The organism is Spongiactinospora gelatinilytica, from assembly GCF_003236385.1.
GTDB lineage: Bacteria > Actinomycetota > Actinomycetes > Streptosporangiales > Streptosporangiaceae > Spongiactinospora > Spongiactinospora gelatinilytica.
Genome location: NZ_POUA01000014.1, coordinates 1 through 45,614, shown reverse-complemented (window position 1 = coordinate 45,614; position 45,614 = coordinate 1). Strand labels below are relative to the sequence as shown.

The 45,614-nt window shown below is 71.1% G+C and carries 42 protein-coding genes; 35 read left to right on the top strand and 7 right to left on the bottom strand.

Going from position 1 to position 45,614, the window contains the following annotated elements; all coding sequences use genetic code 11:
• The first annotated feature begins 98 nt into the window (after window positions 1–98).
• Both C1I98_RS41140 and C1I98_RS03550 read left to right on the top strand, forming a co-directional pair.
• A complete protein-coding gene (locus C1I98_RS41140; protein WP_158557898.1) occupies window positions 99–266 on the top strand; it encodes a hypothetical protein in 168 nt (55 codons plus the stop codon).
• Window positions 259–966: a hypothetical protein gene (locus C1I98_RS03550; protein ID WP_111165614.1), complete on the top strand. Its 708-nt coding sequence runs from the start codon at window positions 259–261 to the stop codon at window positions 964–966. The genes C1I98_RS41140 and C1I98_RS03550 overlap by 8 nt, the downstream gene beginning before the upstream one ends.
• Before the next feature lie 108 nt (window positions 967–1,074).
• Here C1I98_RS03550 and C1I98_RS03545 read toward each other — a convergent pair whose 3' ends face one another.
• Together C1I98_RS03545 and C1I98_RS03540 are read right to left on the bottom strand one after the other, a co-directional pair.
• Window positions 1,075–1,950 (bottom strand): DUF4331 domain-containing protein, encoded by an 876-nt coding sequence (locus tag C1I98_RS03545; RefSeq protein WP_267898013.1) that lies wholly within the window; start codon window positions 1,948–1,950, stop codon window positions 1,075–1,077.
• 235 nt (window positions 1,951–2,185) lie between these two features.
• Complete coding sequence (locus tag C1I98_RS03540; RefSeq protein ID WP_111165612.1) at window positions 2,186–4,003, bottom strand: ABC transporter ATP-binding protein; 1,818 nt, start codon at window positions 4,001–4,003, stop codon at window positions 2,186–2,188.
• A gap of 299 nt (window positions 4,004–4,302) precedes the next feature.
• Here C1I98_RS03540 and hutU point away from each other — a divergent pair, with 299 nt between their 5' ends.
• Together hutU and C1I98_RS03530 are read left to right on the top strand one after the other, a co-directional pair.
• Complete coding sequence (gene hutU, locus C1I98_RS03535) at window positions 4,303–5,958, top strand: urocanate hydratase (protein WP_111165611.1); 1,656 nt, start codon at window positions 4,303–4,305, stop codon at window positions 5,956–5,958.
• An 87-nt stretch (window positions 5,959–6,045) separates the two neighbouring features.
• Window positions 6,046–6,867 (top strand): MurR/RpiR family transcriptional regulator, encoded by an 822-nt coding sequence (locus C1I98_RS03530; protein ID WP_111165618.1) that lies wholly within the window; start codon window positions 6,046–6,048, stop codon window positions 6,865–6,867.
• A gap of 159 nt (window positions 6,868–7,026) precedes the next feature.
• Here the strand turns inward: C1I98_RS03530 and C1I98_RS03525 are convergent, their stop codons facing one another.
• From C1I98_RS03525 to C1I98_RS03515, 3 genes are read right to left on the bottom strand one after another with little or no spacing between them, the layout of a single operon-like run.
• Window positions 7,027–7,374, bottom strand: coding sequence for a hypothetical protein (locus C1I98_RS03525; protein WP_111165610.1), 348 nt, complete (start codon window positions 7,372–7,374; stop codon window positions 7,027–7,029).
• Between the two features lie 6 nt (window positions 7,375–7,380).
• On the bottom strand, window positions 7,381–8,832 hold the full coding sequence (locus tag C1I98_RS03520) for an APC family permease (protein ID WP_111165609.1): 1,452 nt from the start codon (window positions 8,830–8,832) through the stop codon (window positions 7,381–7,383).
• 39 nt (window positions 8,833–8,871) lie between these two features.
• The gene (locus tag C1I98_RS03515) at window positions 8,872–10,509 is read right to left on the bottom strand and encodes a N,N-dimethylformamidase beta subunit family domain-containing protein (RefSeq protein ID WP_111165608.1); all 1,638 of its coding nucleotides are present in this window, start codon (window positions 10,507–10,509) and stop codon (window positions 8,872–8,874) included.
• A gap of 207 nt (window positions 10,510–10,716) precedes the next feature.
• Here C1I98_RS03515 and C1I98_RS03510 point away from each other — a divergent pair, with 207 nt between their 5' ends.
• The 4 genes from C1I98_RS03510 to C1I98_RS03495 all read left to right on the top strand — a co-directional run bounded on the left by C1I98_RS03510 (window position 10,717) and on the right by C1I98_RS03495 (window position 15,574).
• On the top strand, window positions 10,717–11,895 hold the full coding sequence (locus C1I98_RS03510; protein WP_233507134.1) for an allantoate amidohydrolase: 1,179 nt from the start codon (window positions 10,717–10,719) through the stop codon (window positions 11,893–11,895).
• Window positions 11,879–13,213, top strand: a complete 1,335-nt coding sequence (locus C1I98_RS03505) for a formimidoylglutamate deiminase (RefSeq protein WP_111165607.1) — start codon at window positions 11,879–11,881, stop codon at window positions 13,211–13,213. The genes C1I98_RS03510 and C1I98_RS03505 overlap by 17 nt, the downstream gene beginning before the upstream one ends.
• Window positions 13,214–13,265: 52 nt before the next feature.
• On the top strand, window positions 13,266–14,417 hold the full coding sequence (gene hutI, locus C1I98_RS03500; protein WP_111165606.1) for an imidazolonepropionase: 1,152 nt from the start codon (window positions 13,266–13,268) through the stop codon (window positions 14,415–14,417).
• Between the two features lie 221 nt (window positions 14,418–14,638).
• Window positions 14,639–15,574: a sigma-70 family RNA polymerase sigma factor gene (locus C1I98_RS03495; protein WP_111165605.1), complete on the top strand. Its 936-nt coding sequence runs from the start codon at window positions 14,639–14,641 to the stop codon at window positions 15,572–15,574.
• Between the two features lie 373 nt (window positions 15,575–15,947).
• On the opposite strand, the gene C1I98_RS03490 is transcribed toward C1I98_RS03495, so the two are convergent.
• Window positions 15,948–17,033 carry an ROK family transcriptional regulator gene (locus C1I98_RS03490; RefSeq protein ID WP_111165604.1) on the bottom strand — a complete coding sequence of 362 codons (1,086 nt, stop codon included), beginning with the start codon at window positions 17,031–17,033 and terminating at the stop codon, window positions 15,948–15,950.
• A 92-nt stretch (window positions 17,034–17,125) separates the two neighbouring features.
• Between C1I98_RS03490 and C1I98_RS03485 the strand changes: the two genes are divergently transcribed.
• From C1I98_RS03485 to C1I98_RS03445, 9 genes are all read left to right on the top strand, one after another.
• Window positions 17,126–18,358 (top strand): Gfo/Idh/MocA family protein, encoded by a 1,233-nt coding sequence (locus C1I98_RS03485; protein ID WP_111165603.1) that lies wholly within the window; start codon window positions 17,126–17,128, stop codon window positions 18,356–18,358.
• Window positions 18,359–18,598: 240 nt separating this feature from the next.
• A complete protein-coding gene (locus C1I98_RS03480) occupies window positions 18,599–19,927 on the top strand; it encodes an ammonium transporter (protein ID WP_111165602.1) in 1,329 nt (442 codons plus the stop codon).
• The gene (locus C1I98_RS03475) at window positions 19,924–20,262 is read left to right on the top strand and encodes a P-II family nitrogen regulator (protein WP_111165601.1); all 339 of its coding nucleotides are present in this window, start codon (window positions 19,924–19,926) and stop codon (window positions 20,260–20,262) included. The genes C1I98_RS03480 and C1I98_RS03475 overlap by 4 nt, the downstream gene beginning before the upstream one ends.
• 82 nt (window positions 20,263–20,344) lie before the next feature.
• Window positions 20,345–22,720, top strand: a complete 2,376-nt coding sequence (locus C1I98_RS03470; protein ID WP_438672068.1) for a [protein-PII] uridylyltransferase — start codon at window positions 20,345–20,347, stop codon at window positions 22,718–22,720.
• Between the two features lie 129 nt (window positions 22,721–22,849).
• Window positions 22,850–26,203, top strand: a complete 3,354-nt coding sequence (locus C1I98_RS03465) for a sensor histidine kinase (RefSeq protein WP_158557897.1) — start codon at window positions 22,850–22,852, stop codon at window positions 26,201–26,203.
• A gap of 55 nt (window positions 26,204–26,258) precedes the next feature.
• Window positions 26,259–26,681: a roadblock/LC7 domain-containing protein gene (locus C1I98_RS03460; protein ID WP_111165598.1), complete on the top strand. Its 423-nt coding sequence runs from the start codon at window positions 26,259–26,261 to the stop codon at window positions 26,679–26,681.
• 21 nt (window positions 26,682–26,702) lie between these two features.
• Complete coding sequence (locus tag C1I98_RS03455; protein WP_233507127.1) at window positions 26,703–27,065, top strand: DUF742 domain-containing protein; 363 nt, start codon at window positions 26,703–26,705, stop codon at window positions 27,063–27,065.
• Window positions 27,046–27,633, top strand: coding sequence for a GTP-binding protein (locus C1I98_RS03450; protein WP_233507126.1), 588 nt, complete (start codon window positions 27,046–27,048; stop codon window positions 27,631–27,633). Before C1I98_RS03455 ends, C1I98_RS03450 begins: the two co-directional genes overlap by 20 nt.
• Before the next feature lie 186 nt (window positions 27,634–27,819).
• Complete coding sequence (locus tag C1I98_RS03445) at window positions 27,820–28,371, top strand: GTP-binding protein (RefSeq protein ID WP_111165616.1); 552 nt, start codon at window positions 27,820–27,822, stop codon at window positions 28,369–28,371.
• On the opposite strand, the gene C1I98_RS03440 is transcribed toward C1I98_RS03445, so the two are convergent.
• Window positions 28,359–29,117: an ABC transporter ATP-binding protein gene (locus C1I98_RS03440; RefSeq protein ID WP_306461837.1), complete on the bottom strand. Its 759-nt coding sequence runs from the start codon at window positions 29,115–29,117 to the stop codon at window positions 28,359–28,361. The genes C1I98_RS03445 and C1I98_RS03440 overlap by 13 nt on opposite strands.
• A 324-nt stretch (window positions 29,118–29,441) precedes the next feature.
• Between C1I98_RS03440 and C1I98_RS03435 the strand changes: the two genes are divergently transcribed.
• The 18 genes from C1I98_RS03435 to C1I98_RS03350 all read left to right on the top strand — a co-directional run bounded on the left by C1I98_RS03435 (window position 29,442) and on the right by C1I98_RS03350 (window position 45,537).
• A complete protein-coding gene (locus C1I98_RS03435; protein ID WP_111165594.1) occupies window positions 29,442–30,419 on the top strand; it encodes an ABC transporter substrate-binding protein in 978 nt (325 codons plus the stop codon).
• Window positions 30,416–31,183, top strand: coding sequence for an ABC transporter permease (locus tag C1I98_RS03430; protein ID WP_111165593.1), 768 nt, complete (start codon window positions 30,416–30,418; stop codon window positions 31,181–31,183). The genes C1I98_RS03435 and C1I98_RS03430 overlap by 4 nt, the downstream gene beginning before the upstream one ends.
• On the top strand, window positions 31,180–31,986 hold the full coding sequence (locus C1I98_RS03425; RefSeq protein WP_233507124.1) for an ABC transporter permease: 807 nt from the start codon (window positions 31,180–31,182) through the stop codon (window positions 31,984–31,986). Before C1I98_RS03430 ends, C1I98_RS03425 begins: the two co-directional genes overlap by 4 nt.
• Window positions 31,987–32,000: 14 nt before the next feature.
• A complete protein-coding gene (locus C1I98_RS03420) occupies window positions 32,001–33,308 on the top strand; it encodes a flavin-dependent oxidoreductase (RefSeq protein WP_111165591.1) in 1,308 nt (435 codons plus the stop codon).
• 194 nt (window positions 33,309–33,502) lie between these two features.
• On the top strand, window positions 33,503–36,490 hold the full coding sequence (locus tag C1I98_RS03415; RefSeq protein ID WP_111165590.1) for a sensor histidine kinase: 2,988 nt from the start codon (window positions 33,503–33,505) through the stop codon (window positions 36,488–36,490).
• A 58-nt stretch (window positions 36,491–36,548) separates the two neighbouring features.
• The gene (locus C1I98_RS03410; protein ID WP_111165589.1) at window positions 36,549–36,971 is read left to right on the top strand and encodes a roadblock/LC7 domain-containing protein; all 423 of its coding nucleotides are present in this window, start codon (window positions 36,549–36,551) and stop codon (window positions 36,969–36,971) included.
• Between the two features lie 69 nt (window positions 36,972–37,040).
• Complete coding sequence (locus C1I98_RS03405) at window positions 37,041–37,466, top strand: DUF742 domain-containing protein (protein WP_111165588.1); 426 nt, start codon at window positions 37,041–37,043, stop codon at window positions 37,464–37,466.
• 13 nt (window positions 37,467–37,479) lie between these two features.
• Entirely contained in the window at window positions 37,480–38,040 is a 561-nt protein-coding gene (locus C1I98_RS03400) for a GTP-binding protein (RefSeq protein ID WP_111165615.1), read from the top strand.
• A 145-nt stretch (window positions 38,041–38,185) separates the two neighbouring features.
• On the top strand, window positions 38,186–39,730 hold the full coding sequence (gene ffh, locus C1I98_RS03395; RefSeq protein ID WP_111165587.1) for a signal recognition particle protein: 1,545 nt from the start codon (window positions 38,186–38,188) through the stop codon (window positions 39,728–39,730).
• A 240-nt stretch (window positions 39,731–39,970) separates the two neighbouring features.
• Window positions 39,971–40,435: a 30S ribosomal protein S16 gene (rpsP, locus tag C1I98_RS03390; protein ID WP_111165586.1), complete on the top strand. Its 465-nt coding sequence runs from the start codon at window positions 39,971–39,973 to the stop codon at window positions 40,433–40,435.
• Window position 40,436: 1 nt separating this feature from the next.
• Window positions 40,437–40,679 carry an RNA-binding protein gene (locus tag C1I98_RS03385; protein WP_111165585.1) on the top strand — a complete coding sequence of 81 codons (243 nt, stop codon included), beginning with the start codon at window positions 40,437–40,439 and terminating at the stop codon, window positions 40,677–40,679.
• Between the two features lie 171 nt (window positions 40,680–40,850).
• Window positions 40,851–41,369: a ribosome maturation factor RimM gene (gene rimM, locus C1I98_RS03380; RefSeq protein WP_111165584.1), complete on the top strand. Its 519-nt coding sequence runs from the start codon at window positions 40,851–40,853 to the stop codon at window positions 41,367–41,369.
• 6 nt (window positions 41,370–41,375) lie between these two features.
• Window positions 41,376–42,149: a tRNA (guanosine(37)-N1)-methyltransferase TrmD gene (trmD, locus tag C1I98_RS03375; protein ID WP_111165583.1), complete on the top strand. Its 774-nt coding sequence runs from the start codon at window positions 41,376–41,378 to the stop codon at window positions 42,147–42,149.
• Between the two features lie 228 nt (window positions 42,150–42,377).
• Window positions 42,378–42,743, top strand: coding sequence for a 50S ribosomal protein L19 (rplS, locus tag C1I98_RS03370; RefSeq protein WP_111165582.1), 366 nt, complete (start codon window positions 42,378–42,380; stop codon window positions 42,741–42,743).
• 223 nt (window positions 42,744–42,966) lie between these two features.
• Complete coding sequence (gene lepB / locus C1I98_RS03365) at window positions 42,967–43,845, top strand: signal peptidase I (RefSeq protein WP_111165581.1); 879 nt, start codon at window positions 42,967–42,969, stop codon at window positions 43,843–43,845.
• Complete coding sequence (lepB, locus tag C1I98_RS03360; protein WP_111165580.1) at window positions 43,842–44,432, top strand: signal peptidase I; 591 nt, start codon at window positions 43,842–43,844, stop codon at window positions 44,430–44,432. Before lepB (C1I98_RS03365) ends, lepB (C1I98_RS03360) begins: the two co-directional genes overlap by 4 nt.
• Window positions 44,433–44,469: 37 nt before the next feature.
• Window positions 44,470–45,177 (top strand): ribonuclease HII, encoded by a 708-nt coding sequence (locus tag C1I98_RS03355; protein WP_111165579.1) that lies wholly within the window; start codon window positions 44,470–44,472, stop codon window positions 45,175–45,177.
• A gap of 36 nt (window positions 45,178–45,213) precedes the next feature.
• Window positions 45,214–45,537: a DUF2469 domain-containing protein gene (locus C1I98_RS03350; RefSeq protein WP_030511723.1), complete on the top strand. Its 324-nt coding sequence runs from the start codon at window positions 45,214–45,216 to the stop codon at window positions 45,535–45,537.
• Window positions 45,538–45,614: the final 77 nt, after the last annotated feature.

The following is a 45,614-nucleotide window of genomic DNA, read 5'->3' as shown; positions in this document are numbered from 1 at the left end:
CAGTGGGCATACTGTGACCATGCCAGACGCGCTCCCACCCCGCACCAGCGGACTCACGAGGCGGGTCCCGCCCTCCCCGGACGCCCTGCACGGACCGCATGGGCGTGTACCGTACGGTGATCACCGGCGGCGTCAGACAGGACGCGGAGCCCTACCTCAACGCCGGCCTGCTCGCCGCGGACCGGCCCTTGCTTCGGATGGGCCTCGGGCCGGGCTACCGGAACGCGTGGGAGACCATGATGCGGGGGATCGGGCCGGATGGATGAACTGAGGCTTCCGGAATTCCATGAGCGGCTGGTGTCGGTGTTGTCGCCCATCGCCGAGCGACATGGCCTGGCCCTGGCCGGGGGGCACGCCATGATGGCGCACGGGCTCGCCGAGCGGCCGGGGGAGAGCCTGCGGTTCGCGGTGACGGGGGAGGAGCAGCCGGCCGGCGTGGCCTGGGCGGTCGCCGAGGCGTGCCGGGCGGCGGGGTTCGAGGTGGGCGATCTGGAGTCGGGGCCGAGGGCGTCCCTGCTGCTGGTCACCGAGCCGGTCACCGGGCAGACCTGCCGCCTCGCACTGCTGCGCGAGGCCCTTCAGGCCGCCCCCGTCAGGTGCGGCGATGTCGCCGTCGTGGCGCTTCCCGACGCGATCGGCCTGCGGCTGCGCGATCTCCACGGGCGGGGGCTGGCCCGCGACTTCCGCGACGCGGCGGAGGCGGGCCGGCTCTACCCGTTCCGCGAGCTGGAGCATCTGGCCCGCCTGCACGACGAGGACTTCTCCCTGGAGGACCTCGTCATGCGCCTGGAAGGCGTCGATCTGGTGGCCGACACCGGCTTCATGGCTCTCGGCGTCCCGGAGGAGCGGGTGGACGAGATCAGGCGGTTCGCGTACGCGTGGGCCGATGACATCAAGTTGCGCAGGGCCGAGGACGGCGACCTCGACCCCGCGACCGACTTCGACCTGCCCGCCGTGGACGACTGACTCAGGCCGCCCCCATCAGGCTGCGCACCGCCAGGCCCGCGCCGAGCAGGAACACCATCGCGGCGGTCCCCAGCGGGGCGAACCGTGACCACCAGGCCCCTGGTGTGGTCAGCAGCCGGTGGGAGACCTTGACCAGCAGCAGGCCGCGGCGGTGAGCGTGGCGGCCATGCCGAGCCCGTAGGCGGCGCCGGCCAGCACGCCGAGCCGGTCGGGGTCCTTGCTCGGCGGGATCGAGGTGTTCAGCCGCAGCATCTCCGAGGGGCGGAACTTGTCCGGGTCCGCGTCCTTGTTGAGGATCTGCGAGTTGAGGTCGGCCTTGATCGGGCCGTTCCGCTTGGCGATCCCGGTCAGGAAGATCTGCACGAGGTCATCGCGCGGGGTGGCCGGGGCCTTGCTGCCGTAGATGGCCTCGATGAGCCGCGGTACCTCGGGGTCGGTGACCCGCTTGACCAGCGCGGGCACGCCGGCGTCCTTGGCCGGGGGCAGGGCGTTGAAGGCGTCCTTCAGCCCGGCGGGCACCACGACCTCGTTGACCAGCGGGTTGCCGAGCCGGGACACCTGGACGAAGCCGTCGCTGCCCTTCTTGTCGGTGGTGGACCAGACGCCGATGACCGGGTTGCGGGTGGCGTCGCCCTTCAGCGCGAGTTCGTCGGCGGGCACCTGGAGGGCCAGCGTCTGGACGTTGTAGCCCTTGGTGGTGTCCTGCCCGACCTCCGAAAGGTCGCCTCCGTAGAGCAGGTCGAAGATCCGCAGGTCCAGGAAGAACGCCTCGTCGGACTGGCCGGCGAAGGTCTTCCCGCCGCCCGGCAGCCCGGTGATCGCCTGCGCGCGCAGGGTGCCGTAGTCGGGCATGGAGGCCGGGCCGACGTTGCTCGGCGCGACCACTCCGTCCGACACGAGGGTCTTGGTGCCCGACTCGGTGATCCGCTTGAGGGTGTAGAGCTTTCGGCCTGCTCCGCGCCGACACCGGCACCGCGTCCTCACACCGCGAGGCCCCCGGCATCGCCGGAGGAGACGGCCAGCGCCCCCGCCAGGCCCAGCCCGATGAGGGCGCGCCGATCGATCCGTAAACGCATGTCGGTTCGGTCCCTTCGACCAGAATGCGACCGGCCGCAGCCGGCCGCCGGACTTGCGACGAGGTCCGGCCGGGTCCTCGATCGGCTATTCGGCGCTCCGAATCCCGTGGATCGAACCGATCATGTTTTGTTCCGCGGCCCGGCTACCCGGCGTTGCCCGCCATCGCCTCCCCGCTCGCCACGAACTGCGTGGTGGCCAGCTCGCGGTACAGGTCGTCGGCGGCCACCAGTTCGGCGTGGCTGCCCACGGCGCGGACCCGGCCCGCCTCCAGGACCACGATCTGCCGGGCGCTGGTCACGGTGGACAGCCGGTGGGCGATCACCAGCACGGTGGTGGTGGCCGCGACCTCCTCGATCACCTCGCGCAGCCGCAGTTCGTTGACCGCGTCCAACTGGGAGGTGGCCTCGTCCAGCAGCAGCACCCGGGGCCTGCGCAGCAGCGCCCTGGCGATGGCGACCCGCTGCCGCTCGCCGCCGGACAGCATCTGGCCGCGGTGGCCGACCTGCGTTTCCAGGCCCTCGGGCAGGCGGTTGACCAGGTCGGTGAGCTGGGTGCGGGCGATCACCGCGGCCACCTCATCCTCGGTCACCTCGGGCGCGCCGAACAGCAGGTTCTCCCGCAGCGACCCGGCCAGCACCGGCGTGTCCTGCTCGACGTAGCCGAGCGCGGCCCGCAGCCCGGGCAACGGGATGTCGCGCAGTTCCCTGCCGTCGAGCGTGATCGACCCGGCGTCCGGCTCATAGAAGCGTTCCAGCAGCGCGAACATCGTGGACTTCCCCGCCCCGGAAGGCCCGACGAGCGCGGTCATGCTGCCCGCGGGCACCTCGAAGGACACCCCGTCCAGCGCGGGGGAGCGGTCCTTGGTGTAGTGGAAGCGCACGTCGGTGAAGGTCAGCGCGGCGGGAGCGGTACCTCCGGGCGCGGCCGGTTCGCCCGGCGTGAGCGACTCCACCTCCAGCTCCTCCACCTGCCGCAGCCGGGTCACCGCGGCGAGTCCGGTCTGCAACTGGGTGGCGCCCTCCACCAGCATCGAGATCGGCCCGGTCAGGTAGAACAGGTACAGCAGGAACGCGATCAGCGCCGAGACCTCCAGCGTGCCCGACGCCACTCGCAGCCCGCCGACCCCGAGGACGGCCAGGAAGGAGAGCTGGACGCCGAGCCAGGTGGCGGTGCCGGCGATGGAGTTCCAGCCGGCCGCGGTGACGCCCTTGCGCCAGGCGCGCTGCGCGGCCCCGCGCACGGCCTCGGTCTCACGCTCCTCGGCCCCGGCGGCCTTGACCGTGCGGAACGCCTGCAGCGCCCGGTCCAGCACGGCGCCCATCTCGCCCAGCGCCTCCTGCGCCTGGGTGGTGGCCCTGCCGATGCGCGGGAAGACGAACAGCGCCATCGTGGCGACCACCGCCAGCACGCCAAGCGTGACGCCGAGCAGCACGACGTCCATGAACCCCATCAGCACGACGCATCCGGCCAGCATGAACAGCGCGGTGATCCCGTTGGTGACGCCTCCGGTGCAGACCGCGCGCAGCAGGGTGGTGTCGGCGGTGACCCTGGAGATCAGGTCGCCGGGCTTGAGCCGGTCCACGTCGGGGACGCGCAGCCGCAGCATCCGGCCGACCAGCCCCAGCCGGGCGCTGAGCACGATCGACTCCGCGGTGCGTTCCAGGACGAACGTCCCCGCCGCCGAGAGCGTGGCCCCGAAGAGCACCAGCACGGTGAGCATGAGGATGGGACCGGTGAGCGAGGCCCCCGAGCCGAACGCGTCGATCACCGACTTGGCCACCAGCGGCTCGGCGAGCCCGGCGATGCCGCCGACGAAGCCGAGCAGACCACCGGCGACAAGAGGCCATTTGCGCGGTTTGATGTGGGTGAGTAGAAGCCGCCACGACCCTTTGGCGATCGGGGCGGCGGGGGCGGGTTCCGCGAGGGTGCCGTTCACAAATCGGTCAACGGGCCCCATCATCGGTGGCGTTCCGCGACCGCGGGAAGTTCGTTACAAAGTCGGGGGCGAGTCAGCCCAAAGTATGAGGCGGGGTGGGTGATGTCGGCGATTGGCCGGCCGGCAAACCGGGAACGGCGGTGGTTGCGAAGCCTCTCCTTCGCGAGACGGGGCCATGCCCCGGGGCGTGCGCCCGGGCAGGCGGCCGTGAGGGGCATCCCCGCCGGAGACCCCGACCGGGGATGCCCCCCCGTAGTCCAATTCGGACACTTACGTAAGATCCGGATACGGAGCCCCGACTCCTCGACGGAGAGGACCCAACCATGACGACCGGCAGTACGACGGTGCGCGCCCCGCGCGGCACCACGCTCACCGCGAAGAGTTGGCCCCAGGAGGCCGCCCTGCGCATGATCCAGAACAACTTGGACCCGGAGGTGGCCGAGCACCCCGAACAGCTCGTCGTCTACGGCGGTTCGGGCAAGGCGGCCCGCGACCGCGCCTCCTTCGAGGCCATCCTGCGCACCCTGACCACACTCGGCGACGACGAGACGCTGCTGGTGCAGTCCGGTCGGCCGGTCGGCGTGATGCGCACCCACGAATGGGCCCCGAGGGTCCTCATCGCCAACTCCAACCTCGTCCCCGACTGGGCCAACTGGGAGGAGTTCCGGCGGCTGGAGGCGGCCGGGCTGACCATGTACGGTCAGATGACCGCGGGCTCGTGGATCTACATCGGCACGCAGGGCATCCTCCAGGGCACCTACGAGACCTTCGCCGCCGTCGCCGCCAAGCGGTTCGGCGGATCGCTGGCGGGCACGATCACGCTCACCGCGGGCCTCGGCGGAATGGGCGGCGCGCAGCCGCTCGCCGTGACCATGAACGGCGGCGTGGCCGTCTGCATCGACTGCGACCCGCGTTCGATCGAGCGCCGGATCGAGCACGGCTACCTCGACGTACGGGCCTCCTCGCTGGCCGAGGCGATGCGGCTGGCCGAGGAGGCGCGCGCCGAGCGCCGCCCGCTGTCGATCGGCGTGGCCGCCAACGCCGCCGAGGCGGTCCCCGAGCTGCTGGCCGGGGGCGCGCAGATCGACATCGTCACCGACCAGACCAGCGCGCACGACCCGCTGATGTACCTCCCGCTCGGCGTCGCGTTCGAGGACATGGCCAGGGAGCGGGACAAGGACCCGGCCGGGTTCACCGCCAGGGCCCGCGAGTCGATGGCCCGCCACGTCGAGGCGATGGTCGGCTTCCAGGACGCCGGGGCCGAGGTCTTCGACTACGGCAACTCGATCAGGGGCGAGGCGCAGCTCGCGGGCTACACCCGCGCCTTCGACTTCCCCGGGTTCGTGCCCGCCTACATCCGGCCGCTGTTCTGCGAGGGCAAGGGCCCGTTCCGGTGGGCCGCGCTGTCCGGTGACCCCAAGGACATCGCCGCCACCGACCGGGCCGTGCTGGAGCTGTTCCCCGACAACGAGCCGCTGGCCCGGTGGATCCGGATGGCCCAGGAGAAGGTCCATTTCCAGGGCCTGCCCGCGCGCATCTGCTGGCTCGGGTACGGCGAGCGGCACCTGGCCGGGGAACGCTTCAACGACATGGTCGCCTCCGGCGAACTTCAGGCCCCTGTGGTGATCGGCCGGGACCACCTCGACTGCGGTTCGGTGGCCTCCCCCTACCGGGAGACCGAGGGAATGCTCGACGGCTCCGACGCCATCGCCGACTGGCCGCTGCTGAACGCCATGATCAACGTGGCCTCCGGGGCCTCGTGGGTGTCCATCCACCACGGCGGCGGGGTCGGCATCGGCCGCTCCATCCACGCCGGGCAGGTCACCGTGGCCGACGGCACCGCGCTGGGCAGGGAGAAGCTGACCAGGGTGCTGACCAACGACCCCGGCATGGGCGTGATCCGCCACGTGGACGCCGGCTACGACTCCGCCGCCGAGGTGGCCAGGGAGCGCCAGGTCAGGGTGCCGATGAGCGAATGATTCTGGGTGGTCAGGAATGACCGGTGAGCCTCGCGTGTTCGCTGTTACGTGGGCGAGGGACTGCAGAAGCTTTTCAACGGCAGGAAAATGTCGCCCGTTCAGCGGCGTATCGCGCGGTACCTCACGAGTCACCTGACCGAGGCGGTCTTTCTGTCCAGCGTGGAGCTGGCCGAGCGGGCCGGGGTGAGCCAGCCGTCGGTGACGAGGTTCGCCATGGTGCTCGGCTTCGCCGGCTATCCCGAGCTGCGGCAGGCACTGCGTCCGCTGGCGCTGGGCGGCGAGGAGGCCACCGGCCCCGCCGCCCAGCCGGCGCACGGTGAAGCGCGCCACTGCGCGGGAGTGGAGGCGGAGCTGCGCAATCTCTCCGCCGTCCACGAGCGGCTGTGCGCGGAGGAGGGCGACGGCCTGGGAAAGCGGATCGGCGACCTCGGCGGGGCGCTGGCGGCGGGCGAGCCGCTGCCGGTCCTCGGGCTGCGCGCGTCGGCTGGGCTGGCCACCACGTTCTGCCACTACGCCAGACGGGTCCATCCCGACGTGCGGATGCTCACCCACGGCGGCTCGGAGCTGGCCGAGGGCCTGCATTCGGCCCGCCGGGCGGGCGCCGAATGGGTGCTCGCGGTGATGCTGCCCCGCTACCCGGCCGAGGCGGTCCGGGCGCTGGCCTACGGCGATCGGCTGGGCCTGCGGATCGCCGCCATCACCGACCGGCCCGCGGTGCCCTTCCCGGCCGAGGTCGTGCTCGACGCGCCGGTGGCCGACCGCTCGGCCGCCGGGTCGCACGCCGCGCCGATGGCCCTGGCGATGGCGCTGGTGGAGGCGATGGCCGAGGCGGCCCCGCTGCGCACCGGCGCGCGGCTTTCCGAACTCGACCGGATGGCCGAGGAGACCGGCGAGTTCTTCGTGGACTAGGCTCCGCGCGCCCGGCGGCGGAGTCGCGGACCACCGTGCGCACCCACGCCCGGCCCGCGTCCGGCACCCGCCAGGTCACCCCGTCCGCCGAGTGCCGCCCGGCGGCCAGCAGGGCTCCCCAGGTGCAGGCGGCGAGCACGGCAGGGCCGCGCCGGAGCGTCAGCCGGGCCGACGGGGTCGCGGCCACCCGTACGTACGCGCGGTGCTCCTCCTCGATCGGCGCTCCCCACCCGGGCAGGTCCGCGCCGGGGCCACCGGCCCGGCGGTAGACGTAGGTCGCCGAGCCGCGGTCCACCTCGACCGGAAGGAGCGTCCCAGCGGGATCGTGACCGCCTCGGACTCCACCCGCAGCAGCGCCGCGTCACCGCGCTCCTCGCCGAAGTCGAAGGGGATGCCATGCAGGGTCCGCTCACCGAGCGGGCAGGACTCGCCGTCGTCCAGGATCGAGCGGGGGGCGTTGCGGGGGAGGGCGACCGTCCGGTAACCGCGTACCTCCCGCTCGGGCATCGCCGCTCACCGCCCCTCCGCGACCGACGTCTGCGCCAGCCCCAGGTAGCGGGCGGGCGAACGGGAGCGCAGGTACAGCGCCCGGGCGACCCCCGCGACGACGGCGACCACGCCGATGCCGACGATCACGATGTTGGCCGCCGCGCCCGCCCCCGTCAGCAGCGGCAGGTTCACCAGGACCAGTACCAGCACCACGGCCAGGGCCGCGAAGCTGAGGCCCGGCGCGACGGTCGTCCGGAAGATCCCCGCCTCCGGGGCGTTCGCGCGCAGGAACCGGATCACCGCGAGGCTGCACAGCGCCCACAGGGTGATGATGCCGAGGAAACCGAGGGCGCTGCCCCACAGCAGCAGGCCCAGGTAGGGGTCCAGCCCGAAGATCGCGAACGCGCCGACGACCGCCGCCGCGATGGCGGTCTGGAGCAGGCCGGCCGCCCAGGGGGCCTTGGTCCGCCGGTCGGTACGGCCCAGCCCGCGCGGCAGCAGACCTTCGCGGCCGAGCGCGTAGAAGTAGCGGTTGGCCGCGTTGTGCAGCGCCAGCAGGGCGGCGAACGCGCTGGTCAGCAGCAGGACGTTCATCACCTCGACGATCGGGCCCGGCACGTTGGCGGTGAAGACCGCGACCACCAGGCCGACGGGGTCGGCCTCGGCCGCGGCGGCGATGTTCGCGGAGCCGTAGTCGATGACCACGATCCAGGTGACGAACGCGTAGAAGACGGCGATGAAGCCGACGGCGAGGTAGGTGGCCCGCCGTACGGTCCTGATGCCGCCGCGCGCCTCCTCACTGAAGATGGCGGTCGCCTCAAACCCCATGAAGGCCCCGGCGACCAGCGCGAACATCGCCGCGTTGGCGGAGGCGAACACGGTCGCGGGGGAGAACGACGTGGCCGACCAGTCGGTGATGCCGCCCCTGGCCAGGACGGACACCACGAGGATCACCAGGACGGCGATCTCCAGGATCAACAGGACGCCGAGGACCCGGGCGTTGGTGTGGATGCCCCGGTAGCCGAGCCAGGCGACGAGGGCGAGGGCGACCAGCGCGAACACGTACCACGGCGCGGAAAGACCGGTGTACTCGGTGAACGTGGTGCCGGCGTAGACGCCGAGCGCGCCGTACGTGCTGATCTGCAGGCCGTTGTAGGCGACCACCGCCAGCATGGCCGCGCCGGAGCCCGCCGGGCGGCCGAGCCCGCGGGAAATGGTCGCATAGAACGCCCCGGCGTTTCGGACATAGCGGCTCATGGTCATGAAACCGACGGCGAACAGCGCCATCACCACGCCCGCCACCAGGTACCCGCCGGGGACGGCCACCCCGCCCTTGAGGAAGTGCAGCGGGGCGACGGCGACGATGAGCGTCAGGGGCGCCAGGGCCGCCAGGACGGTGAACACGAGGTCCTTGGTGCCCATGGCGTCGCCCGCCAGGGCGTTCGCGGATTTCGGCTCGATCACGGGATTCGGCATCTGTTCGCTCCTCCCTGTGCTAGGTACAGTACCCGCAGGTCAGAGCCCCTTTCCCGGCCCTGTCGCACCGAACCGGCGCAGCACGTTGTGCGCGATGCGTTCGGCGAACGGGTCGCCGAGGCCCAGCACGTGCGGCCACTCGGTGGACCCGCCGTTGAAGACCTCGCCCGCGCCGCGGGTGAACGCGGCGATCATCCCGGCGCCGCGCATCTCGCCCTCGTGGACGTACGCGGGCAGGTCGTCGCCGAGGTCGGCGTTGTAGTTGTAGACCTCCTCCTCGGGCCCGCCGATCGGCACCCGCCCGCCGAAGCGGTCCTCCTCCCCGCGCACGGCGGGCGCGAGGGCCAGGATCTCCAACGTCTCCGGCGCGCCGTCCTCGAACGTCGGGTACGGCAGCCCGCGCCGGAAGGTGTACTCCACCGAGTCCAGCTCGAAAGCCGCCAGGAACGACGGCGGGCCGCCGAGCAGGTCGCCGTAGTACAGGTCGGTGCCCGCCATGGCCCAGTGCCCCGGCCGGTAGACGGTGAAGCCGCCGGAGGAGCGGGGGGCCGCCACTCCGTACCGGTTGTAGATCCCGCCGAGGCCGTTGAGCCCCATCGTCGTCGCGCCGGGCCTGCCGACCGACCTGGCCTCCCACACGGTCGTGGCCAGGTGCGGCGTCTCCCGGGCGGCGGGGTCGGCGGAGGGCAGGCGGTAGCAGTACTGGGTGTTGCCGTCGTCGCTGAGCCGTACCTGCCACTGGTAGTTCCCGGCGAACCTGGCCAGCCCGCCCCCGGCGTCCACGAACGCGTCGACGGTGTCGCGCATCCGCCAGGACCAGTACTCGTCATGGCCGACGATCACCGCGCAGGCGTATCCGTCCAGGGCGGCGGGGTCGAAGTGCAGGTCGTGCTGGGTGAGGTAGTCGAGTTCGTAGCCGTTGCGCTCGGCCCACAGCGCGAAGTGCCGCTCGTAGGTGGCCCAGAACGCGTCGGCGTGGTGACGGCTGTAGCCGGTCAGCCGCGCCCACTCATAGGAGGGGTAGCGCGGCGCGCCGTACATCGGCAGTGATCCGGTGGCGGCCTCCCGGGGCGCGCCGGGCGGCTTGCGGATCATGCCGCGGGCGATCGGCCGCAGGGTGGAGGCGAGCGGCGATCCGGCGTCGTGCCGAGGGTCGTCGCCGAGGCCCCGGTAGTGGTTGGCCCCGCCCCAGTCGTTGTAGGCCAGCATCGTGCCGGTGGTCAGCACCAGCACGGCCCGCGCCCGCCGCTGCGGCGGGGCCTTGACCACGAAGAAGTGCTCGCGTTCCCACAGCTCACCGCCCGGAGTGGTCGCCCGGACGGTGACGATGTAGAAGCCGCTGCGCCAGTCGGCGGGGATCTCCAGTTCCGCCCCGGCGGGCCAGCCGCAGCCCGCGGCGTAGGCGTCGGCCGGCGCCTCGAAGCGCCCCGCGGTGAGTCTTCGGCGTGCCCACACCACCTGTGGCGCGAGGCCGTCCCTGACCACCTCCAGGTCGAAGGACGGGACGCTCGCGCTGAGGTGGAACCGGACCGTTTCGCCGGGAAGGTAGGCGAACTTGTCGGTGTAACACCAGACCTCCGCCGCCCCCGGTTCGGCGAAGGCCCGTTCCGACGGCCACCCCTTCGGCGACCAGGCGAAGGCGGCCGGCAGCCTGAGCTGCCCGTCCGTGTCACTCACCCTTCCGACCCTACGAACACGCGCCCGCCCGGCGAGGCATGACGCGCCCGCCGCAGGGGAAGGGAGAGTCCGGTTTCCGGTTTGGGGTGAAGGTCCGCTCTACGGATGTGATGTACCTCATGGGGTGTTCTGTCCTCTCAGATGGGCGCGGTCTACCCTTGGGCGCATGATCGGGACACCGCCGCGAGGCGATTGAGGGGATCGGCGATGGAGTTCGACGGTATGTGGGTGGCGGTGGCCGATGTGGGACGGGACGCGCGGGGAGGTTACCTGCGGGACGCCTGGTCGGCGGCCGATCTCGAACTGCGCGAGTGGTTCCGGCAGGAGGCCGGGCGGCGCGGCCTCGACCTGCGGGAGGACCGCAACGGGAATCTGTGGGCGTGGTGGGGTGACCCGGAGGCGCGGCCGGGGGTGGTGACCGGGAGCCACCTGGACTCGGTACGGCAGGGCGGCGCCTATGACGGGCCGCTCGGGGTCGTGTCCGCGTTCGCGGCGATCGACCTGCTGAGGGAGCAGGGGGTGCGGCCCGGCGTACCGCTCGGGGTGGCATGCTTCACCGACGAGGAGGGCGCCAGGTTCGGCGTCCCGTGCATGGGGTCGCGGCTGCTCACCGGCGTGGTCGAGCCGGACCGGGCGCGCGGGCTGACCGACGATGACGGCGACACCATGGCCGACGTACTGCGCCGGGCGGGCCGCGACCCGGCCGCGCTCGGCGCCGACCCCGAGACGCGCCGCCACATCGGGGCCTTCGTGGAACTGCACGTCGAACAGGGCCGGGCCCTGGTCGACATGGACGCGCCCATCGGCGTGGCCACCTCCATCTGGCCGCACGGCCGCTGGCGGCTGGACTTCGCCGGCCGGGCCGACCACGCGGGCACCACGCGGCTGGCCGACCGGGACGACCCGATGATCCCGTTCGCCGAGGCGGTCCTTTCGGCCAGGACGGCCGCCGAGCGGCGCGGGGTGGTCGCCACCGTGGGCAAGGTCCGGGTCTCGCCGGGCAGCGCCAACGCGATCCCCGGGCACGTCACCGCCTGGCTGGACGTCAGGGGCGAGGACGAACACGCGGTACGTGATCTGGTCGCCGAGGTCGGCGCGGGCGCGCGGGTGGGCTGCGAGTCCTGGAGCCCGCGGGTGGAGTTCGACCCGGCGCTGGCCGCCCGCCTGGCCGCCGCCCTCGGCGGCGCACCGCTGATCGGCACGGGCGCGGGCCACGACGCGGGGATCCTCGCCGCGGCGGGCGTGCCCACCGCGATGGTGTTCGTCCGTAACCCAACGGGAATCTCCCATTCCCCGGAGGAACATGCGGAGCCTGCCGACTGCCACGCTGGTGTCGCCGCGCTCGCCGACGCCATCAAGGAGCTTGCCGATGAACTACTGGTGTGAGCTCGCCTGGCTGCCTCCGGGCGAGGTGGTCCAGGGGGTGCTGGTCCGGGTGGACGGGCAGCGGATCGCCGAGGTGGTGCCCGGGGTGGGCGAGCCGCCGGCGGGAGCCGTACGGCTGGCCGGGCTGACACTGCCCGGCTTCGCGAACGCCCACTCGCACGCCTTCCACCGGGCGCTGCGCGGCTCGACGCAGGCGGAGAAGGGCAGCTTCTGGACCTGGCGCGAGCAGATGTACGGCTTCGCCGGATCGCTCGACCCCGACTCCTACTACACCCTCGCCAAGGCCGTCTACGCCGAGATGGTCCTGGCGGGCGTCACCTGCGTCGGCGAGTTCCACTACCTGCACCACCAGCCGGGCGGCACGCCGTACGACGACCCCAACGCGATGGGGCACGCGCTGGTCAGCGCGGCGCGCGAGGCCGGGCTGCGGATCGCCCTGCTGGACACCTGCTACCTCGCAGGCGGCGTCGGGAAGCCGCTGGCCGGACCGCAGGTGCGGTTCGGCGACGGCGACGCCGAGCGCTGGGCGGTACGCGCCGAACGGCTGGCCGGCGACTACGCGGGGGCTGATGATGTCGTGGTGGGCGCGGCCGTCCACTCGGTGCGCGCGGTGCCGCCCGAGCAGATGCCGATCGTGGCCGAATACTCCCACCACCACGCCGTGCCGCTGCACGTACACGTCTCCGAGCAGCGTGCGGAGAACGCCGCCTGCGTGGAGATGTACGCGGCCAGCCCGATGCAGGTGCTGCACGAGCACGGCGTACTCGGCCCCCGCTCCAGCGCCGTACACGCCACGCACCTGTCCGATGTCGATCTGGCCCTGCTCGGCCAGTCGGGCACGCACGTGTGCATGTGCCCCACCACCGAACGCGACCTGGCCGACGGCGTGGGCAAGGCCCGCGCGGCGCACGACGCCGGCTCGCCGATCACGCTCGGCACCGACAGCCACGCGATGATCGACATGTTCGAGGAGGCCCGCGCGGTGGAACTGGACGAACGGCTGGCCACCGAGCGGCGGGGCCACTGGACCGCCGCCGAACTGCTGACCGCCGCCACCTCCGCGGGCCAGGCGTCCCTCGGCTTCCCCGACGCGGGCACGCTGCTGCCCGGGGCCTGGGCCGACCTGGTGTCCGTCCGGCTCGACTCGGTCCGTACCGCGGGCGCGAGCCCGGCCACCGCCGCCGAGTCCGTCGTGTTCGCCGCCACCGCGGCCGATGTGCATTCGGTGGTGTCCGGCGGCCGGCGCGTCGTCTCCGAAGGACGGCACGCGCTCGGCGAGATCGGACCGCTCCTGTCCGCCGCGATCAATTCGATTTGAGCGCCGGGCGCAATTCCCATGCGGCCGGCCGATGTTAACAAAGGGCATTTAAGTGGCATCAATTCTGTTCGATGAGATCGGGCTCCTCTACACCGGCGACCAGACGGGCGGGGAGGAGATCGCCTCGGCGGCGCTCGTCGTCGAAGACGAGACCGTGGCCTGGGTGGGGCCCGCCGCGAGCGCGCCGCAGGCCGACCGGCGGGTGGACGTCGGCGGGCGCTGCGTGCTCCCCGGGTTCGTGGACAGCCACGCCCACCTGGTGTTCGCGGGCGACCGTACGGCGGAGTTCGTCGCGCGGATGTCCGGCGAGCAGTACCGCGCGGGCGGCATCCGCACGACCGTCGCCGCGACCAGGGAGGCGGCCGACTCGGTGCTGGCCGCGCGCACGGCCGCGCTGGTCACCGAGATGCTCGCCCAGGGCACCACGACCGTGGAGATCAAGAGCGGGTACGGCCTGACCGAGGAGGACGAACGCCGGTCACTGGAGATCGCCGGCGCGTTCACCGAGGAGACCACCTTCCTGGGCGCGCACGTGGTGCCCGCCGGGGTGAGCACCGACGACTACGTCCGGCAGGTGGCCGGGCCGATGCTGGCCGCCTGCGCGCCGCTGGCCAGGTGGATCGACGTCTTCTGCGAGCGGGGGGCGTTCGACGGCGACCAGTCCAGGGAGATCCTCTCCGCCGGGATCGCGGCCGGACTGGGCGTGCGGGTCCACGCGGCGCAGTTCGGGGTGGGGCCTGGAGTGGAGATCGCCTGCGAGCTGGGCGCGGCCTCGGCCGACCACTGCACCCACCTGAGCGACGACGACGTCACGGCGCTGGCCACCTCCGGCGTGGTGGCCACGCTGCTGCCGGGAGCGGAGTTCTCCACCCGCTCGCCGTACCCGGACGCGCGGCGGCTGCTGGCCGCGGGCGTCACGGTCGCGCTGGCCACCGACTGCAACCCGGGCTCGTCCTACACCTCCTCGATGCCGTTCTGCATCGCGCTGGCCGTCCGCGAGATGCGGATGACCCCGCTCGAGGCCGTCCGGGCCGCGACTTACGGCGGAGCGCGCGCGCTGCGCCGCGACGACATCGGGGTCCTGCGCCCCGGCGCGCGCGCCGACCTGGTGGTCCTGGACGCGCCCTCCTACGTCCACCTGGCCTACCGGCCGGGAGTACCGCTCGTCCACCAGGTCTGGCGGGGTGGTCGCAAGGTGGCGTGACCCCCGTCCGGCCCGAGTCCCGCAGCGAAGTTCGTGAAGTGCCCCTGCATCCTCCGTGAGGAGGAAACGAAAACCGTCCTGCGGGCGTATGCATTGAGGGAATCTTTGCCCTGATCGAGTCGTTGGTCGAAGCAGACGGCGCAGTCAGGACTAACCACTCAAGAACACGCATACGCAAATAGACGCAATCTTGGGCAGCGGCGGGAACGAGGTGCCAGGGGATGGCAAGGCCCACGGGGAATCGCGCACAGGAACAGCAGGTTTCGGATAGAGACCTGCTCGGCACTTACCTGGCGGAAATCGGGCGAGTGCCCCTGTTGACGGCCGAGGAGGAGGTCGAGCTGGCCAAGCGCATCGAGGCGGGGTTGTATGCGGAGCAGCTGCTCGACGCGGCCATGGCCGAGCCCCGCGTCGGTGACGCCACCGACGAGGAGCTCGAACGGCTGGCGATCTCCGGCCGGCGCGCGAAGGACGAGTTCATCCAGGCCAACCTGCGGCTGGTGGTGGCGGTGGCCCGGAAGTACTCCGGGCGGGGGATGCCGCTGATCGACCTGGTCCAGGAGGGCAACCTGGGGCTGGTCCGGGCAGTGGAGAAGTTCGACTACCGGCGGGGGTACAAGTTCTCCACCTACGCGACCTGGTGGATCCGGCAGTCGGTCGGCCGCGCCATCCACGAGCAGGCCCGCCCGGTGCGGCTGCCCACCCACGCCGGGGAGCAGATGACCCGGCTGATGCGGGTGCGCAGGGACATGCTGGCCGAGTTCGACGCCGAGCCCACCGACGACGACCTCGCGAAGGTCCTCGACCTGCCCATCGAACGCGTCCGCGAGCTGCGCCGCTGGGCCTCCGACCCGGTCTCCCTCCAGCTCGGCGTGGGCGACGAGGACGAGACCGAGCTGGGCGACATGATCGCCGCCGAGACCTGGGCCGACCCCGAGCAGCAGGCCATCGACGTGCTCGAACGCGAGCGCCTCGAAGAGTGGCTGACCGGCCTGGAGAACAACACCCGCGAGATGCTGCGCTGGCGCTACGGCCTGGTCGACGGCCGCGAGCACACCCTCACCGAGGTCGGCGAACGCTACGGCATCGGCCGCGACCGCGCCCGCCGCATCGAACGCGACGCCTTGGCCCGCCTCCGCAAACTAGCCGCAGCGTAATACTGGCGCTCGCGCTGTGCTCATGGCGCTCGCTTCGCTCGCGCGGGGCCCGGGCGCCCTCAAGGCCGCGCCCTCCTCTCCTCGCTCAGTCGCTCACTCGCTCGTTCCTCGCTCCCTCACTCCATCGCTCGTCGCTCCGGACACGACCGCACCCGGGCCCGTGGGTGGATGCGCTGAGTGCATCCCACGACAAACTGCCTCCCACGGCGCGACGTGCCGCGTCGGCCAACATCGCGACGCTGCGCGTGGCTGCTCGGCCGCTGGGAATCGGTCTTCGTCCATGGCTTCTTCGTCCAGAGCGCTGGTGCGCCCTCACCCCTTTCCTCCCCGGTAACGCCACTGGCACCCTCAGCCCTCGCTTGCGGGCATTGGTCTAGATGTGGAGGTCTTGGTGGATGTGGTCGAGTGCGAGGCGGGTGGCGCCCAGGGCGACTGCTTCGTCGCCGAGGGTGGAGGCGGTGATTTCCGGGGGAGTGAGGCAGAGCGGGGTGAGGTGGGCTCGGAGGGGAGTGAGGAGAAGGTCGCCGGCGTGGGAGAAGCCGCCGCCTAGGACGACGAGTTCGGGGTCGATGGTCAGGATCAGGGCGGAGGCACCCTGGGCGACGCGGTGGGCGTAGCGGTCGATGGCCTTGAGGGCGGTGGGGTCGCCCTGGGCGGCGGCGGCGAAGATCTGGTCGGCGGTCGCCTCGCCGGTGAGTTCGGCGGGGGCGTCTTCCCAGCCCAGCAGGCGCAGGGTGCCGATCTCGGCCGCCGCGCCGGTACGCCCGAGGTGGGGACGCCCCCCGATGAGGATTCCCGAACCGAGGCGATGACCGGCCAGGATGTAGACCACGTCGCCCGCGTGCCGGGCCGCCCCACGCCAGTGTTCGGCGACGGCGGCGAGGTTGGCGTCGTTGCCGACGAACCCAGGCCGGCCGAACCACCCGCCGGTCACACCGGCCAGGTCGAGGCCGCTCCACCCGGGCAGCGCTCCGGCGACGGTGACCCGGCCGCTGCGATCGACGACGCCCGGCGTGCCCGCCGCCACCGCGCCCAGCCGGGTGCGGACGATGCCCGCCCGGGTCAGGCACGCCTCGGCCACCGCCCGGAGCGCGGTGAGCCGTTCGGCCGCCGGGGCGTCGGCCGCGACGGCGGCGCGTTCGGTGCCGACCACCGTGCCGTCCAGGTCGGTGATCAGCGCGAGCACCCGGTGCGCGCCCACGTCCAGCCCCAGCGCGTACCTCGCGTCGGCGCGGAACCGGAAGCGGCGGGCCGGACGCCCGGGGCCGCCCTCGCTCGGCGGTACCTCCCGGGCCAGCCCGCGCCCGGCCAGCTCAGCGAGCACCGTTTCCACCGTCTGCCTGGACAGGCCGGTGGCCCTGGCCAGCTCGGTCAGCGTCGGCGCGCCGCCCGCGCGCAGGGCGCGCAGCGTCGCCCGGATGTTCACCTGCCGCACCAGGGTTACGTCAGTCTTCTGCATATCTGACCTCGTCAGCAAACATTAACCCTAACCGATCGGCAATCTAGCATCCGAGCAAATATGTTAACCCATCACATAATCGAGGATGCTCCATGATCACACTCGCGGTGGTAGGCGCGGGCTCCCGGGGAACGACCTACGCAGGGCACGCCGTACGGCACGGCGCCAGGGTCGTCGCCGTGGCCGAGCCCGACGACGTACGGCGGGCGAAGGCCGCCGCCGAGCACCCGGGAGCCGAGGCGTTCACCGACTGGCGGCACCTGGCCGAGCGCCCCCGGCTCGCCGACGCCGTGATCATCGCCACCCAGGACGCCGGCCACGTCGAACCCGCCGTCCGCCTGGCCGGACTCGGGTACCACATCCTGCTCGAAAAGCCGATGGCCGTCCGCGAGGAGGACTGCGCCACCATCGTGACAGCGGCCGAACGGGCCGGAGTGATCTTCGCTGTGTGCCACGTACTGCGCTACACCCCCTACACCCGCGCCACCAGGGCCCTGGTCGGCTCCGGCCGGATCGGTGAGATCGTCAGCGTGCAGCACCTGGAGCCGGTCGGCTGGTGGCACCACGCGCACTCCTTCGTACGCGGCAACTGGCGGCGCTCGGACGAGTCGACGTTCATGCTGCTCGCCAAGTCCTGCCACGACCTCGACTGGCTGCACCACATCGTGGGGCGCAGGGTGGTGCGGGCCTCCTCCTTCGGCGGCCTGCACCACTTCCGGCCGGAGAACCGCCCGGCGGGTGCGGCGGACCGCTGCCTGGACTGCGCGGTCGAGACCACCTGTCCCTACTCCGCGAAACGGACCTATCTCTCCTTCGTCGGCGACCCCCGCCGTGAGTCATGGCCGCTTTCCGTACTCACGCCCGACGTCACCGAACAGGGTGTGCTCCGCGCGCTGCGCGAGGGTCCGTACGGCAGGTGCGTGTACGACTGTGACAACGATGTGGTCGACCACCAGGTGGTCAACCTCGAGTTCGAGGGCGGGGCCAGCGCGTCCTTCACCATGACCGCGTTCACCCCGCTCGCGTTCCGCAAGACCCGGATCTTCGGCACTCGCGGCTCCATCGAGGGCGACGGCCATGTCCTGGCGGTGACCGACTTCCTCACCGGGGCCACCGAGGAGATCGACGTGGCCGAGGGCGGCCCGTCGGCGGCCGACGGCCACGGCGGCGGTGACGGCGGGCTGGTCAGGGCGTTCCTGGACGCCATCGCCCAGGACGATCCCGGCCTGATCCTGTCCGATCCCCGCGAGAGCCTGCACAGTCACCAGGTCGCCTGGGCGGCGGAACGTTCCCGGCTGACCGGCGCGGTGGTGACCGTGCCCTGAAGAAACGGCTAATCCACAGTTACCAAAACATTTGATTTCGGTCCATCCGAAACATTGCGGAAACCCCAGATGTCAGAGATTCACCCAGGTGAAACACACCTTGCCGGGACTCGAAACGGCGCAAGACGACGCTGATGGCTCACTGAACCCGTGGTGCGCGGCCGATCGGCGAAGCCCTGGAGGCGGCCACCGTGGGGGGAACCACCGGTACCCGCCGATCGGAAGGAGGGTCGCGTCGAAATGGAGATCGACAGCGGCTCGACCGCCTGGATGCTCGCGAGCACCGCACTCGTCCTGCTCATGACTCCCGGCCTCGCGTTCTTCTATGGGGGCATGACCAGGGCCAAGAGCGTGCTCAACATGATGATGATGTCCTGGGTGAGCATCATCGTGGTGACCGTGGCCTGGGTGCTGTACGGGCACTCGCTGGCCTTCGACGCCGTGGGCGACGGCACCGGCCCGCTGCACAAGATCATCGGTGGCCTCGACCACCTCGGGCTGTCCGGGCTCGTCGACACGGCGACCAAGGCCGACGGCACCGGGATGCCCAGCCTGGTGTTCTCCGCGTTCCAGATGACGTTCGCGGTCATCACCGTCGCGCTGATCAGCGGCGCGCTCGCCGACCGGGCCAGGTTCGGGGTGTGGGTGGTGTTCGCGCTGGCGTGGGTGAGCGTCGTCTACTTCCCGGTCGCGCACTGGGTCTGGGGTGGCGGCTGGCTGAGCGGGCTCGGCATCGAGGACTTCGCCGGCGGCACGGTCGTCCACATCAACGCGGGGGCCGCGGCGCTGGCCGTGGTCCTGGTACTCGGCAAACGGGCCGGCTGGCGCAGGGACCCGATGCGTCCGCACAACCTCACGCTGGTGCTGCTCGGCGCGGGGCTGTTGTGGTTCGGCTGGTTCGGCTTCAACGCCGGCTCGGAGCTGGCGGTGGACGGCACGGCCGGGCTGGCGTTCATGAACACCCAGGTCGCCGCCGCCGTCGCGGCCGGTTCGTGGCTCCTGGTCGAAAAGCTTCGCGACGGGCATTCCACCACGCTCGGCGTCGCCTCCGGCGCGGTGTCCGGACTTGTCGCGATCACCCCCGCGTGCGGGTTCGTCGATCCATGGGCGGCCTTCCTGATCGGCGCGCTCGCGGGCGCGGTCTGCTCGTACGCGGTGAGCTGGAAGTACCGGCTCGGATTCGACGACTCGCTCGACGTGGTGGGCGTCCACCTGGTCGGCGGCGTGATCGGCGCGGTCGCACTGGGCTTCGTGGCCGCCTACCCGGTCGCGGGGACCGCCCAGAGCCATGGGCTGTTCTACGGCGGGCCGCTCTCGCAACTCGGCGTCCAGATCCTCGGCCCGGTCGCGGTCGGCCTGTACTCCTTCGCCGTCTCCTGGGGCCTGGCCAAGGCCGTGGACCGCTTCATGGGCCTGCGGGTACCGCACGACGACGAGGTCACCGGCATCGACATCACCACACACGCCGAGACCGGCTACGACCTCGGCACCGTACACGCCGCCGGGGTCTCCGCGGCCGTCCGCCCGGCCATACCGGCCGGGCAGAGCACCAGGAAGGTGGGCACATGAGACTCATCACCGCCGTCATCAAGCCGTTCAAGCTCGACGACGTCAAGGCCGCGCTCGAAGCGCACGGTGTCACCGGGATGACGGTCGGCGAGGCCAGCGGGTACGGCAGGCAGCGCGGCCACACCGAGGTCTACCGCGGCGCGGAGTACCAGGTGGACCTGGTCCCCAAGATCCGCCTGGAGGTGCTGACCGAGGAGGACGACGCCGACGAGGTGATCGAGGTCATCGTCAAGGCGGCCCGCACCGGCAAGATCGGCGACGGCAAGGTCTGGTCCGTCCCGGTCGACACCGCCGTCCGCGTCCGCACCGGCGAACGCGGCCCCGAAGCCCTCTAGCACACGACCGCCACCACGCCGCCGAGGGGCGCACCGGTTACCAGCGCCCGAGCCGTGAGGCGACGCGTCAGCGTCGCAAGGGATGTGGATTGTCCTGGGATGCGCTCACCGTGACCACGCACGGGACCGGGCGCGGTCGTGTCCGGAGCGAGGAGCGGAGGACGCGACCTTGCAGGCGCCCGGGCCCCGAGCGAGCGGAGCGAGCGGCATGGAAACACAGTGCTTTGTGACTGAGCGCAGGCAGCGGGTGGCCTCTGTGGATCGGTGGCTGGATGGGCTGCTGCGAGCCGCGTGTGCCGGGCCGTATGCGTGGGAGCGCGGCACGGGCCCGCAGGGGGTGGCGTTGGTCGCGGTCGGCAGTCTGGGCAGGGGCGAACTCGCACCGGGCAGCGACCTGGACCTTGTACTCGTCCACGACGACAGGGACGACATCGCCGGGATCGCCGACCGCCTGTGGTACCCCGTCTGGGACAGCGGCCTCGCCCTGGACCACTCGGTGCGCACCCCGGAGGAGGCCGTCAAGGTCGCCAGGGACGACCTCAAGGCGGTGCTCGGGCTCATCCAGGCCAGGCACGTCGCCGGTGACGCCGACCTGACCAGGTCGGTACGGGAGGCGGTGCTCGCCGAGTGGCGGGCCGGTTCGGCGCGGCGGCTGGCCGAACTGCGCGAGGCGGCCGACCTGCGCGCGCGGACCTCCGGTGAGCTGGCCTTCCTCCTCGAACCGGACCTGCGCGACGCGCGCGGCGGCCTGCGCGATGTCCAGGCGATGCGCGCGGTGGCCGCGGCCTGGGTCGCCGGGGGGCCGGGGCCGCGCGTCCGCGAGGCGCACGAACTGCTGCTGGACGTACGCCACGGGCTGCACCTGGTGACCGGCCGGGGCGCCGACCGGCTGGTGTTCCAGGAACAGGACGCGGTGGCCGGGGCGCTCGGCCTGCTGGACGCCGAAACGTTGATGCGCCGGGTGGCCGAGGCCGGCCGTACCGTGGCACACGCGCTGGACGGCACCTGGCGCGCGGTGGACCGGCCGGTCTCCCGGCCCGGCCAGCGGGGGCGCAGGCCGCTGGCCGACGGCGTCGTGGAGCACGGCGGCGAGGTCGCGCTGGCCCGTTGCGCGGACCCGGCGAGGGACCCGGCGCTGGTACTGCGCGCCGCTGCCGCCGCCGCGGAGGCCGGGCTGCCGCTCGCGCCGGCCACGGTCGCCGCCCTGGCCGGCCGTTCCGCACCGATGCCGGTGCCCTGGCCCGACGCGGCGCGCGACGCGCTGGTCGCGCTGCTCGGCGCGGGCCGCGCCGCGGTGCCCGTCTGGGAGGACCTCGACCAGGCCGGGCTGGTGGTACGGCTGCTGCCCGACTGGGAGCGGGTCCGCCACCGCCCGCAGCGCAACCCGATCCACCGCTTCACCGTGGACCGCCACCTGATCGAGACGGCCGCCGGGGCCGCGGCGCTCACCCGCGAGGTGCCTCGCCCCGACCTGCTGCTGATCGCCGCGCTGCTGCACGACGTCGGCAAGGGCTGGCCCGGCGACCACTCGGTCACCGGCGAGATCGTGGCCAGGGACATCGGCGCGCACATCGGCCTGCCGTCCGCCGACGTGGACGTGCTGGCGGCCGTGGTCCGCCACCATCTGCTGCTGCCCGAGGCCGCGACCCGCAGGGACCTCGCCGACCCGGTGACGATCGGCCGGGTGGCCGAGGCGGTCGGCACCCGCGAGGTGCTGGACCTGCTGGCCGCGCTGGCGGTCGCGGACGGCAGGGCGACCGGCCCGGCGGCCTGGAACGGCTGGAAGGCCGCGCTGGTGTCGGACCTGGTGCGCCGGGTGCGTTCGGTGCTCGCCGGCACGCCGCCGCCGCCCGCTCCGGCGCTGCGCCCGGAGCAGGCGGCGCTCGCCCGCCATGGCGGTGGCGCGGTGCGCGTTCACGGCGGGGCGGTGACCGTGGCCGCGCCGGATCGCCCCGGGCTGCTCTGGCGCGCCGCGGGGGTGCTGGCCGCGCACCGGCTGGTGGTTTGCTCGGCCACGGCGGCGTCGGCGGGAGCGACGGCGGTGATCGAGTTCTCGGTGGTCCCGGAGTACGGCTCGCCGCCCGATCCCGCCACGATCGAGGCCGACCTGCGGCTCGTGCTCGCCGGGCGGCTCGACATCGAGCGGCGGCTCGCTCGCCGGGCACGTGCGGCGCGTCCCGCGCGGGTGCCCGCGGCTCCGCCGAGGGTGACGCTTCTGGACGACGCCTCGGCGACCGCTACGGTGGTAGAAGTCCGGGTTCATGATCGTCCGGGGCTATTGTGGCGAATTGGGCGGGCATTCGGGGAATGCGGTCTTGACGTCAGGGCCGCGTGCGTGGAGACTCTCGGCGCAGAGGCAGTGGACGTCTTCTATGTCGTCGACAGTGCCGGACGCCTGCTCGCTGATGAAGATCGACGCAGCCAGGTTCGCTACCATGTGCTCGCTGCGCTACGGTAATGCGGCAGTGCTCAGCATTCTGTCACCTTTGTAACGATTAAACCGGGTTTGCCGGTCTTTCCAATATGTCTCGCGACCTTGTGGTCTGATATGGCTGGTTTGGTTGCGACGGTTGGGGGTAGCGAGAGCGTGGCGACGGGTACTAACGAGGCCGACCGTACCGCCAAGGACGATCGTGGGCGGCCCTCATTCGCGAAGCGCGTCTTCGCCCTGCGCAACTGGCGGGTGCGTACCCGCATGGCCGCGCTGATCCTGGTTCCGACCACCGTCGCGGTCTTCCTGTCCGGTGCCCGTGTGGTCGCCTCGATCGAGAGCATCACCATCCATGAGCGCGCCGCCACGGCGGCCGAGGCCGCCGGCCGGATCCGAGCCCTCGCCGAAGCCCTCGGAGAGGAACGCGACTTCGCCACCTGGTGGTCCTTCACCGTCGACGCCAGCCGCCGCGATAACGCCAACCGCCGCCAGCAGCAGCGCATCATGTACGACGGCAGCCGCGTGACCGCGAACAGCCTGCACGATCTGTACAAGAAGCGCCAGGACAAGGTGAACGTCCTGCTCGCTGGCGTCACCAAGGACTTCGCGATCATCGACGCCTCCTACGGCGCCCTCGCCCCCGAAGCGGTACGCCAGGCCCAGCAGCAGATCGCCGCGCTGCCCGCCTACCGCAAGGAGGAGAGGGGCCGGGTGATCCAGTCCGCCCCCTACACCGCGCTCACTACCGCGCTGCTGCGCGTTCACGACGAGCTCGCCACCGTCAGCCGCGACCCCGAGACGGTCAGTAACTTCCGTGGCCTGAGCGCCCTCGCGCACGCCAAGGAGGAGGCGTCCAAGCAGCGCGACCGGCTGCTGATCGGCTCCTTCGACCCCAAGCTGGTCAGCTCCCAGGAGATGGAGGACTTCATCGCCTCCCGGGACCAGCAGGGCAAGTACCTCGCGGAGTTCGCCACCGAGGCCGGCGCCGCCTTCGCGCAGCTCCTCTACCGGACCATCGCCGACGAGCGGCGCACCAACGCCGAGATCACCAAGTCGCAGGCCATCAAGATCCAGAGCACCGGCGAGACGCTGGCCCAGGGCGCGCTGCTCGAGCCCTACAAGCGAGGCGAGTGGTTCGAGCAGAGCGCGGCCACCATCGAGCTGATCGGCAAGGTCGAGAAGCAGGTCGCCGACGGCGTGATCACCCGCAACCGGGAACTCGCCGACATCGAGCAGCGCAACGCGGCCATCGCCGCCGCCTCGATCCTCGCCCTCCTGGTTCTGGTCCTGGTCCTGACCGTGTTCATCGCCCGCTCGATGACCTCGCCGCTGCGCCGGCTGCGCACCGAGGCCCTGGAGATCGCCGGTTTCCGCCTCCCCAACGTCGTCCGCGAGATGCGGCTCAGCGGCGACGCCACGCCGCCGCCCGTCCAGCCCATCTCGGTCGACTCCCGAGACGAGATCGGGGAGGTGGCCACCTCCTTCGACGAGGTCCACCGCCAGGCCGTACGCCTCGCCGCCGAGGAGGCCGAGCTGCGCGGCAACATCAGCGCCATGTTCGTCAACCTCTCCCGGCGCACCCAGACGCTGGTGGAGCGGCAGATTTCGCTGATCGACGGTCTGGAGAAGGGCGAGGAGGACGCCAAGCGGCTGGGCGACCTGTTCTCGCTGGACCACCTCGCCACCCGCATGCGCCGCAACAGTGAGAACCTGCTGGTCCTCGCCGGCCACGAACCGACCCGCAGGCGCAGCCAGCCCGCCAAACTGGTGGACGTGGTGCGCGCCTCCCTGTCGGAGGTCGAGGACTACGAGCGCGTCCAGGTCAAGGTGCACCGGGCCATCTCCGTGGTCGGCAGCGCCGCCAACGACCTCGTCCACCTGGTCGCCGAGCTGGTGGAGAACGCCATCCAGTTCTCCCCCCGCAACACCCAGGTCACCGTGTCGAGCAGTCTCATCGAGGGCGGCGGGGCGCTGCTGTCGGTGATCGACTCCGGCATCGGCATGACCGAGGAGGAGATCGCCGAGGCCAACCGCCGGCTGGCCGAGCCGCCGGTCGTGGACGTGTCGGTGTCCCGGCGAATGGGTCTTTTCGTCGTCGGCCGTCTGGCGCTGCGCCACGGCATCCGCGCCCAGCTCCGCCTGGCCGAGGGCAACGGCCTCATCGCGATGGTGCTGATCCCGCCCGCGCTGATCGCCGACTCCGGCGCCACGCCGGCCGCCCCGGCCGGCTGGCCGGCGGCCGCGAACGGGATGGGCACCGGCCCGCAGAGTTTCGGGCCCTTCCAGCCGGGCGGCACGGGCTCCACCGCGGGCACCCTGTTCGGCGCGGACACCCTGGCCCGCCGCGACTCGGCGGGCGTGGCCAAGAACGAGTTCGGCAACATGCCCGGCGGGGACGACGGCTTCGGCAGGCAGCCGGGCGACCGTACCTTCGAGGCGCCGTCCCGGCCGCCCGCGGGCGGAGAGTGGAACTTCGGCCAGACCACGGCCGACTCCCCGGCCGGCGGTCAGAGCCGGCCGGACGCCGATCCCTTCGGCGGGCGCAGCGACCCGTTCGGCAGGGGAGGCGCGTCGGGCGGCTTCCCGACCCACGAGTTCACCGGCGGCGACTCGCGCCCCGAGCCCGGCCCGTTCGGCCGGACCGGCTCGCCCACCGACACCGGCGCCTTCGGCAGGCCGTCCATCGACGCCGATCCCTTCGGCCGTACCGGCGGCGACTCCGGCGCGTTCCGCGCCTCGCCCGGTGACAGCGGCGCGTTCACCCGCTCGCCGGGGGACAGCGGGGCCTTCACGCGGCCGGAGCGTCAGGAGCCGCCGGTCGGCGCGCCCCGGTCCGATCCGTTCGCGCCCGCCGTACCGTCGAACGACGCCCGCACCGGTGCGCCGTCCACGTCCTCGACATCGTCCTATTCCTGGACTCCCCAGGACGACGACCCATCGACCGCGGCGATGCCCGCCGTCGACGTCTCCGCCCTGGATTTGGGGGAGGAGTACCTGCCGATCTTCGCCTCGGTGGAGTCCGCCTGGTTCCGCAAGCCGGACGCCGCGCCGGAGGAGATCGCCGCCGAGACGGCGGCGGAGCAGGCCGAACGGGCCAGGCGCGAGGAACAGGACCGCCTCGCGGAGTGGGAGTCGGCCAGGGCGGCCGTGGACACGCCGCCGGAACCGGTACAGAAGCCGGCCGCCAAGCCCGCCCAGAAGCAGGGTCAGGACGTCTGGCAGACCGCCGCCGACGAGGGCTGGCGGGCCGCCGCCGCCGCGGCCGAGCCCTCCCTGGGCGGCATCACCGCCGCCGGGCTGCCCAAGCGCACGCCCAAGGCGAACCTCGTGCCGGGCAGGGTGTCCGCCGCCGCGCAGACGCCCGTCGCCGCGCCCACGCCCATGCCCCCCGTCTCGGCTGAGCGGGTCCGCACCCGGATGGCGAGCCTGCAGCAGGGCGTGCGCCGAGGGCGCGCGGAAGTTCGTGACGAGTCCGGTCCCAACAGATCGGACAAGAAGGAGGGCCAGTGAGTGAGCGATACGACCATGAGGGCGTCTCGGTCACACGGCCGGCGAAGGAGGAGGCGTGACCACGCTGAGCCACGACGCTCGTAGGTTCGACTGGCTGATCACCGAGTTCGTCCGCGGCACACCCGGTGTCGCGCACGCGGTCGTCGTGTCGGCCGACGGGCTGTGCCTGGCGAACTCCGAGGGTTTCCCCCCGGACCGGGCCGACCAGCTCGCCGCCGTGGCGGCCGGGCTGCTCAGCTTGACCGTGGGCGCCTCGCGAGTGTTCGAGGGTGGCGCGGTGACGCAGACGGTGGTCGAGATGGAGCGCGGCCTGCTGCTGGTCATGGCGATCAGCGACGGCTCCGTGCTCGCGGTGCTCGCCGCCCCCGACTGCGACATGGGCCTTGTGGCCTACCAGATGACCCTGCTGGTGGACCGGGCGGGGCAGGTCCTGACCCCGGCGCTGCGCGCCGAACTCCAGACTTCCAGGACGCGATGATCATGATGAATGGAGAGGGCTGTGCGCGGCGCTGACGGAACCGGGGACGACGAGCCCCTGTTCCGTCCCTACGCGATGACCGGTGGTCGCGTCGAGCCGCGCTACCACCTGGCGATGGAAACGCTGGTCTCCTCCTACGCCATGCCGGACAGCGACCTCGCGCTGCTCACCCCCGAACAGGAGAGCATCGTCGTACTGTGTCGCTCGGTCCGGTCCGTGGCCGAGATATCCGCGCTCCTGCGAGTCCCGCTGGGCGTGGCGCGGGTGCTGGTGGCCGACATGGCCGATGAGAACCTGGTCCGTCTCCACCAGCCGCGTCTCAACGAGGGTCAGCCAGATCTGCACATGCTGGAAAGGGTGCTCAGTGGACTACGCAGGCTCTAGCGGCGGCGGTCTAACCTCCACGAAGATCGTTGTCGCGGGCGGGTTCGGCGTCGGCAAGACCACCTTCGTCGGAGCGGTTTCGGAGATCCTGCCGCTCACGACCGAGGCCGTGATGACGGACGCCAGCACGGGCATCGACGACCTGGCGCTCACGCCCAGCAAGTCGACGACCACCGTGGCGATGGACTTCGGCCGGGTGTCGCTGGACCGGGATTTGATCCTTTACCTGTTCGGGACACCCGGTCAGCACCGTTTCTGGTTCATGTGGGACGACCTGGTGCGCGGCGCGATCGGCGCCGTCGTGCTGATCGACACCCGCAGGCTCGCCGACGGCTTCCCGGCGATCGACTACTTCGAGGAGGCGGGGCTTCCCTTCATCGTCGGAGTGAACGGCTGGGAGGGGCAGTTCCCGCACGTAGAGGACGACGTGCGCGAGGCGCTCGCACTGGCTCCGCACATTCCGATCGTCCGCTGCGACGCGCGGTCGAGGGATTCGGTCAAGTCGACTCTGATCACCTTGGTGGAGTACGTCGTGCAGGTCCGCGCGTCGTACGGCGCACAGGTGTGACGGCCGATCACCCCCGGAGATGTCCAACCACCTCATAATGTCGTTCACCAGGGAGTAACGTGCCATCAAGGAGCTGTGCCGCGCACTCCGTTCGGTGGCGGAGGCATGAGGCCGGCAAGCCGGGGGTCGGCTTGCTGGAAAGGGTGTTAAGTGGACATCGCAGGCTCTAGCCGGAGTGGTGGCGGCCTGACCTCGACGAAGATCGTTGTCGCGGGCGGGTTCGGCGTGGGCAAGACCACCTTCGTGGGCGCGGTCTCGGAGATCCTGCCGCTGACCACGGAAGCGGTGATGACGGACGCCAGCACGGGCATCGACGACCTCGGGCTGACCCCTGAGAAGACGACGACCACCGTGGCGATGGACTTCGGCCGGGTGTCGCTGGACCGGGACCTGATCCTCTACCTGTTCGGGACCCCCGGCCAGCACCGTTTCTGGTTCATGTGGGACGACCTGGTGCGCGGCGCGATCGGCGCGGTGGTGCTGATCGACACCCGCAGGCTCGCGGACAGCTTCCCGGCGGTCGACTACTTCGAAGAGGCCCGCCTGCCGTTCGTGGTGGGCCTGAACGGCTTCAACGGGGCCTACCCGCACGGTGAGGAGGAGGTGCGGGAGGCGCTGACGCTGGCCCCGCACATCCCCATCGTGCGCACCGACGCGCGTGACCGGCAGTCGGTGAAGAACACCCTGATCACACTGGTGGAACACGCGCTCACGATGCGCGCCGCCTACGGCGTCTGAGGGCCGGCCGAGATCCGCCGGCCCTGCCCCGCGGGCTCGGGCGGGGCGGACCGGCCGCGTACCAACCGGCCCGCCTCGGCGCGCAGCCGTACGAACTCCGGGTGCTCGCGGGTGGCGATCTGCTCGCGCGGCCCCGGCAACTCCACCGGCAGGTCGGCGACCACCGTGCCGGGCGACTTCGACAGCACCACGACCCGGTCGCCCACATAGACGCTCTCGTCGATGTCGTGGGTGATCAGCAGGATCGTCATGCCGTGCGCCCGGCGGACGGCCAGGACCAGGTCCTCCAGATCTTCACGGGTCTGCGCGTCCACCGACCCGAACGGCTCGTCCATCAGCATCAGCGCCGGCCGGTAGGCGATGGCCCTGGCGATCGCGGTGCGCTGCTGCATTCCGCCGGAAAGCTCCCACGGGTATTTCCCGCCGACCCCTGCCAGGCCGACCTGCTCCAGGGCGGCGAGCGCCACCCGCCGCCGCGCGGCGCGTTTCACGCTCCTGCGGCGAAGTGGCAGCGAAACGTTTTCGGCCACTGTCATCCAGGGGAAAAGAGATCGGCTGTAATCCTGGAACACCACGGCCAGATTGTCAGGTGTGCGGTCGACCTGAACCCCTTGGATCAACACGCGCCCGGCAGTGGGCCGGATCAGTCCGGCGATGGAACGCAACAATGTCGACTTTCCGCACCCGGATGGTCCCACGATGCACACCAGTTCGCCGGCCGCGACACTCAGATCGATCGATTGCACGGCCGTGTGCGCGCCACGGGCACCACGATAGGTGTGGGTCAGTCCGGCGATCTCTAACAAATCCGAATCCTCACGCCGTTTCGTCACCGGGCATGATCTGTCCCTTGGGAGAGACCAGCGCACTCTAGCGGAGGGGTCGGCCGGGTGGCTATACCCTGTCCGATTCGCTGCTATATGTCATTGAATGTGGCTATTAGCGGGAGATGAGAGAGCAATTTGATATCGGAGTGATAAAATGCGCTGTTAGTGAAAATTGTGCGCTACGATCCACTCCGTTCCCCCCCAGAGTTTGTTTTCGGCGCGCCAGCGCAGCCCGGAGGATCCATGAAACTCCGCACATCCCTCACCGTTCTCATCGCGTTCGCGCTCACCGCCGCATGCAGTAGCGGAGGCGGTGACACATCCGCGCGCCCGACGTCCGGATCCGGCCTTGAGAAGACCGAGATAACGGTCGGCACGATGCCGGTCGTGGACGTCGCGCCGCTGCAACTCGCGGTGCGCGACGGGTTGTTCGGCCAGGAGGGCCTGCAGGTGAAGCTCCAGCCCCTCGCGGGAGGTGCGGAGGCCATTCCGAAGCTGAAGAGCGGCGCGCTGGACGTCAGTTTCGGCAACTACGTCTCCTTCTTCAGCGCCTCGGCCAAGAACGTGCTCGACCTGAAGGTCGTCGCCGACGGCTTTCAGAGCGCGCCCAAGACGCACGTCATCATGGTCCCGAAGGACAGCCCGATCGCCTCGCCCGCCGACCTCGCCGGCAAGACCATCGCGGTCAACACGCGCAGGAACGTCGGCACCATGCTGGTCAGGGTCGCCGCCGACGCGCACGGCGTGAAACTCGACGAGGACGACAATTTCGTGGAGTTCCCCTTCCCGGAGATGGAGGCGGTGCTCAAGGGGAAGAAGGTGGACGCCGCGCTGGTGGTCGAGCCGTTCGGCACGCTGCTCAGCCAGTCCATCGGGGCCAAGATGATCTGGGACACCGCCCAGGGCCCCACCGCCGATTTCCCGATCGCCGGCTACGCCACCACCGGCGGTTTCGCCAAGGAGAACCCGAAGACGCTCGCCGCCTTCCAGCGGGCCATGGTCAAGGCCCAGGCCGCCGCGGCCGACCGCGCCAAGGTGGTGGAGATCATCCCGAAGTACACCTCGATCCAGTCCGGGGTGGCGGGCAGCCTGGCCATCGGCGGATTCCCCACCTCGCTCAACGCGACCCGGTTGCAGCGGGTGGCCGACAGCATGCGTGAGTACGGCCTGCTCGCCGAGGACCTGAACGTCTCGGACCTGCTCTTCTCCGCGTCCCGGTGAACACCGGGGGGATCATCCGCGGCACGATCGGCGCCCTCCTGCCGGCCGCGACGGCCGAGGTGCTGACCCGGACCGGCGTCCTGGGGCTGGCGCCCTTCAGCGAGGTCGTCGTGCGGTTCTTCACCCTCGCCGCCGACGGCGGGTTCCTGCTGAACGCGGCCGACACCGTGGCCGCCTGGGCGGCGGGCCTGGCCCTCGCGACGGTGGCCGCGGTGCTGACCGGGGTGCTGCTCGGCTCGGTGCCGTTCCTGAACACCGCCGCGGGCGTGGTGGTGGAGTTCCTGCGGCCGATCCCCTCGGTGGCGCTGATCCCGCTGGCCATCCTGTTGTTCGGCGCGGAGACCCAGATGAAGATCGCGCTGATCTGCTACGCGGCGGCCTGGCCGATCCTGCTCAACACGATCTACGCGCTGCGGGACGTGGACCCGCTGGCCAAGGAGGCGCTGCGCAGCTTCGGGTTCGGGCGGCTCGCCGTGCTGTGGCGGGTCTCCCTGCCGAGCGCGGCGCCGTTCGTGGCCACCGGGGTGCGCGTCTCGGCCGCGATCGGGCTGGTCGTGGTCATCGGCGCGGAACTGTACGGCGGCGGCGAGCGGGGCATCGGCGTCGTGCTGATCCAGGCGCGCAGCGGCGGCGGCTCCGATGAGGTGATGCTCGCCGTGGCGCTGTGGGCGGGCGTCTTCGGGCTGGCGGTGAACACCCTGCTGCAACGCCTCTCGCGGACGGCGTTCCGGTGGCATGCCGTACGGACGGGAGACCTGCGGTGAGGGGGCGAGTGGCCGGGGCCGTGACGTGGACGGCGGGCCGGCTGTGGCTCGCGGTCCTGCTGGTGTGGCTCTGGGAACGGGTCACCACCCAGGTCGGGGAGGCGTACTTCCCGCCGCCGTCGGAGATCGTCGCCACCGGGCGCGAACTCTGGTTCTCCGGCCCGGCGGACCGGTTCTTCCTGACCGAGGAGGCCGTCGAGGACTTCGGGCCGAGCCTGCTCAACCTGTTCGCGGGGTGGCTGCTGACCGGCCTGGCCGGCGTCGCCCTCGGGGTGGCGCTGGGGCTGTCGCGCACGTTCGCCCGGTACGTCGAGCCCATCGTGCATTTCGGGCGGGCGATCCCGCCGCCCACGCTGATCTCGGTGTTCCTGAGCGTGTTCGCGCTCGGTACGTCGATGCAGGTGGCGACCATCGTGTTCGGCGTCATCTGGCCGGTGGTGCTGAACACCATGGACGGCGTGCGCACGGTGGACGGGCTGCACCTGGACAGCGCCGAGGTCTTCGGCGTGCGCGGGCTGCGCCGGTTGCGCATGATCGTGCTGCCCGCCGCCGCCCCCAAGATCATCGCCGGTCTGCGGATCAGCATCGGCCTCGCGCTGATCCTCATGGTGCTGTCGGAGATGTTCGGCAGCAAGCACGGGATCGGCGCGCACCTGGTGGACAGCCAGCGCGACTTCGAGCCGGCCGCGATGTGGGCGGGCATCGTGTTCGTCGGCGTGCTCGGCTACCTGCTCAACGCCGCCTTCACACTCGTCGAACGCCGCGGGCCGCACCGGCACCACCTGGCCCGCGCGGCCACCTGAGGAGGGAGTGACCGATGCGTGTCCTGATCATCGGCGCCGGGATCGGCGGGCTCGCCACCGCGCTCAGCCTGCACGCCGCCGGCCTGGACTGCGTCATCGCGGAGTCGGTGGCGGAGTTGCGCCCGCTCGGCGTCGGCATCAACCTGCAGCCGCACGCCGTGCGCGAGCTGACCGAACTGGGGCTGGGCGAGGCGCTGGCCGAGGTCGGGGTGCCCACCAGCTACCTATCCTACACCGACAGGTACGGCGGGGAGATCCTTTCTCTGCCGCGCGGGCGCAGGGCCGGCTACCACTGGCCGCAGTACTCGATCCACCGGGGCGAACTCCAGATGCTGATGCTGGAGGCGGTGCGCGAGCGCCTCGGCCCGGACCGCGTGCGGACCGGGCTGGTCTTCGAGGACTTCGTTCAGGGCGCGGCCCGGGTCACCGCGCGGTTGCGCGAGGCGTGTTCCGGCCGCCTGGTGGAGGAGGACGCGGACCTGCTGGTCGGCGCGGACGGCGTCAACTCCACGGTAAGGGCTCGGCTGCACCCTTCGGAGGACCCGCTGCTGTGGAACGGGATCCGGATATGGCGCGGGACGGCGTCCGGCCGGGAGGAGTTCCTGGACGGCATGACGCTGCTGGTCGCCGGGTCCAACCGGGCGGCGAAGATCGTCGCCTACCCGATCTCGGCGCGGGAGCGGGCGCGCGGCAGGGCGCTGGTCAACTGGGTGGCCGAGGTCAAGGTCGGCGAGCCGGGCCCGGCCCCTGCCGCGGACTGGTCCAGAGCGGGACGCCTGCACGATGTTCTGGCCCACTACGAGGATTGGCGGTTGCCCTATTTGGACGTGCCGGAATTGATTCGGGCCAGTGACCGAATACTGGAGTACCCCATGGCGGACAGGGACCCGCTGCCCTTCTGGAGCGAGGGTCGGGTGACCCTCCTGGGCGACGCGGCTCACCCGATGTATCCCATCGGGTCGAACGGCGGGTCGCAGGCCGTACTGGACGCGCGGGTGCTCGCCCGGGCGCTGGCGCTGCGCGCGCCCGACGTGCCCGCGGCCCTCGCCGACTACGAGGACGAGCGGCGGGAGGCCACCGCCAGGCTGGTCCTCGCCCACCGGGAACTGCCGATGGAGGAGACGATCGGCAAGGTGCTCGAACGTGCGCCGCACGGCTTCACCGATATCGCGAACGTGCTCACCCCCGCCGAGCTGGCGGATATGGCGGCCGTCCAGAAGCGGATCACGGATATGGACGTCCGGACGCTCAACGAGCGTCCTTCATGGAGCGTCCTTCATGGGGCGTCCCTTAGTTTCGGACAGGTTGTAAACGTAGTTTAAGTAGGCGTGATTCGATTGCTCACAATTGCGATTGAAATGAAAATTGGTGCCTTTGAGGCATTGGCCCAGTGTGACCACTTGTGCTCAAATGAACCCTCGCCACACGTACACAGTGACCCCCACAGTGACCCCCCACGAGCTCGGCGCCCCCTGGTTCTCGCCGCCACGCGTCCGAGGAGAGGTTTCGCACGCTGATGACTGCAACACCCCCCACGGGCCGCGACCGCGGCCCGGGTGCCTTACCCGCGCACGCAGGTCCGCATCCGGGCGCGCAGGGGACGTATCCGGACAAGGCGGGCGGCGACCGCGGCAACTGGGAGGCCCCTCTGGCGGCCACCGCCACGCAGGGGGAGCGGGGCGGGAGACGAGGCCACCGCTCGGGCGTTGCACCGGGCGGTGAGTCAGGCCGGGCCCCCAAGGGCGCCCTGCCGTCCGCCGCCTCCCACGCGACGCCCGGCGGCGGGTGGCCGTCCGTGCGCAACTGGCGGGTACGGTCCCGGCTGATCGTGCTCGTGCTCATCCCGACGATGGCGGGAGTCGTGCTCGGCGGGTTCCGCATCGCCGACTCCGTGGCCGAGGCGGAAGAGTACGAGCGGGCGCGCGCGCTCGCGTCGTTCGCCATCACGCTCGGCGACCTCGCCCACGAGCTGGAACTGGAACGCGACCTCGCGGCCCGGTTCGTCGCGGCCGGGCGGCGGGCCGAGGACCTGGAGCGCCTGCGGGTCCAGGAACAGCAGACCGTCGATGACCTGCGCCGTGAGGTGAACCGCGCGCTCGACGCCGCGCTCGCCGACAGCGGCTCCCCGCGGGTGGCCGGGGAGATCACCCAGATCCGCACCCGGCTGAAACAGCTCGACGGTGTGCGGGCGGCCGTGGTACGGACCGAACTGGGCGCCGAGCCGGTGCTCTACCGCTACAACGGGATCGTGGGCGACCTGCTGGCCGTACACGACGAGATCGGCCAGGGGCTGTCCGGCGGCGAGACGCTGGCCAACGGGGTCACCGCGTTCCAGGCGCTGGCCGAGGCCAAGGAGCACGCCTCCAGCGAACGGGCCCTGCTGTCGGTGGCCATTGCCTCCGGCGGCTTCAGCGCGACCCTGGTGGACGAGCTGGCCGCCGCCCGCGCCGAGCGGGAGAGCGCGCTCGCCACGTTCAAGTCCGAGGCGACGCTCGCCCAGCGCCAGTTCTACGACGACACCGTCACCGGCCAGAAGGTGGACCGGGCGGAGTACATGCGGCTGCGGGCCGTCATCGCGGCCACCGGCGGCCCCGTCTCCCGGCCCGCCGAGCGCCCGGTCCCCACGGTGCCGCTCGCCGCCCACGAACTCGACCGCTGGTTCGACGCCGCGAGCGACACCATCGAGCGGATGCGCGTCGTGGAACGCCGCGTGGGCGCCTGGATCGTGACGACCAGCCTCGAACTCCGCGACCGCGAACGCCGCGGCGCGGTGTCCGTCACCGTCGCGGTGGGCCTGCTGCTGCTCATGGTCCTCGGCATCACCGCCGTCATGGCGCGCTCGCTGGCCGCCCCGCTGCGCCGGTTGCGCGACGCCGCGCTGGAGGTCGCCGGACGCCGCCTGCCCGAGACGGTCAACGCTCTGCGCGAGGGCGGCGAGGCGGCCGCGTCCGAGGCCCTCCAGCCGATCGGCGTGACCACCCGCGACGAGATCGGCGAGGTCGCGCGGGCGTTCGACGAGGTGCACCGCGAGGCCGTACGGCTGGCCGGCCAGGAGGCCACCCTGCGCAACAACGTCAACGCGATGTTCGTCAACCTGTCCAGACGCTCCCAGACCCTCGTCGAACGGCAGCTCACCCTCATCGAGTCACTGGAACAGGGCGAACAGGACGAGGGCCGGCTGGGCAACCTGTTCCGGCTCGACCACCTGGCCACCCGCATGCGGCGCAACAGCGAGAACCTGCTGGTGCTCGCCGGACAGGAGCCCGCCCGCCGGTGGAGCCGGCCGGTGCCGCTGATCGACGTGGCCCGCGCCGCGCTGTCGGAGGTCGAGAACTACGAGAGGGTCGCCCTGCGCATCCCGACCGGCCCCGCCGTGGTCGGTTCCGGTGTCAACGACCTCGTCCACCTGATCGCCGAGCTGGTGGAGAACGCCATCTCCTTCTCGCCGAGCGAGACGGCGGTGACCGTGTCCACCAACCGGATCGACGGCGGCGGCATGATGATCGCGGTCAGCGACGTCGGGATAGGGATGACCGCGGCGGAGCTGTCCCAGGCGAACTGGCGGCTGGCCAACCCGCCGGTGGTGGACGTGTCGGTGTCGCGGCGGATGGGCCTGTTCGTGGTCGGGCGGCTGGCGCTACGGCACGGGATCAGGGTCCAGCTCCGCCAGCAGGAGACCGGCGGGCTCACCGCCATGGTCCTGGTGCCGGACACGCTGCTGGCCGAAGCCGAACCGTGGAACGGGGTGTCGCGGGCGGCGCACGAACGGCAGGCCGCGCTCGCGTCGGGCGGCGCGTTCGGTGTTCCCGCGCCCGCTCCCATGTTCACACCTCAGGCGTCCGCGCCCCGCGAGGATCTGTGGAGCGACAGACCGCACGGCGGGGATTCCGGAGCCTGGGACGTGCACATCCCCCCAGAGCCCCCCGCTCTCCATGACTCGGCCGCGGAGGCGACCGGCCCCATCGACCGGGTCACCGGCGGTGCGCGGGACCAGGGGCTCGCCGAAACCGTCGCGCGGGCCAACGGCTCCGGCATCCACCGCGATCCCGACGACTACCTGCCGATCTTCGCGGCGGTCGAGTCCGACTGGTTCCGCGCGGCGAGCCCGCGGGAGGAGACCGGCCGGGCGGGCGAGGACGCCCCGCCGCCGGACCCCCGCCAATGGACCTCACCCGCCGACCCCGGCTACAAGGCCGCCGCGCAGGTCGCCGGCGGGCCCACGCTCGGCGGCATCACCCACGCCGGACTGCCCAAGCGCGTGCCCAAGGCCAACCTGCTGCCCGGCGCGGTCGCCGCCCGGCCCCAGGGCGGGCCGGTGCCCGCCGCGCTGCCCGCGCCCGTGCCCCACAGGCCTCCCGCGTCGCCGGAGGCCGTGCGCGACCGCCTGGCGGGCTTCCAGCAGGGCGTACGGCAGGCCCGCGCCGCCGCGCGCGGCGAACCGGCCGGGGAACCGGCCCCCACCGACTTCACCTGGAATATCGAACACAGCAAGGAGGACTCGTGATCAAGCGGGTTCATATGCATGGCGCGAGCGCCCGGGCGCACGCGATCGAGGAGGGGCAGTGCGAGAACTGAGCCAGGCGGCACGCGGTATCAACTGGCTGATCACGGACTTCGTGCACAACGTGCCGGGGGTGGCGCACACCGTCGTGGTGTCGTCCGACGGTCTGCCGCTGGCCTTCTCGGAGGGCTTCCCCAGAGACCGGGCCGACCAGCTCGCCGCCGTGGCGGCCGGGCTGATCAGCCTGACCCAGGGCGCCTCCCGGGTCTTCGAGGGCGGGGCGGTCACCCAGACGGTGGTGGAGATGCAGCGCGGGCTGCTCCTGATCATGTCGATCAGCGACGGGTCCTGCCTGGCGGTGCTGGCGGCGCCCGACTGCGACATGGGTCTGGTGGCCTATCAGATGACGCTTCTCGTGGAGCGGGCCGGGCAGGTGCTCACGCCCGCCGTACGCGCGGAGCTCCAGGCCGCCCATCCACGGTGATGGGCGGGACCCTAGGAGGTCGCCGTGACAGGACATGGCTTTCATGATGGCCGTCCGCTAGGGGGCGGAATGCCATACAACCCCCTGTACGACCCCGTGGACGATCCCCACCGGAACACCGGCGGGGCGCATCACCTCTCGCCGCCTCCGGCCGGGGAGCAGAGCTCCCTGGTCCGGCCGTACGCCGTGACGGGCGGGCGTACCGCCCCCCGTACGCAGCTCGCAGTGGAGGCGCTGGTCTCCTCGCTGACCTCCCTGCAGCACGATCTGACCCACCGGACCCCCGAGTACCAGGCGATCAGTGCGCTGTGCCGGCAGGTGCGGTCGGTCGCCGAGATCTCCGCGCTGCTGCGTATCCCGCTCGGCGTCACCAGGATCCTCGTCGCCGACATGGCGGCCGAGGGGCTGGTCCAGGTGCACCAGACGACCTTGGAGGCGGGCAAGCCGGATCGCAATCTGTTGGAAAGGGTGCTCAGTGGACTTCGCAGACTCTAATCGGAGTGGCGGCCTGACCTCGACGAAGATCGTCGTGGCGGGCGGTTTCGGCGTTGGGAAGACGACTTTCGTCGGGGCGGTTTCAGAGATCTTGCCGCTGACCACGGAAGCGATGATGACGAACGCGAGCGCGGCCATCGACGACACGGCCCTTACGCCGCTCAAGACGACGACCACCGTGGCGATGGACTTCGGCCGGGTGTCGCTGGACCGGGATTTGATCCTTTACCTGTTCGGGACACCCGGTCAGCACCGTTTCTGGTTCATGTGGGACGACCTGGTGCGCGGTGCGATCGGCGCGGTGGTGCTGATCGACACCCGCAGGCTTGCAGACAGTTTTCCCGCCGTGGACTATTTCGAGGAGGCCAATCTGCCGTTCATCGTGGCGGTCAACGGCTTCGACGGCCACTACTCCCACACCGAGGAGGAATTGCGCGAGGCGCTGACCCTGTCCCCGCAGATTCCCATCGTCCAGACCGACGCGCGGGTGCGCGAGTCGGTCAAATCAACATTGATCACTTTGGTGGAGCACGCGCTGACGATTCGCATGGCCGTACCCGGTGGGGGACGCTGAACGCCCGTCAGAGGTTAGGCTGGGAGGCTGAGTCGCCCGGGAACGTGTGCAGCACGCTATGCGAGACGCTCCCAGGCGGCGCACGACTCCGTCGCACGACCGCACGACCTGACGCAGGACCTGACGCGCAGAGGCTGGCCATCACGTGTTCGAGACGCTTTCCGACCGCCTGACATCGGTCTTTTCCTCCCTTCGTGCCAAGGGACGGCTCTCCGACGCCGACATCGACGCGACCTGCCGCGAGATCCGCATCGCGTTGCTGGAGGCCGACGTCGCCTTGCCCGTGGTACGGGCCTTCGTCGCCCACGTCAAGGAGCGGGCGCGGGGATCCGAGGTCTCCCAGGCGCTCAATCCGGCCCAGCAGGTCGTGAAGATCGTCAACGACGAGCTGGTCGAGATCCTGGGCGGCGAGACGCGGCGGCTGCGCCTGGCCAAGACCCCGCCGACGATCATCATGCTGGCGGGCCTGCAAGGCGCGGGCAAGACCACGCTGGCCGGCAAGCTGGCCCGCTGGCTGCGCGAGCAGGGCCACGCGCCCATGCTGGTGGCCGCCGACCTGCAGCGGCCCAACGCCGTCCAGCAGCTCGCCGTCGTGGGCGAGCGCGCCGAGGTGGCGGTCTTCGCCCCCGAGCCGGGCAACGGCGTGGGCGATCCGGTCGACGTGGCCCGCCGGTCCATCGACCACGCCAAGCGGCAGCAGCACGACGTCGTCATCATCGACACCGCGGGCCGCCTGGGCATCGACCAGGAGCTGATGCGGCAGGCGGCCGACATCCGCGACGCCGTCCAGCCCGACGAGATCCTGTTCGTGGTCGACGCCATGATCGGCCAGGACGCCGTCACGACGGCGCAGGCGTTCATGGAGGGCGTCGGCTTCGACGGCGTCGTGCTCACCAAGCTCGACGGCGACGCCAGGGGCGGCGCGGCCCTTTCGGTGCGGCACATCACCGGCAAGCCGATCATGTTCGCCTCCACCGGGGAGAAGCTGGGCGACTTCGACGCCTTCCACCCCGACCGGATGGCCTCGCGGATCCTCGACATGGGCGACGTGCTCACCCTGATCGAGCAGGCCCAGAAGACGTTCGACGAAGAGCAGGCCAAGAAGATGGCCGGCAAGCTCACCTCGGGCGACGGCTTCACCCTCGACGACTTCCTCGAGCAGATGGCGATGGTCCAGAAGATGGGCCCGATCAAGAATCTGCTCGGCATGATGCCCGGCATGGGGCAGATGCGCGACCAGCTCAACCAGATCGACGACCGTGATCTGGACCGCATCGCCGCCATCATCCGCTCCATGACCCCCGGCGAGCGCGCCGAACCCAAGATCATCAACGGCTCCCGGCGGGCGCGCATCGCCCGCGGGTCCGGTGTGAGCGTCACCGAGGTGAGCAGCCTCGTGACCCGCTTCTTCGACGCCCAGAAAATGATGAAGCGGATGGCGGGCGGCCTGGGCATTCCGGGCATGCCCGGCGGCGGAGGCGGGCGCAAGTCCGCCAAGGCCGCCAAAAAGGGCAAGAAGGGGCGCAGGGTCAGCGGCGACCCGCGCAAGGCGGCGCTGGGCAGGAAGCCCGGTGGGGACGACATCCCGGCACAGCAGTTGCCGCCGGGCCTGGGCGGCAAGCTGCCCCCCGGCCTGGAGCTGCCGCCCGGTTTCGACCCCTCCAAGCTCAAGCTGCCCGGCCAGAACTGAACCAAATGACGGTGCTGAATCGGTGCCGTCGACGGCCGATTCGGGCCAATCAGGTCACGATCGTCGTGTGATTGCGCCGCATGCCGTTCGATCTGGCACAATGGCATGTTGGAACAACACGGCCACGCGGGTGCCCTCTCATCCTCGCCGGCCGTCTGTCCCTCGGACGGACTTCCCGTCGTGCCCCACTCGATGAGACGCCGTTCACCCACGCTCGAATGTCCAGGAGAGACCACACCCGTGGCAGTCAAGATCAAGCTCAAGCGGCTCGGGATGATCCGCAACGCGCAGTACCGCATCGTCGTCGCCGACAGCCGCACCAAGCGGGACGGCCGGGCGATCGAGGAGATCGGTCTGTACCACCCGAAGGAGAACCCTTCGCGTATCGAGGTCAAGTCCGAGCGCGCTCAGTACTGGCTGGGCGTCGGCGCGCAGCCGACCGAGCCCGTGCTCAAGCTGCTCAAGCTCACCGGCGACTGGCAGAAGTTCAAGGGTGAGCCCGCCCCGCCGCCGCTGAAGGTGGCCGAGCCCAAGCCGGACCGCCACGCCATCTACGAGGCCGCGGCCAAGGAGGCGCTGTCCGGCGACACCGGCGGTGCCGCCACCACGCAGCGCAAGTCCAGGAAGTCGCAGAAGGCCGAGGAGCCCGCTGCCGAAGCCGCCCCCGCCGCTGCGGCCGAGGAGTCCTCGGAAGGCGGGGCCTGAGGTGCTTGAAGAGGCCCTTGAACACCTTGTCAAGGGCATCGTCGAGCATCCTGACGAGGTCCGTGTCCGCGGCCGGCGCATTCGCACCGGGCGCGTGCTGGAGGTCCGGGTTCACCCAGACGACCTCGGCAAGGTCATCGGCCGTGGCGGGCGCACCGCCAAGGCGCTGCGCACCGTCGTGAACGCGCTGGCCGACGGCAAGTTCGTTCGCGTCGACCTGCTCGACCTGAGCGAAGCCCGCTGACCTCGCGAGCCTTTCCGGCCGGCCCACGTTCCATCGTGTCGTGGGCCGGCCGTGTTCCGGCTTCGCCGGGGCGCCTTTCACATTCCTCGGGTACCGAGGCACCGTGCAGGTGGGGTGCCGCTTCCGTTCTTCGCCGGGCGCGCGGACATGCGCTCATGGAGGTCAGTTCTCGTGCAGCTCGTCGTGGGACGCATCGGCCGGCCGCACGGCGTGCGGGGCGAGGTCAGCGTGGACGTGCGGACCGACGACCCGGCGCTGCGGTTCGTCCCGGGCGCGTCCCTCGCCACCGATCCGGCGTCCGCGGGACCGTTGGTCATCGAGCAGGTCCGCCCGCACTCGGGGTTCTTGCTGGTGCGGTTCGCCGGCGTGCACGACCGCGACGCCGCGGGGGAGCTACGGGGCGTACTGCTGCTCGTGGAGTCCGACGACTCCCCGCCGCTCGACGACCCTGACGAGTTCTACGACCACCAGCTCATCGGCCTGTCGGTGGCCGCGCCGGGCGCCGAGCCCGTCGGCCGGGTCGCCGACGTGCTGCACCATGGCCAGGACCTGCTGGTCGTGCGCCGTACCGACGGGCGCGAGGTCTACGTGCCGTTCGTACGCGCCCTGGTGCCGGAGATCGACCTGGAGGCCGGGCTGCTGGTCGTGGACGCGCCTCCCGGCCTGCTCGACCCGGACGAGTCCGTCTGAGACCCCATGCGCATCGACATCATCTCCATCTTCCCCGAGTACTTCGCGCCGCTCGACGTCTCGCTGATCGGCAAGGCCCGCGAACGCGGCATTCTGGACATCACCCTCCACCAGCTCCGCGACTGGACCCACGACGTGCACCGCACCGTGGACGACAGCCCCTACGGCGGCGGTCCCGGAATGGTGATGAAACCCGAACCCTGGGGTGAGGCCCTGGACGCCGTCGCGGCGCGTTCCCCTTCGGCCCCGCCGCGCCTGGTGGTCCCCACGCCGAGCGGGCGGCCGTTCACCCAGGAACTCGCTTTGGAACTCTCCGCCGAGCCGTGGCTGGTTTTCGCCTGCGGGCGCTACGAGGGCATCGACGCCCGCGTGATCGACGAGTACGCCACCAGGACCCGGGTGGACGAGGTCGGCATCGGCGACTACGTCCTGGCCGGGGGAGAGGTGGCCGTGCTGGTGATGGTGGAGGCGATCGGGCGGCTGCTGCCCGGGGTGCTCGGCAACGAGCTGTCGGCCGCCGACGACTCCTTCGCGCCGGGCGCGATGCGCAACCTGCTGGAAGGGCCGGTCTACACCAAGCCCCCGGAGTGGCGGGGGCGGCGGGTGCCGGAGATCCTGCTGTCCGGTCACCACGGGAAGGTCGCCAGGTGGCGGCGGGACGAGGCACTGCGCCGTACCGTCCGCAACCGGCCGGACCTGGTGACGCGGCTGGACCCGGACACGCTCGACAAGCGCGACCGGGAGGTCCTTTCCGAGTTCGGCGAGGAGCCGCGGCCCTGACGGGCGCCTTCTTCGCATAGGCCGATTTCGATGTGGCGCGAAGATGTGGCAGACTGAATCGCTGTCGCCGACTGTCCATCGGTCGGTGAGTCGTGGCCGGGCTCGCCAAGCCGGCCTCATCGACACCGCACGTCAAACCAGTCAGCTCGCGTGTCCGCCGCGACGCCGCGCCTCACCGCGCGGCCGGACGGACCTCCGCGGGCTCGCGTCTATGTAGGGACCGTAGCCATGCACACGCAGATCCAGGAGCTTGAGAAAGCCTCGATGCGCACCGACGTCCCGGACTTCCGCCCGGGCGACACGCTGGAGGTGCACGTCCGCGTCGTCGAGGGCAACCGGTCCCGCATCCAGGTCTTCAAGGGCTTCGTGCTGCGCCGCCAGGGCGGTGGCGCGCGGGAGACCTTCACCGTCCGCAAGGTCAGCTACAGCGTCGGCGTGGAGCGCACCTTCCCGGTGCACAGCCCGGTCATCGAGAAGATCCAGCTCGTGACCCGCGGCGACGTCCGCCGCGCCAAGCTCTACTACATGCGCGACCTGCGCGGTAAGGCGGCCCGCATCCGCGAGAAGCGTGAGGCGGCCCCCTCCGGCAAGTGACCGCCGCGCAGTGACCCCGCGCCGCCGGTCGTCCGATTGGCCCGTGCCCCGGTGGGCGCGGGCCATTCGGTTTCGCAAAGCCGGAGACATTCCCAGGTCCCGGGACGTAAAGGGGTAAACGTGTCCGTGAACGGCTGTGACGCCCGTGCGGAAGGCGACGCGCGGGTTTTCCGAGGCGGTCTGCCCACCCTCTGGCACCGCGCATCATCTAGGCTCGTCACCAATGGCTAACGAGGACCCGGGGTCTGGCGCGGCCGCGCACACCCCCGCCGAGGACGAGGTGCACGTGGTCGCGGAAGACACCGATAAGGCCGCAAAACGCGGCAAGGAGAAAAAGGGTTCGTTCTGGCGCGAGCTGCCCGTCCTGGTAGTTGTGGCGCTCGTCTTGGCATTCATCATCAAGACGTTCGTTATTCAGGCGTTCTACATCCCGTCGGAGTCGATGGAGAACACCCTGCTCACCAATGACCGGGTCCTCGTCAACAAGCTCGTCTACCACACCCGCGACATCGAGCGCGGCGACGTCGTGGTGTTCTCGGGGGTCGACTCCTGGGACGGCGAGGTGCAGTTCGAGGAGCCGTCCAACCCGGTCTCGGCCTTCTTCCGCTGGATCGGTACCGCCTTCGGCATGGTGCCCGGCGAGAAGGACTACATCAAGCGCGTCATCGGCGTCCCCGGTGACAAGGTGAAGTGCTGCGACTCCAAGGGCCGGATCACGGTCAACGGCACGCCCATCGAAGAGGACGGTTACCTCTATCCGGGCGATGTGCCCTCGCAGAAGTACTTCGAGGTCACCGTCGAGCCCGGCAGGCTGTGGGTGATGGGCGACCACCGTTCGGTGTCCCTCGACTCGCGTTCGCACATGGGCGACCCCGGCGGCGGCACGATCCCCGCCGACCACGTCGTCGGCCGCGCCTTCGTCATCGTCTGGCCGTTCTCCCGCGCCGCGACCCTGCCCATCCCGGAGACCTTCGCCCAGCCCGCGCTGCACGCCGCCGCCGCGGTCGGCGGCGCCACCCCGCTGGTGCTCGGCTTCGCCGGAGCGGTGCCCCTGATCCTGGTACGCCGCCGCCTGTTGCGAAGGCGCGCCGGCAGCCGATGACCGTGACCAAGGACGAGAAGAAGCAGCCGAAGGGCGAGCGGGCCGGCAAGAAGCGCGGGACCCTGCGCGAGACGGTCGGCCTGATCGCCATCGGCGTGGTCATCGCGCTGCTGCTGCAGGCGTTCGTGATCGGGCAGTTCTGGATCCCCTCCGAGTCGATGCAGAACACCCTCCAGATCGGCGACCGGGTCATCGTCAACAAACTGCACGGTTCGGCCGACCGCGGCGACATCATCGTGTTCCGCGGCTGGGACGGCAGCGACACGATCAAGCGGGTGATCGCGGTGGGCGGCGACACCGTCGAGTGCTGCGACGCCAAGCGCCGCATCTCGGTCAACGGGGTGCCGCTGGACGAGACCTACATCCACCCCGACGACTACCCCTCCAAGCGGAAGTTCAAGACCAAGCTGGCGGCGGGCAAGCTGTGGGTGATGGGCGACCACCGTACGGCGTCGTCGGACTCGCGCGAGGAGTACAACGGCCCGGTCGACGAGGACGACGTGATCGGCCGCGCCTTCGCGATCGTCTGGCCGTTCTCCCGGGCGACCATTCTGTCGCGGCCCGAGACTTTCGCACGGGTCCGATAGCTTTCGGTGATCCAGTGCGCGTAACCTCGATGCTGTCATGACTGTTGTGTCGCGCATCTCCGCGCCGGCGTACCGCCCGAGGCCGAGCGTCGTACGGCGGGATTCGGGCCTCTACGCCTACGAAAGGGCGCTGGCGCGGCGGGGCTTCACCCCCATCGCCGGGGTGGACGAGGCGGGCCGTGGGGCCTGCGCCGGGCCGCTGGTGGTGGCCTCCGTGGTCCTCGGAAGACAGATCGACGGGCTGTGCGACTCCAAACTGGTGACGCCGGCCGTACGCGAGTCCCTCTACGACCGCATCCTCGCCACCGCCAAGGGCGTCGCCACGGTGATCATCTCGCCGGAGGAGATCGACACGCGCGGCCTGCACAAGTGCAACATCGCCGGCATGCGCCGCGCGGTCGCCCGGCTCGCCTGCGACCCGGGCTACATCCTCACCGACGGCTTCCCGGTGCCCGGACTGCCCGCCCCCGCCCTGGCCATCTGGAAGGGCGACCAGGTCGCGGCCTGCGTCGCGGCCGCCTCCATCGTGGCCAAGGTGACGAGGGACCGCATCATGACGGCACTGGACGAGCAACATCCCGAATACGGTTTTGCCGTACACAAGGGGTATGTCACCCCGGGTCACCGACTTGCCCTCGCCAACCACGGCCCTTGTCCGCAACATCGTTTCTCCTTCGTCACGGTGGCGCGTTCCGGGCTGGGTAGCGAGATGGGTGAGAATGAAGTGGGGGCCGGTGTCGTCTGAAGGGGCGGCCCGGGAGGCACGTGACAGGAGGACGGGATGAGCGCAGAAGATCTCGAAAAGTATGAGACCGAGATGGAGCTGCAGCTCTACCGTGAGTACCGCGACGTCGTGGGGCTGTTCACCTACGTCGTGGAGACCGAGCGACGGTTCTATCTCACCAACTCCGTGGACCTGGATGTGCGCACGGCCGAGAACGGCGACGTCTTCTTCGACGTGAAGATGCAGGACGCCTGGGTCTGGGACATGTACCGCCCGGCGAGGTTCGTGAAGAACGTCCGTGTCGTCACCTTCAAGGACGTCAACGTCGAAGAACTCGCCAAGCCCGACCTCGAAATGCCCAAGGAGGGCTTCTCCTCCTAACCCCCGATCCCAGAGACCTCCTGGCCGCCTCCCGGCCCAGGCCCTTTCCCCCTGCCCCGAGGACCAAGCCCCAGCAC

Coding starts and splice junctions, on each gene's coding strand:
- C1I98_RS41140 (WP_158557898.1), top strand. CDS start 99: ATGGGCGTGTACCGTACGGTGATCACCGGCGGCGTCAGACAGGACGCG.
- C1I98_RS03550 (WP_111165614.1), top strand. CDS start 259: ATGGATGAACTGAGGCTTCCGGAATTCCATGAGCGGCTGGTGTCGGTG.
- C1I98_RS03540 (WP_111165612.1), bottom strand. CDS start 4,003: ATGATGGGGCCCGTTGACCGATTTGTGAACGGCACCCTCGCGGAACCC.
- hutU (WP_111165611.1), top strand. CDS start 4,303: ATGACGACCGGCAGTACGACGGTGCGCGCCCCGCGCGGCACCACGCTC.
- C1I98_RS03530 (WP_111165618.1), top strand. CDS start 6,046: ATGTCGCCCGTTCAGCGGCGTATCGCGCGGTACCTCACGAGTCACCTG.
- C1I98_RS03525 (WP_111165610.1), bottom strand. CDS start 7,374: ATGCCCGAGCGGGAGGTACGCGGTTACCGGACGGTCGCCCTCCCCCGC.
- C1I98_RS03520 (WP_111165609.1), bottom strand. CDS start 8,832: ATGCCGAATCCCGTGATCGAGCCGAAATCCGCGAACGCCCTGGCGGGC.
- C1I98_RS03510 (WP_233507134.1), top strand. CDS start 10,717: ATGGAGTTCGACGGTATGTGGGTGGCGGTGGCCGATGTGGGACGGGAC.
- C1I98_RS03505 (WP_111165607.1), top strand. CDS start 11,879: ATGAACTACTGGTGTGAGCTCGCCTGGCTGCCTCCGGGCGAGGTGGTC.
- C1I98_RS03495 (WP_111165605.1), top strand. CDS start 14,639: ATGGCAAGGCCCACGGGGAATCGCGCACAGGAACAGCAGGTTTCGGAT.
- C1I98_RS03490 (WP_111165604.1), bottom strand. CDS start 17,033: ATGCAGAAGACTGACGTAACCCTGGTGCGGCAGGTGAACATCCGGGCG.
- C1I98_RS03485 (WP_111165603.1), top strand. CDS start 17,126: ATGATCACACTCGCGGTGGTAGGCGCGGGCTCCCGGGGAACGACCTAC.
- C1I98_RS03480 (WP_111165602.1), top strand. CDS start 18,599: ATGGAGATCGACAGCGGCTCGACCGCCTGGATGCTCGCGAGCACCGCA.
- C1I98_RS03475 (WP_111165601.1), top strand. CDS start 19,924: ATGAGACTCATCACCGCCGTCATCAAGCCGTTCAAGCTCGACGACGTC.
- C1I98_RS03470 (WP_438672068.1), top strand. CDS start 20,345: ATGTGGATTGTCCTGGGATGCGCTCACCGTGACCACGCACGGGACCGG.
- C1I98_RS03435 (WP_111165594.1), top strand. CDS start 29,442: ATGAAACTCCGCACATCCCTCACCGTTCTCATCGCGTTCGCGCTCACC.
- C1I98_RS03420 (WP_111165591.1), top strand. CDS start 32,001: ATGCGTGTCCTGATCATCGGCGCCGGGATCGGCGGGCTCGCCACCGCG.
- C1I98_RS03415 (WP_111165590.1), top strand. CDS start 33,503: ATGACTGCAACACCCCCCACGGGCCGCGACCGCGGCCCGGGTGCCTTA.
- C1I98_RS03405 (WP_111165588.1), top strand. CDS start 37,041: ATGCCATACAACCCCCTGTACGACCCCGTGGACGATCCCCACCGGAAC.
- trmD (WP_111165583.1), top strand. CDS start 41,376: ATGCGCATCGACATCATCTCCATCTTCCCCGAGTACTTCGCGCCGCTC.
- rplS (WP_111165582.1), top strand. CDS start 42,378: ATGCACACGCAGATCCAGGAGCTTGAGAAAGCCTCGATGCGCACCGAC.
- lepB (WP_111165581.1), top strand. CDS start 42,967: ATGGCTAACGAGGACCCGGGGTCTGGCGCGGCCGCGCACACCCCCGCC.
- lepB (WP_111165580.1), top strand. CDS start 43,842: ATGACCGTGACCAAGGACGAGAAGAAGCAGCCGAAGGGCGAGCGGGCC.
- C1I98_RS03355 (WP_111165579.1), top strand. CDS start 44,470: ATGACTGTTGTGTCGCGCATCTCCGCGCCGGCGTACCGCCCGAGGCCG.
- C1I98_RS03350 (WP_030511723.1), top strand. CDS start 45,214: ATGAGCGCAGAAGATCTCGAAAAGTATGAGACCGAGATGGAGCTGCAG.